The 51,620-nt window shown below is 66.1% G+C and carries 63 protein-coding genes, 1 tRNA gene and 2 pseudogenes (1 of these 66 running past the window's edge); 36 read left to right on the plus strand and 30 right to left on the minus strand.

Translation table 11 applies throughout. The features are described from left to right. Positions 1–376 precede the first annotated feature (376 nt). The 3 genes from PSV40_RS04500 to PSV40_RS04510 all read right to left on the minus strand — a co-directional run bounded on the left by PSV40_RS04500 (position 377) and on the right by PSV40_RS04510 (position 2,607). A complete protein-coding gene (locus PSV40_RS04500) occupies positions 377–1,132 on the minus strand; it encodes an SDR family NAD(P)-dependent oxidoreductase (RefSeq protein WP_300534732.1) in 756 nt (251 codons plus the stop codon). 50 nt (positions 1,133–1,182) lie between these two features. Further along, positions 1,183–1,830 carry a protocatechuate 3,4-dioxygenase gene (locus tag PSV40_RS04505; protein ID WP_300534734.1) on the minus strand — a complete coding sequence of 216 codons (648 nt, stop codon included), beginning with the start codon at positions 1,828–1,830 and terminating at the stop codon, positions 1,183–1,185. A 75-nt stretch (positions 1,831–1,905) separates the two neighbouring features. Further along, positions 1,906–2,607: a pseudouridine synthase gene (locus PSV40_RS04510; RefSeq protein ID WP_300534736.1), complete on the minus strand. Its 702-nt coding sequence runs from the start codon at positions 2,605–2,607 to the stop codon at positions 1,906–1,908. A gap of 38 nt (positions 2,608–2,645) precedes the next feature. On the opposite strand from PSV40_RS04510, the gene atpE reads away from it, so the two are divergent. Beyond that, positions 2,646–2,888, plus strand: a complete 243-nt coding sequence (gene atpE / locus PSV40_RS04515) for a F0F1 ATP synthase subunit C (RefSeq protein ID WP_300534738.1) — start codon at positions 2,646–2,648, stop codon at positions 2,886–2,888. On the opposite strand, the gene PSV40_RS04520 is transcribed toward atpE, so the two are convergent. From PSV40_RS04520 to PSV40_RS04560, 9 genes are all read right to left on the minus strand, one after another. Then, entirely contained in the window at positions 2,885–3,178 is a 294-nt protein-coding gene (locus tag PSV40_RS04520) for a VF530 family protein (protein ID WP_300534739.1), read from the minus strand. The genes atpE and PSV40_RS04520 overlap by 4 nt on opposite strands. Positions 3,179–3,186: 8 nt before the next feature. Further along, on the minus strand, positions 3,187–3,330 hold the full coding sequence (locus PSV40_RS04525; RefSeq protein WP_170954859.1) for a hypothetical protein: 144 nt from the start codon (positions 3,328–3,330) through the stop codon (positions 3,187–3,189). A gap of 39 nt (positions 3,331–3,369) precedes the next feature. Further along, the gene (locus PSV40_RS04530) at positions 3,370–4,677 is read right to left on the minus strand and encodes an NAD(P)/FAD-dependent oxidoreductase (RefSeq protein ID WP_300534743.1); all 1,308 of its coding nucleotides are present in this window, start codon (positions 4,675–4,677) and stop codon (positions 3,370–3,372) included. A 237-nt stretch (positions 4,678–4,914) separates the two neighbouring features. Next, on the minus strand, positions 4,915–6,192 hold the full coding sequence (locus tag PSV40_RS04535; protein ID WP_300534746.1) for a cytochrome c: 1,278 nt from the start codon (positions 6,190–6,192) through the stop codon (positions 4,915–4,917). Further along, complete coding sequence (locus PSV40_RS04540) at positions 6,180–6,878, minus strand: c-type cytochrome (protein WP_300534911.1); 699 nt, start codon at positions 6,876–6,878, stop codon at positions 6,180–6,182. The genes PSV40_RS04535 and PSV40_RS04540 overlap by 13 nt, the downstream gene beginning before the upstream one ends. Positions 6,879–7,030: 152 nt before the next feature. Next, entirely contained in the window at positions 7,031–7,432 is a 402-nt protein-coding gene (locus PSV40_RS04545; protein WP_300534749.1) for a hypothetical protein, read from the minus strand. A 251-nt stretch (positions 7,433–7,683) separates the two neighbouring features. Beyond that, entirely contained in the window at positions 7,684–8,433 is a 750-nt protein-coding gene (locus PSV40_RS04550) for an alpha/beta hydrolase (protein WP_300534752.1), read from the minus strand. Further along, positions 8,430–9,509, minus strand: a complete 1,080-nt coding sequence (locus PSV40_RS04555; RefSeq protein ID WP_300534754.1) for a M14 family zinc carboxypeptidase — start codon at positions 9,507–9,509, stop codon at positions 8,430–8,432. The genes PSV40_RS04550 and PSV40_RS04555 overlap by 4 nt, the downstream gene beginning before the upstream one ends. Positions 9,510–9,653: 144 nt before the next feature. Further along, on the minus strand, positions 9,654–9,950 hold the full coding sequence (locus PSV40_RS04560; protein ID WP_300534756.1) for a 2Fe-2S iron-sulfur cluster-binding protein: 297 nt from the start codon (positions 9,948–9,950) through the stop codon (positions 9,654–9,656). A gap of 370 nt (positions 9,951–10,320) precedes the next feature. Here PSV40_RS04560 and PSV40_RS04565 point away from each other — a divergent pair, with 370 nt between their 5' ends. Then, on the plus strand, positions 10,321–10,839 hold the full coding sequence (locus tag PSV40_RS04565; RefSeq protein ID WP_300534759.1) for a GNAT family N-acetyltransferase: 519 nt from the start codon (positions 10,321–10,323) through the stop codon (positions 10,837–10,839). Positions 10,840–10,857: 18 nt separating this feature from the next. On the opposite strand, the gene PSV40_RS04570 is transcribed toward PSV40_RS04565, so the two are convergent. Then, positions 10,858–11,013, minus strand: coding sequence for a hypothetical protein (locus tag PSV40_RS04570; protein ID WP_300534761.1), 156 nt, complete (start codon positions 11,011–11,013; stop codon positions 10,858–10,860). Between the two features lie 241 nt (positions 11,014–11,254). On the opposite strand from PSV40_RS04570, the gene PSV40_RS04575 reads away from it, so the two are divergent. Both PSV40_RS04575 and PSV40_RS04580 read left to right on the plus strand, forming a co-directional pair. Next, positions 11,255–11,818: a methylated-DNA--[protein]-cysteine S-methyltransferase gene (locus PSV40_RS04575; protein ID WP_300534763.1), complete on the plus strand. Its 564-nt coding sequence runs from the start codon at positions 11,255–11,257 to the stop codon at positions 11,816–11,818. A 196-nt stretch (positions 11,819–12,014) separates the two neighbouring features. After that, positions 12,015–12,377, plus strand: a complete 363-nt coding sequence (locus PSV40_RS04580; protein ID WP_300534766.1) for a hypothetical protein — start codon at positions 12,015–12,017, stop codon at positions 12,375–12,377. A 25-nt stretch (positions 12,378–12,402) separates the two neighbouring features. Here PSV40_RS04580 and PSV40_RS22815 read toward each other — a convergent pair. Further along, positions 12,403–12,956 (minus strand): annotated as a pseudogene (locus PSV40_RS22815) (DUF2177 family protein). Here PSV40_RS22815 and PSV40_RS04595 point away from each other — a divergent pair. From PSV40_RS04595 to PSV40_RS04605, 3 genes are all read left to right on the plus strand, one after another. Further along, positions 12,922–13,851 carry a DUF808 domain-containing protein gene (locus tag PSV40_RS04595; RefSeq protein WP_300534771.1) on the plus strand — a complete coding sequence of 310 codons (930 nt, stop codon included), beginning with the start codon at positions 12,922–12,924 and terminating at the stop codon, positions 13,849–13,851. The pseudogene PSV40_RS22815 and the gene PSV40_RS04595 overlap by 35 nt on opposite strands. A gap of 192 nt (positions 13,852–14,043) precedes the next feature. After that, the gene (locus PSV40_RS04600; protein WP_300534774.1) at positions 14,044–14,553 is read left to right on the plus strand and encodes a DUF1993 family protein; all 510 of its coding nucleotides are present in this window, start codon (positions 14,044–14,046) and stop codon (positions 14,551–14,553) included. 683 nt (positions 14,554–15,236) lie between these two features. After that, complete coding sequence (locus PSV40_RS04605; protein WP_300534777.1) at positions 15,237–16,253, plus strand: tRNA-dihydrouridine synthase; 1,017 nt, start codon at positions 15,237–15,239, stop codon at positions 16,251–16,253. On the opposite strand, the gene PSV40_RS04610 is transcribed toward PSV40_RS04605, so the two are convergent. Continuing rightward, positions 16,158–17,036 (minus strand): NUDIX hydrolase, encoded by an 879-nt coding sequence (locus PSV40_RS04610; protein WP_300534779.1) that lies wholly within the window; start codon positions 17,034–17,036, stop codon positions 16,158–16,160. The genes PSV40_RS04605 and PSV40_RS04610 overlap by 96 nt on opposite strands. 108 nt (positions 17,037–17,144) lie before the next feature. On the opposite strand from PSV40_RS04610, the gene PSV40_RS04615 reads away from it, so the two are divergent. The 3 genes from PSV40_RS04615 (at position 17,145) to PSV40_RS04625 (ending at position 19,620) form a co-directional block, all read left to right on the plus strand. After that, positions 17,145–18,059, plus strand: a complete 915-nt coding sequence (locus PSV40_RS04615; protein WP_300534782.1) for an SDR family NAD(P)-dependent oxidoreductase — start codon at positions 17,145–17,147, stop codon at positions 18,057–18,059. A gap of 451 nt (positions 18,060–18,510) precedes the next feature. Continuing rightward, entirely contained in the window at positions 18,511–18,789 is a 279-nt protein-coding gene (locus PSV40_RS04620) for a hypothetical protein (RefSeq protein ID WP_300534785.1), read from the plus strand. A 99-nt stretch (positions 18,790–18,888) separates the two neighbouring features. After that, positions 18,889–19,620, plus strand: coding sequence for a hypothetical protein (locus PSV40_RS04625; RefSeq protein ID WP_300534787.1), 732 nt, complete (start codon positions 18,889–18,891; stop codon positions 19,618–19,620). A gap of 120 nt (positions 19,621–19,740) precedes the next feature. Here PSV40_RS04625 and PSV40_RS04630 read toward each other — a convergent pair whose 3' ends face one another. The 3 genes from PSV40_RS04630 to PSV40_RS04640 all read right to left on the minus strand — a co-directional run bounded on the left by PSV40_RS04630 (position 19,741) and on the right by PSV40_RS04640 (position 21,223). Beyond that, positions 19,741–20,082 carry a hypothetical protein gene (locus PSV40_RS04630; RefSeq protein ID WP_300534790.1) on the minus strand — a complete coding sequence of 114 codons (342 nt, stop codon included), beginning with the start codon at positions 20,080–20,082 and terminating at the stop codon, positions 19,741–19,743. Positions 20,083–20,261: 179 nt separating this feature from the next. Next, complete coding sequence (locus PSV40_RS04635) at positions 20,262–20,942, minus strand: hypothetical protein (protein ID WP_300534793.1); 681 nt, start codon at positions 20,940–20,942, stop codon at positions 20,262–20,264. 92 nt (positions 20,943–21,034) lie between these two features. Beyond that, positions 21,035–21,223 carry an oxidoreductase-like domain-containing protein gene (locus PSV40_RS04640; RefSeq protein WP_300534796.1) on the minus strand — a complete coding sequence of 63 codons (189 nt, stop codon included), beginning with the start codon at positions 21,221–21,223 and terminating at the stop codon, positions 21,035–21,037. Between the two features lie 195 nt (positions 21,224–21,418). On the opposite strand from PSV40_RS04640, the gene PSV40_RS04645 reads away from it, so the two are divergent. After that, entirely contained in the window at positions 21,419–21,835 is a 417-nt protein-coding gene (locus tag PSV40_RS04645; protein WP_300534798.1) for a TspO/MBR family protein, read from the plus strand. A gap of 57 nt (positions 21,836–21,892) precedes the next feature. On the opposite strand, the gene PSV40_RS04650 is transcribed toward PSV40_RS04645, so the two are convergent. Beyond that, on the minus strand, positions 21,893–22,129 hold the full coding sequence (locus tag PSV40_RS04650) for a hypothetical protein (RefSeq protein WP_300534800.1): 237 nt from the start codon (positions 22,127–22,129) through the stop codon (positions 21,893–21,895). Positions 22,130–22,318: 189 nt separating this feature from the next. Here PSV40_RS04650 and PSV40_RS04655 point away from each other — a divergent pair, with 189 nt between their 5' ends. Further along, positions 22,319–23,020 carry an alpha/beta hydrolase gene (locus PSV40_RS04655; RefSeq protein ID WP_300534803.1) on the plus strand — a complete coding sequence of 234 codons (702 nt, stop codon included), beginning with the start codon at positions 22,319–22,321 and terminating at the stop codon, positions 23,018–23,020. Positions 23,021–23,274: 254 nt separating this feature from the next. Beyond that, on the plus strand, positions 23,275–24,864 hold the full coding sequence (gene gshA / locus PSV40_RS04660) for a glutamate--cysteine ligase (RefSeq protein ID WP_300534807.1): 1,590 nt from the start codon (positions 23,275–23,277) through the stop codon (positions 24,862–24,864). Between the two features lie 30 nt (positions 24,865–24,894). Here gshA and PSV40_RS04665 read toward each other — a convergent pair whose 3' ends face one another. After that, the gene (locus PSV40_RS04665; protein ID WP_300534810.1) at positions 24,895–25,584 is read right to left on the minus strand and encodes a type 1 glutamine amidotransferase domain-containing protein; all 690 of its coding nucleotides are present in this window, start codon (positions 25,582–25,584) and stop codon (positions 24,895–24,897) included. Between the two features lie 221 nt (positions 25,585–25,805). On the opposite strand from PSV40_RS04665, the gene ylqF reads away from it, so the two are divergent. From ylqF to PSV40_RS04680, 3 genes are all read left to right on the plus strand, one after another. After that, positions 25,806–26,759, plus strand: coding sequence for a ribosome biogenesis GTPase YlqF (gene ylqF / locus PSV40_RS04670; RefSeq protein ID WP_300534813.1), 954 nt, complete (start codon positions 25,806–25,808; stop codon positions 26,757–26,759). A 270-nt stretch (positions 26,760–27,029) separates the two neighbouring features. Beyond that, entirely contained in the window at positions 27,030–27,470 is a 441-nt protein-coding gene (locus PSV40_RS04675; RefSeq protein WP_300534816.1) for an Hsp20/alpha crystallin family protein, read from the plus strand. A 39-nt stretch (positions 27,471–27,509) separates the two neighbouring features. Continuing rightward, entirely contained in the window at positions 27,510–27,941 is a 432-nt protein-coding gene (locus PSV40_RS04680) for an Hsp20/alpha crystallin family protein (RefSeq protein WP_300534818.1), read from the plus strand. A 27-nt stretch (positions 27,942–27,968) separates the two neighbouring features. Here the strand turns inward: PSV40_RS04680 and PSV40_RS04685 are convergent, their stop codons facing one another. Beyond that, on the minus strand, positions 27,969–28,331 hold the full coding sequence (locus PSV40_RS04685; RefSeq protein ID WP_300534918.1) for a response regulator: 363 nt from the start codon (positions 28,329–28,331) through the stop codon (positions 27,969–27,971). A gap of 315 nt (positions 28,332–28,646) precedes the next feature. Next, positions 28,647–28,904 (minus strand): hypothetical protein, encoded by a 258-nt coding sequence (locus PSV40_RS04690; protein ID WP_300534820.1) that lies wholly within the window; start codon positions 28,902–28,904, stop codon positions 28,647–28,649. Positions 28,905–29,057: 153 nt separating this feature from the next. Between PSV40_RS04690 and PSV40_RS04695 the strand changes: the two genes are divergently transcribed. From PSV40_RS04695 to PSV40_RS04705, 3 genes are all read left to right on the plus strand, one after another. Then, positions 29,058–31,397, plus strand: a complete 2,340-nt coding sequence (locus tag PSV40_RS04695) for a xanthine dehydrogenase family protein molybdopterin-binding subunit (protein ID WP_300534823.1) — start codon at positions 29,058–29,060, stop codon at positions 31,395–31,397. 144 nt (positions 31,398–31,541) lie between these two features. Beyond that, positions 31,542–31,748, plus strand: a complete 207-nt coding sequence (locus PSV40_RS04700) for a hypothetical protein (RefSeq protein WP_300534825.1) — start codon at positions 31,542–31,544, stop codon at positions 31,746–31,748. Beyond that, positions 31,745–33,775 carry an ATP-binding protein gene (locus PSV40_RS04705; protein ID WP_300534828.1) on the plus strand — a complete coding sequence of 677 codons (2,031 nt, stop codon included), beginning with the start codon at positions 31,745–31,747 and terminating at the stop codon, positions 33,773–33,775. Before PSV40_RS04700 ends, PSV40_RS04705 begins: the two co-directional genes overlap by 4 nt. Positions 33,776–33,859: 84 nt before the next feature. Here PSV40_RS04705 and PSV40_RS04710 read toward each other — a convergent pair. Beyond that, positions 33,860–34,084 (minus strand): annotated as a pseudogene (locus PSV40_RS04710) (TerB family tellurite resistance protein); the annotation flags it as partial. A gap of 106 nt (positions 34,085–34,190) precedes the next feature. On the opposite strand from PSV40_RS04710, the gene PSV40_RS04715 reads away from it, so the two are divergent. From PSV40_RS04715 to PSV40_RS04735, 5 genes are read left to right on the plus strand one after another with little or no spacing between them, the layout of a single operon-like run. Beyond that, a complete protein-coding gene (locus PSV40_RS04715; protein WP_300534830.1) occupies positions 34,191–34,862 on the plus strand; it encodes a TetR family transcriptional regulator in 672 nt (223 codons plus the stop codon). Beyond that, a complete protein-coding gene (locus PSV40_RS04720) occupies positions 34,859–36,076 on the plus strand; it encodes an efflux RND transporter periplasmic adaptor subunit (protein WP_300534833.1) in 1,218 nt (405 codons plus the stop codon). Before PSV40_RS04715 ends, PSV40_RS04720 begins: the two co-directional genes overlap by 4 nt. After that, positions 36,073–37,266: an ABC transporter permease gene (locus PSV40_RS04725; RefSeq protein WP_300534836.1), complete on the plus strand. Its 1,194-nt coding sequence runs from the start codon at positions 36,073–36,075 to the stop codon at positions 37,264–37,266. The genes PSV40_RS04720 and PSV40_RS04725 overlap by 4 nt, the downstream gene beginning before the upstream one ends. A gap of 14 nt (positions 37,267–37,280) precedes the next feature. Next, the gene (locus tag PSV40_RS04730; protein ID WP_300534839.1) at positions 37,281–38,015 is read left to right on the plus strand and encodes an ABC transporter ATP-binding protein; all 735 of its coding nucleotides are present in this window, start codon (positions 37,281–37,283) and stop codon (positions 38,013–38,015) included. 41 nt (positions 38,016–38,056) lie between these two features. Then, positions 38,057–38,446, plus strand: coding sequence for a hypothetical protein (locus PSV40_RS04735; RefSeq protein ID WP_300534841.1), 390 nt, complete (start codon positions 38,057–38,059; stop codon positions 38,444–38,446). A 99-nt stretch (positions 38,447–38,545) separates the two neighbouring features. Here PSV40_RS04735 and PSV40_RS04740 read toward each other — a convergent pair whose 3' ends face one another. After that, positions 38,546–39,013 carry a TerB family tellurite resistance protein gene (locus PSV40_RS04740; RefSeq protein ID WP_300534843.1) on the minus strand — a complete coding sequence of 156 codons (468 nt, stop codon included), beginning with the start codon at positions 39,011–39,013 and terminating at the stop codon, positions 38,546–38,548. 275 nt (positions 39,014–39,288) lie between these two features. On the opposite strand from PSV40_RS04740, the gene PSV40_RS04745 reads away from it, so the two are divergent. Genes PSV40_RS04745 through PSV40_RS04755 form a run of 3 tightly spaced genes read left to right on the plus strand, consistent with a single transcriptional unit; the run spans position 39,289 to position 41,277 of the window. Further along, positions 39,289–39,666, plus strand: a complete 378-nt coding sequence (locus tag PSV40_RS04745) for a hypothetical protein (protein WP_300534846.1) — start codon at positions 39,289–39,291, stop codon at positions 39,664–39,666. A 44-nt stretch (positions 39,667–39,710) separates the two neighbouring features. Beyond that, entirely contained in the window at positions 39,711–40,652 is a 942-nt protein-coding gene (locus PSV40_RS04750) for a DHHA1 domain-containing protein (protein WP_300534849.1), read from the plus strand. Positions 40,653–40,686: 34 nt separating this feature from the next. After that, complete coding sequence (locus PSV40_RS04755; RefSeq protein ID WP_300534852.1) at positions 40,687–41,277, plus strand: carboxymuconolactone decarboxylase family protein; 591 nt, start codon at positions 40,687–40,689, stop codon at positions 41,275–41,277. A gap of 40 nt (positions 41,278–41,317) precedes the next feature. On the opposite strand, the gene PSV40_RS04760 is transcribed toward PSV40_RS04755, so the two are convergent. After that, positions 41,318–42,304 (minus strand): VCBS repeat-containing protein, encoded by a 987-nt coding sequence (locus PSV40_RS04760; RefSeq protein WP_300534855.1) that lies wholly within the window; start codon positions 42,302–42,304, stop codon positions 41,318–41,320. A 312-nt stretch (positions 42,305–42,616) separates the two neighbouring features. Between PSV40_RS04760 and PSV40_RS04765 the strand changes: the two genes are divergently transcribed. After that, entirely contained in the window at positions 42,617–43,237 is a 621-nt protein-coding gene (locus PSV40_RS04765) for a hypothetical protein (RefSeq protein ID WP_300534858.1), read from the plus strand. Between the two features lie 183 nt (positions 43,238–43,420). On the opposite strand, the gene PSV40_RS04770 is transcribed toward PSV40_RS04765, so the two are convergent. From PSV40_RS04770 to PSV40_RS04780, 3 genes are all read right to left on the minus strand, one after another. Beyond that, complete coding sequence (locus PSV40_RS04770) at positions 43,421–44,086, minus strand: GDSL-type esterase/lipase family protein (protein ID WP_300534861.1); 666 nt, start codon at positions 44,084–44,086, stop codon at positions 43,421–43,423. 27 nt (positions 44,087–44,113) lie between these two features. Next, positions 44,114–44,189: transfer RNA gene (locus PSV40_RS04775), tRNA-Ala, on the minus strand. Positions 44,190–44,261: 72 nt separating this feature from the next. Then, a complete protein-coding gene (locus PSV40_RS04780) occupies positions 44,262–45,158 on the minus strand; it encodes a LysR family transcriptional regulator (protein WP_300534864.1) in 897 nt (298 codons plus the stop codon). 97 nt (positions 45,159–45,255) lie between these two features. Here PSV40_RS04780 and PSV40_RS04785 point away from each other — a divergent pair, with 97 nt between their 5' ends. The 8 genes from PSV40_RS04785 to PSV40_RS04820 all read left to right on the plus strand — a co-directional run bounded on the left by PSV40_RS04785 (position 45,256) and on the right by PSV40_RS04820 (position 50,668). After that, on the plus strand, positions 45,256–45,585 hold the full coding sequence (locus PSV40_RS04785) for an HPF/RaiA family ribosome-associated protein (protein WP_300534866.1): 330 nt from the start codon (positions 45,256–45,258) through the stop codon (positions 45,583–45,585). 34 nt (positions 45,586–45,619) lie between these two features. Then, on the plus strand, positions 45,620–45,892 hold the full coding sequence (locus PSV40_RS04790; RefSeq protein WP_300534869.1) for a zf-TFIIB domain-containing protein: 273 nt from the start codon (positions 45,620–45,622) through the stop codon (positions 45,890–45,892). Positions 45,893–45,979: 87 nt separating this feature from the next. Further along, positions 45,980–46,342 carry a TerB family tellurite resistance protein gene (locus PSV40_RS04795; protein WP_300534871.1) on the plus strand — a complete coding sequence of 121 codons (363 nt, stop codon included), beginning with the start codon at positions 45,980–45,982 and terminating at the stop codon, positions 46,340–46,342. 204 nt (positions 46,343–46,546) lie between these two features. Next, positions 46,547–47,053 (plus strand): universal stress protein, encoded by a 507-nt coding sequence (locus tag PSV40_RS04800; protein WP_300534874.1) that lies wholly within the window; start codon positions 46,547–46,549, stop codon positions 47,051–47,053. A gap of 249 nt (positions 47,054–47,302) precedes the next feature. Beyond that, positions 47,303–48,277, plus strand: coding sequence for a TerC family protein (locus PSV40_RS04805; protein WP_300534877.1), 975 nt, complete (start codon positions 47,303–47,305; stop codon positions 48,275–48,277). Then, positions 48,274–48,789, plus strand: a complete 516-nt coding sequence (locus tag PSV40_RS04810; RefSeq protein WP_300534879.1) for a universal stress protein — start codon at positions 48,274–48,276, stop codon at positions 48,787–48,789. Before PSV40_RS04805 ends, PSV40_RS04810 begins: the two co-directional genes overlap by 4 nt. Before the next feature lie 122 nt (positions 48,790–48,911). Then, on the plus strand, positions 48,912–49,889 hold the full coding sequence (locus tag PSV40_RS04815) for a sodium-dependent bicarbonate transport family permease (RefSeq protein ID WP_300534882.1): 978 nt from the start codon (positions 48,912–48,914) through the stop codon (positions 49,887–49,889). Positions 49,890–50,131: 242 nt separating this feature from the next. Beyond that, the gene (locus PSV40_RS04820; protein ID WP_300534921.1) at positions 50,132–50,668 is read left to right on the plus strand and encodes a DUF2242 domain-containing protein; all 537 of its coding nucleotides are present in this window, start codon (positions 50,132–50,134) and stop codon (positions 50,666–50,668) included. A 28-nt stretch (positions 50,669–50,696) separates the two neighbouring features. Here PSV40_RS04820 and PSV40_RS04825 read toward each other — a convergent pair whose 3' ends face one another. Further along, entirely contained in the window at positions 50,697–51,320 is a 624-nt protein-coding gene (locus PSV40_RS04825; protein WP_300534885.1) for a class I SAM-dependent methyltransferase, read from the minus strand. Next, positions 51,317–51,620: the 3' portion of a hypothetical protein gene (locus tag PSV40_RS04830; protein WP_300534886.1), read on the minus strand. 104 nt of this gene lie beyond the right edge of the window; the window shows 304 of its 408 coding nt (coding positions 105–408); its start codon lies off the right edge, out of view; its stop codon occupies positions 51,317–51,319. Before PSV40_RS04830 ends, PSV40_RS04825 begins: the two co-directional genes overlap by 4 nt.

A 51,620-nucleotide genomic window follows, 5' to 3' on the forward strand; every position in this document is an offset into this window, starting at 1 on the left:
AGCCCTGATCCGCTTTTGCCTGCGCTCCTCGGCCCAGCCCGACGGGTGGGGGAAATGAAACGGGATCGGGTGCGGGTGCGGGTGCGGGGAGACATGACGCGCGAAGCGCGTCATGTCGGGGCACGCGGCCGCTATGTTTGCACGCGAGCGCAGCACACTTGGCCAAATGAAAGTCCCCTCCATCGCCCAGCGGGGCGAGGGAGGGTTAGGGTTAGGGTGGGAGTGGGGAGTTGCGCCTACTGCCCCGGGCGAACCGGAAACGCAGCGTGATGCCGCCAAGGACTTCAACCACCTTCAAATCGACTCATGAAATAAATCGGTCTCCAGCCCAGATGCTACAAGCGCCAGAAGCTATCAAAAACGCAGCAGCCCGATTTCAGTCCCGCACGTCGGCCACCGGCTGGCTGCCAAAGTCCGGTCGGGCCAGGTAGGCCAGGATGCGTGCGGCGGCTTCGTCCGGCGACGTCAACTGGCCCTTTTCCTTGAGGCTGATGAAGTTCTGCTGGTCGGGAAAAGCCGACGCGGCGGCGCTGCGTAACTGGACCTGCATGTCGGTGTCGATCACGCCGGGCGCAAGCGAGCAGACCGCCGCGCCGTTGGGCTTGAGGGCTTCTTCGAGCGCCACGCAGCGCGTGAAGTGGTCCATGCCAGCCTTGGCCGCGCAATAGATGGACTGCGAGGCCATGGCCTTGCGCCCCAACCCCGACGAGATATTGAGCACCTTGCGCCGCGCCGGCCAGTTTTCGGTGGCACGCAAAAACGCCGCGGTCAGTTGCATGGGCGCTTCCAGGCCGACACGCAGCCCCAGCTGCAGGTCGTCGGCATCGGCGTCGCTGAGCGGGCCGATGCGCGGAATCATGCCGGCATTGTTGATCAGCACGGCGCTGGAGAAACCGGCGTGGGCCTGCTCGCGCAGCCATTGTTCGAGCCGCGCGCTGGCGTCCGCGCTTCGCGCCAGGTCCAGCGTCCACTGCAGGAGCGGCGTGCCGGCGATCTTGGCCTGCGCGGCCAGCGTCTCATTGGCCTTGCGTGAAATGCACAGCAGGGTGTTGCCCGGGATGAGCAGCTTGCGCGCCATGGCCAGGCCCATGCCGCGGGAGGCGCCGGTCAGGATAAAGAGGTGTTGGGTCATGGCTAGGGATGTTACCGGCAAACGGTGACGCCGATCCGTGTCCCGGCGGTTCAGGCGGCCAGCACGATGGGAAAGCGGGCCTGCAGGCCGTCACCGCCCGGCGCAAACGGCACGGTCAGGGCCGCCCGGTCCGCCTCGCCCAGGCTGCGCCACAGGAAGTCGCGCGGATTGCGGGGGTCGCCGGCCACATACAGCTGGGTGGTCAACACTTCCCGCTGGCCGAGTTTGACCTTGACGTGGATGTGCGGCGTGCGCCCGGCATACGCCACCGGTCGCAGGGTGCGAAAGCGGTAGCGGCCTTCGGCGTCCACCGTCACGCGGCCAAAGCCCTGGAAGCGGCGGTCGGCCCTGTCGCCGTCACCGGGGTGATGGTAGTGGCCGGCGTGGTCGCATTGCCAGATCTCCACCTGCGCGCCGGCCACGGGTTTTCCGGCCAGGTCGCTGACGCTGCCCTCGACCCAGGCGCTTTGCCCTTCGGGGTAAGTCAGCGTGCCGTTGCGCAGCAGGTCATGGTCGCTGTCCCGGGGCAGGGCCACCGGGTAAAACGGCCCTTCGGTTTGCGCCGGTGTGGCGCGGCGGCTGGCGGCCGGCTGGGCGCGGGGACCCAGCCACAGCGCAGGCGCCGCCACCAGGGCGGCAGCCACGGTGCGGCGGCGCAGCAGGGCGCCGGGAGAGGGGGGCGGTGAGACAGGGCGCATCGAAGTTCTCCGGTGATCTGCGTGGGATGCGGAGCGGGCGCTGAAGTTCCGGCCTGGCGCCCTGGTCAGAAGGTGTCAGAAGGGCGCCGGGCTGTCGAACTGCAGGGGCAGGCCGCTGACCGGGTGCACAAAACCCAGCGCGCAGGCATGCAGCAGCAGCCGGGACGCGCGGGCCTGCACGTCCTGCGGCGCATACAGCCTGTCGCCCAGAATCGGGTGACCCAGGGCCTGCAGGTGCACACGCAGCTGGTGCGAGCGGCCGGTGACGGGCTCGAGTTCCACGCGGGTGCTGTGGGTAGGCGCGTCAAACGCCACGGCCCGCCAGCGCGTCTGGCTGGGCTTGCCGCGTTCGGCGTCGATGATGCGCAGTGGCCGGCGCGGCCAGTCCACCACGATGGGCAGGTCGATCAGGCTCCAGCCCGCGGGACCGGCACCGGGGGTGGCCGTGGGCCGGCCAGCGATCACGGCGATATAACGTTTGTGGATCTCGCGGCGCTCGAACAGCGCGCCCAGGGCACGCTGGATGCTGATGCTGCGCGCCATCAGCATCAGGCCCGAGGTGGCCATGTCGAGACGGTGCACCACCAGCGCGTCGGGGTAGCTTGCCTGGACACGTGCGCTCAGGCAGTCCTGCTTGTCCTCGCCCTTGCCCGGCACCGCCAGCAGGCCGGCGGGTTTGGCCAGCACCAGCAGGGCGGCATTGGCATGGACGAGGTCGAAGCTATTGGCATCGCCATGACCTGCAAGGTCATGGATCTCCGGGTGACCCGCATTCATGATGGACCCATCAGCAAGTACCTTGAAGGAGAGACATCATGAGTGACGCAGGTGCCATTTCGATTGCATGTGGGTTGATGATCGGCCTGGGCGCGATTGGTGCCTGCCTGGGCATTGGTGTGATGGGCGGCCGCTTCATCGAAGGGTCGGTGCGCCAGCCCGAACTGATGGAGCCGTTGCAGGTCAAGATGTTTTTGCTGGCGGGCCTGATCGATGCCAACTTCCTGATCGGTGTCGGCGTGGCCATGATGCTGCTGTTCGGCAACCCGCTGGCCACCTAGCTTTTCGGCGGCGGGAAGTTGTGCACGGTCGGGGCGGCGCGCCGCTGCTCGCGCAGCATGAAGAGGTAAAGGCTTTCGACCTTTTCCCGGGCCCACGGGGTCTTGCGCAGGAACTTCAGGCTGGACGCGACACTCGGCTCGAAGGTGAAGCAGCGAATCGCGATGCGCTGGCCCAGCCCTTCCCAGCCATAGTGGTCCGACAGGGCGGTGACCATGGCCTCCAGCGTGACGCCGTGCAGCGGGTTGCCGGGCTGGGCCGGTGTCGCTGCAGGCGTGTCGGACTGCGTCATTCGCCCGCTTATTTGTTTTTCAGCTTGCCGCGCACGGGAACTTGCGTGACGACGGTTGGGCGCACCGCATCGGGCGACACCGCTTTCGGGGGTGCCGTGTCCTTCTTGGGCTTCTTGACCATCTTGTCCTTGTTTTGCTGTCCTTTTGCCATGGTGTTCTCCGGTGGGTTGATGGGGATGTGGACTGATTATCAGTGCAACTTGATGCGCGGACGATAGGTACGGTCAATCATTTCCGACAGCGTGATCAGGGCGGTTTTTTTCCAGCCGCCCAGCGCCAGCTGGTGCTGCTTGTGCAGCGCCCAGTACATGATCTTGGCGAGTTGCCCCTCGATGAAAAAGCTGCCCTTGGTCAGGCTGCCCATCAGGCTGCCGACCGAGGAATACTCCGACAGCGACACCAGCGAGCCCTGGTCCCTGAAGACAAAGGGGGAAACCGGCTCGCCGCGCTGCAGCCGCGGCAGCGCCTTGACCAGGTACATGGCCTGCTGGTAGGCAGCCTGCGCACGTGGCGGCACCCAGGTGCCGTCGGGTTGCTGGCAGGCAGCGCAGTCGCCGAAAGCGTAGATGCTGGCGTCCGTGGTCTGCAGGTTGCCGCTGACGACGAGCTGGTTGAGCCGGTTGGTCTCCAGCGGATCTGCGCCGCCCAAAGTCTTCAGGAAATCGCCGGCCTTGACGCCGGCGGCCCAGACGCTGAGGCTGGAGGAGATCACCTTGCCGCTGGCCATCTTCAGGCTGTCCGCGGTGACTTCCACCACTTTTTCATTGGTATGCACCTCGATGGCCAGCTTGCGCAGCTCGCGCAGGGCCGCGTCGCTCAGCCGTTCGGGCAGTTGCGCCAGCAGGCGCGGCGCCGCTTCGACCAGCACGATCTGCAAGTCCTTTTCCGGGTGGATGTGGTCAAAGCCGTAGTTGGCCAGCACCTTGGCCGAGGCATGCAGTTCTGCAGCAAGTTCCACCCCCGTGGCGCCGCCGCCGACGATGGCCACCGTCAGGCGGCCGCTACCGGCACTGCGCGGCACGGTCTGGGCGCGTATGCAGGCATTGATCAGGCGGTCGTTGAAACGTTTGGCCGCCTGCGGGCTGTCCAGCTTGATCGTGTGTTCGGCCGCGCCCGGGGTGCCGAAGTCGTTGGTCTGACTGCCCACGGCAATCACCAGCGTGTCGTAGCCCAGCTGCTGCGCCGGCGTGATCTCGCGCCCGGCCTCGTCGTGGCTGGCGGCCAGCTGCACGGTTTTGGCGGCACGGTCCACACCTTCCAGGCGGCCGAGGCGGAACTTGAAATGGTTCCAGCGCGCCTGGGCCAGGTACTCGATCTCCTCGGCATGCGTGTCAAAACTGCCGGCCGCCAGCTGGTGCAGCAGCGGCTTCCACACATGGGTGCGCGCGGCGTCCACCAGTGTGATTTCAGCCTGGCCTTTTTTGCCCAGGCGCTTGCCCAGTTGCGTGGCCAGCGCCAGCCCGCCTGCGCCCCCGCCGACGATGACGATACGTTGCATGAATTTCCCTCCTCGGCATCAGGCGCCGGCAGTGTTGTTGTGGCGACATGGTAACTGCCGGGGGTGCCTGATGCTGCTGCGGGTTTGGGGTGGAGACTCTATCGTTGTGGAAATCGGGTTGGGTGTGATTGGGTTTCTGGTGTGGATAGCTTTGGTGGTTGGCCAGCAAGCCGGGCAACCCCCGGCTAGCTGGAGGTACTACTGCAAATCGAGCAAGCAAAAAAAGGCCGCCAACCCTCACCGCTGGTTCTCCCCCCGCATGCGATTGATCTCGGTAGGTGTCACCGCGCTCGCCTGGTGGCCCCATGCGCTGCGCAGGTACGTCAGCAGCGTGGCCAGTTCGGTGTCGTCGAGCACCAGGACAAACGGAGGCATGCCGAAGGGGCGCGGGTTGCCGGCCGTGGCCGGGGCGTAACCGCCGTTGAGCACGATCTGCACGAGGTTGGCCGTGGAGTCCATGGTCACGGCGCGGTTGGCGGCCAGCGGCGGGTAGGCGCCCGGCACGCCCTGGCCCTGGTCGCCGTGGCACTGCGCGCAATGCTGCTCGTACAACTTGGCACCGGCGGGCGGCAGGCGGCCTGACGCTGCGGTGGAAGCGCGGGCCACCGGCGCAGGCGGCAGCGACTTCAGGAACACGGCCATGGCCGCCAGGTCCTGATCGCTCAGGTGCTGGGTGCTGTGCAGCACCACCTCGGCCATGGGCCCGAGCACCGAGCCGCGCGGCGACACGCCGGTCTTGAGCAGGGCCGCAATGTGTTCCGGCGTCCAGTCGGCCACGCCGGCCTCCGACGCCGAAGTCAGCGAGGGCGCGTACCAGTTCTGCATCGGGATCAGGCCGCCGGCCAGGTCCAGCGGGGTGTTGGTGGCCCCCAGCGCATTGCGCGTGCTGTGGCAGGCGCTGCAGTGGCCCAGGCCGCGCACCAGGTAGGCGCCGCGGTTCCACTCGGCCGTCTGTTGGGTGTCAGGCTCGTAACGCGCCGGGCTGAAGTAGAGCGCGCGCCAGACCGCCAGCGCCGCCTGCGTGCTGAAGGGCCAGCGCAGGCTATGGGGCGTGTTGGGCTGCGTGGCCGGCGGCAGGCTGTGCAGGTAGGCGTAGAGCGCGTCCGAGTCTTCGCGCGTGATTTCGGTGTAGTTGGTGTAGGGGAAGGCCGGGTAAAGCAGGCGGCCGTCCCGGGAGCGGCCGTTGTGCATGGCACGCCAGAAATGGGTGGGTGACCACTGACCGATGCCGGTGCGGCGGTCGGGGGTCAGGTTGCTCGAAAACACGGTGCCGAACGGCGTGTCTATGCCGCGGCCGCCGGCCCAGGGCGTGCCGCCGCGTGTGGTGTGGCAACTCATGCAGTTGCCGGCGCGCGCGAGGTAGGCGCCACGTGCTATCCGCGCCGGAAGCGCGGCCGCGGTGGCCACGGGCGTCGTGACGTTGGGTTCATCGCGCACGTTGAGCTGCCAGACGAGGGCGGCCAGTGCCAGCGCCGCCGCGGCGCTGACCAGGATCCAGGTGGTCAGCCGTTCCATGGCCGGGTGCCCCGCGGCGCGACGGCGCTGCCGCACGCCGGCTCCCCCTGGCCGGCGGGCGCGGCCGGCAGGGTTGCCGCCGGTTTGCTGCTGGCCGGCAGGGGCTGGGCCGCCAGCCAGCTGGTGGCGGCATGGATGTCTGCGTCGCTCATCCGGGCGACGATGTCGGCCATGCAGTCCGGCGCGTGGGCACGCCGCTGTCCGGTGCGCCAGGCGCCGAGCTGCGCGTTCAGGTAGTCGCGCGGCAGCCCCAGCAGGCCGGGAACATGGGGGGTGACACCGGTCATGGCCTGGCCGTGGCAGGAGACGCAGGCCGGCAGGCGCCGCCCGGGGTCACCCTGCATCACGAGCATCTTCCCGCGTTGCAACACGTCAGGCGCAGCCGCCGGCGCGGCCGGGGCCGGGTAGGGCAGGTCGAGCGCCGAAAAGTAGCGCGCAATTTCCATCAGGTAGTCGTCGGACAGCGGATCGACCAGTTGCGTCATCAGCGCGTAGTGGCGCCGGCCGTCGCGGAAGTTGAGCAGCTGGTTGTACAGGTAGCCGGCGGGTTTGCCGGCCAGGCGCGGGTAATAACCGTCGGGGCCGGCGCGCCCCTGGGCGCCGTGGCAGGCGGTGCAGGCCAGGGTGCGTTGGGCGATGGTGTCTTCAAACGGGGCGGCGCCCGCCGTACCGGCCAGCAGCCAGATGGCCGCGGCCAGCAGGTGCGTCAGCGCGGTGGAGGGAAGAAATAAAAATGTTTTCACGGGGGCATCATGCCTTGGGGCAGGGGCACCGGTCCCAGACGCGTTGCCGATGAAGATGGTCAGTGCAGCGGCAGCGGGCGGTCCCGGCGGGTACGTTAGCGTTTGGGGCTGCTGCGCAGGCAGGCCAGGAAGTGGTCCCAGCTCGCCTGCAGCTCTTTCATGCGCGCACCTTTGTCGAGCACGGCGCCGCTGGCCGCTTCGGTGCGCCTGACCACCTTGGCCAGGGCGCTGGCCGGCAGCGGCCCGACCTGCTGGCGCAAGGCCCCGGCCTTGAGGCGCATGTCCGAGATATCGTCCCTGACCAGCGACTTGTTGGACGCGCAGGCGATGCCGCCCACCAGTTCGGCCATCTCTGCCAAAGCCGGGTCCAGGTACCAGACCGCCGCCGTGCCGAGCGCCAGCGCCCAGATGCGCTTGTCGCGCGTGGGCGCGACGTGAATCGACCCGGCAGCGGGTGCCGCGGTCTCCCGGGCTTGAACAATAACTGGCGTCTTCATCGAAGTGCTGAGCTTGGCAGGCAAAGCTGAATTTTCCCTGACTTGTCCGGGGCCTGCTGACCGGCGCCTGCCAGCCCCTGTGCGACTCCGGCGCTATTGATGTTTTCGTCATTCCTGACACCACACCGTCGGGCTGAGCTTGTCGAAGCCCTTCGACAAGCTCAGGGCGAACGGAATTACGTTGCCTGTCATGATTTATGGAATTCTCAATGATAGGGAAAGCGCGGACAGCTATCAAAAAAGGAGCAATGTCACGCCTCGGCCAGCCAGCGGGCAAGCTGCCGGCAGACCCAGCCGGCGTCATCATGCGGCAGGTCGTGGCCGGCCCAGGGGTGGCTGTGGTGGGGCGCCTGCCAGGCGTCGGCCACCCGGTGTGAGCAGCGCGGATTCACCAGCCGGTCGGCGCTGGACGACAACACCAGCGTGGGACAGTGCGGCGCCTGGGGGCCGCTCGAAAACTGTGCAGCGGCCAGCAGCTGGCGCCAGGCGTTGCCCGGGCTCACCGGGGCCGTCTGGCGAATGTGGACCCATGCCGCGATATCAGCCTCGCGTGATGAGGTGTTGTTGCAGGTCAGCCGGTGGATGGTGCGTTCGGTGTGGTCCGCGTTGTGCCAGCGCGCGGCCAGCAGCGCCAGGGCCGGCCAGTTGCCGGGGCGCAGCCTTTCGGTCACGGGGCTGAAGGGACGCATGCTGGTGTTGATGAGGACCAGCCGGTGGACCTCCTGCGGATGCTGCTGCGCCCAGTCGGTCGCCACCATGCCGCCCAGCGACATCGCCAGCAGGTTCCAGGGCGGCGCCACGCCCTGCGCCTGCAACTGGTGGCGTGCCAGCGCCATGATGCCGCGCACCGAGGCCGGCGACAGCTGGCGGTGAAACACGCCGTTGCCCGGCAGGTCCAGCGTCACGACCTGGCCGACGCCCGGGAGGCCGGCCAGTTGCTGCGGCAAACCGCCCCAGTGCCTGGCCTCGCGGGTCAGGCCACGCAACAGGACCCAGCTCATGGCGCCCGCCTTGGGCGCCAGTGCGCCACCGCCAGTTGGGCGAGCTGGGCACGCCGCTCGCCCGCGGGCAGCCAGCCCGGCGCGGCGTAGGCGGCGCGGGTGAGGAAGTCCAGCAGGTCCGCATGGCGGCGCAGCACCCGCTTGACGCGGTGCGCCTTGATCGGGTTGAACATGCCGTGGCGCGAGAACAGCTGGCGCGGGTTCTTGCGTATCCACAGCCAGGAGCCGAGTTCCAGCGTCATCGGCAGAAACACGTGGCTGGCCGGCGCCTGGTCATAGGCGTGGTCCCAGAGGTCGCCGTGCAGCAGGTACTGGTTGCTTTGCGGCTCGAAGCTGTAGTCATGGTGCGGGTGCGATTGCTCGAGCATGGTCTTGAGCGCGAACATTTCGGGCAGGTGCGCCATCAGCCGCCGCGTCTTGGCGTAGGGAAACCAGAGGCTGTCGTCAAAGCCGTAGCCTGAATGGCAGTCCAGCGCCAGGCTGAAGGGGCGGCTGGCCAGTTGCTCGCGCACCACCTGCAGCAGGGCCGCGCTTTCGATTTCCATGGGCGCGCCGGGCCGGCCGCAATACCAGGGCAGCAGCGGACTGAAGGTCTGCCCGCCGGCGAGAAAGGGCACACGGCTTTCGGCTCTCTGCGGTGCGTTGCGCATCAGGTCCACGCCGCGCGGGTTGGCACGCTTGTGCGCCCACATGCCGCCCGGGTTGACGATGGGCATGAACACCAGCCGCACCTTCCGAAGTTGCTGGTGCAGCAGCTCGTCCCATTCGAGGCGGAACAGCAGCGCCCGCATCCAGGCCAGGATCAGCTGGGTGCCGATGCGCTCCAGGCCGTGGATGCCGCCGAAAAAACCGACCGCGGGCGCCCGCGGGTCGCGCGAACCGATGCTGGCGGTGTACAGCGCGAAAGACGGGCCGCGGGTGGCAACCTCGCCCACCGCCTGGATGTCGAAATGCGTGCTGCCGGCCAGCAGGATGGCCTTGAACTCTTCATGTTCGGCAAAGGTGGCGGTGCTGTCGGGGGTGCTGGCCAGACGGGAGAGGTCAAAACCGCCGGGAGGCGGGCGCAGAAAGTCCATGTCTCCATCCTGACACAGCGGTGTGACAAAACGATGTGCGGCGCAGCCTGTGGCGGCCGGTTTGGAGTTGCTATGAAAAAAGTAGCTGCTTGCGCCCGTCCTTATTGGGCTGGAGGCTGATTTCATTTATTTTTTCGCCGGCGCTCAGGCCGGCAGCGTGATCACCAGGTCGGACACCGGGTAGGCGACGCAGGGCAGGATGTAGCCCTCGGCTTTTTCTTCGGCGCTCAGGCCCGGCCAGTCGATGCGGTACACCACCTGGCCGCTGGCCAGGCGGCACATGCAGCTGCGGCAGGTGCCGTTGCGACAGGAACTTTCAAGCATGATGCCGGCCCGCAGCGCCGACTGCAGCAGGGGCTGCGAGGCAGGCGCAGCAAAATGCGGGCCCGCAGATCCCAGGCGGACCTGGAAAACGGCGTTGTCGTCGAATACTGCGGGCATGGCACCAGTTTATGGATCTTTCCAGATACACGACAGTGAATGGGACCGCTCTCACCCTCGCCCTCTGGGAGAGGGCCGGGGTGAGGGATGGAGCGTTCCGACTTTTTTTGGGTTTCGACACGCGCCATGGGTGCTGCCGCGCAGGCGACGGCAGGTCCCAGGCGGGACACGCTCTGGCAGGGCTGTGGCTCAGCCCGGACGCGGCCTCTTTTGTCCATGGGCATGCCCACACGGTTGATGGCGGCCTGACCGCGGTATGAAGGCGGTATGAAGGCGGTGTGACGGCTGTCTGGGTGCGGCAGGGGGCGCGGACGCATTTGCTGCGACAATCCGGGTCCCCCAACAACGATTCCTCTGCGCGTCTTTTTTCATGTCCAGCTACCAAGTTCGCCCCGCCACCGTGCGCGATGCCAAAGCCATCGCCGAAATCAACGACATCTCTTCCCGCGCCGCCTACAAGGGGCTGGTGCCCGATGACCAGCTGGGCACGCTGGCGGTGGACAAACGCCAGCAGTTCTGGCGCGATGCCATCGAATACATGGAGCCGCAGGTGCATGTGGCCACCGACGGCGAGCGTGTGATCGGTTTTGTCGGCTTTGACCGTTCGCGCGACAAGGGAACACCCTCCACCTGCGGCGAGATCTGGGCCATTTTTGTGGACCCGGCGCACTGGGACAAAGGCGTTGGCGTGGCCCTGTGGGATGCGGCCAACGACGGCCTCAAGGAAGAAGGCTGCACCAAGGTCACCATCTGGGTGCCGGTGCGCAACGAGCGCGCGCTGCGTTTTCATGAACACGCAGGCTTCAAGCGCGAGATGACCTCGCTCAAGACCGTGGTGATCGGTTCCGTCAAGCTTGAGGAAATCCGCCTCAAGCGCGACGTGGGCTGATCCAGCCCGCCACCCGGTTCAGGACGGCACGTCGATCACGCGTTCGTCGTCCGGAATCACCGGCATGTCTTCTTCCGGCGTCAAGGGCAGGTCGTCGGTTTCTTCCTGGCCGGTGGCTTCCTCGGGGCTGTCCCGGAGACGGCGTCCGCTGTCGCTGGCGATCCATGAGGTCATGATGTGCTCCGCTGGGCTGTGGTGGAGCCCCATGTTGCACCGTTGCCGCAACCAGCGCCTGGGAAAAACCTCTGTTCGCCTGTCAGCGCAGGCCGACAGTGCGGTGCAGCAGCCGGGCTGGTTTTATGCACGATTTTGGCCCTTGGCCCTTGCCGGTATTGCGCAGACAGCTATGGATTGAGTAGCAATGTCCGGCCGGCAGGGCGGCGCCCGGCATGACCGGGCTGCGCGCTGTATTACGATGACTGCTTCCATGCGCACCGCCACCGACACCCCTTTTTTCACACTGTTAGACACCGCCATCGGCTGCTGCGGCATCGCCTGGGGCGACGCGGGCATCCGGGGTGTGCAACTGCCCGAGGCCGGGGCGCAGCAGACCCGTGAACGCATGCGCGAGCGCTTCCCCAACGGGCAGGAGGCGGCGCCGCCGGCCAATGTGCAGGCCGCCGTTGCAGGCGTGGTGGCGATGCTGCGCGGGCAGGCGCACGACTTCAGCACGCTGCTGCTCGACATGCGCGGCGTGCCCGAGTTTCACCAGCGTGTGTATGCCGTGGCGCGCGACATCGCACCGGGCCAGACCCTGACCTACGGCGAGGTGGCGGCCCGGCTGGGAGAGCCCGGCGCGGCGCGTGCGGTGGGTCAGGCCCTGGGGCGCAACCCGTTTGCGCCCGTGGTGCCTTGCCACCGCGTGCTGGCGGCGGGCGACAAGCCGGGCGGGTTTTCAGCCAGCGGCGGCATCCGTACCAAGCTCAGGCTGCTGCTCATCGAAGGCGCCATGCGCGGCACACCCGGCCTGTTCGACTGACTCGCCCGTTACCCGGACAGGACAGGACGGGCCAGGCGCACTGGCTCCCTTGTCCTACAGCCAGCGCCTGTCCCTCCGCACACCGTGCAGGCGCGGCGTGCGGGAAAGTGCACTGTGCGCCCCAAGCCATGCCCCGCCTTGACCTGGGGACACGCCCATTTTCCGATTCCCATCGCATTCACCAAAGGACTTCACCATGGAAAAATCCACCGCCAGCGCCCCTCCCGGTTCCGCCATCTCGTCGAGCGAAAGCGCACTGATGCGCGGCGTGGACCAGGCCGGCAGCACGCTTCACCACACGATTGACAAGGTGGCTGAACCTGCCCGCAACACCGTGGACCGTGCCGCGAGCGCAGCCCACGAGACGGTGGACAAACTGGCCAGCGGCGCCAGTTCGGTCGCGGGCAAGTTCAGCGACCAGGCGCACCGCCTGACCGACGCGCCGCTGCAGGCGGTTGACCATTCCAAAGCCTACATCAAGGACCATCCGCTGCAGGCGGTCGGCTTTGCGCTGCTGGCCGGCTTTGTGCTGGGGCGCCTGACCGCCCGCCGTTACTGATCAGTCGGCAAGCGTCAAACGGGGATCAGTCGCAGCTGCGTGATTTCCGAGGGCGCGCCAAAGCGTTTGGGCGGCCCCAGGCGCGGGCAGCGAGGAAAGCTGCTATGGCGGCCACTGCCGTCAAAGCGGTGCCCCAGAGCATGTCCACCAGCGTCAGCTGCAGCGGCCAGTCCTGCAGGTTGCTCAGGTCATAGGTGCCATCGCCAGCAGGCCCGGCAGCGCGCCCAGGGCGGCCGCATGGGTCCAGCTGGACCGCTCCAGGGCGGGCAGTACGGCCAACATCCCCACGCCGACCGGGTAAAGCAGGTAAAACGCGGCGGCCCGCAGCAACAGGGGCAGCCACGCCTGGTACTGTTGCGGCATCAGCAGCCCGAGCCAGATGCCGTCGGCCACCACGAGAAAGAGCAGGGCGGCGAGGTAGGCGGTCAGTGTTTTTTTCATGGCTGCGGCCATTCTCCGCGGATTTGCCGTGGCCGGCGCGGCGCTGGCGCATGCCGGACGACAATATGCTTTTTTCGTTCGCCCACTTTTCAGGAATATCTCCATGGCCAGTAGCCTGTTTGCGCTGATTGATGACATTGCCACCGTGCTCGACGATGTGGCCTTGCTCACCAAGGTGGCCGCCAAGAAAACCGCCGGTGTGCTCGGTGACGACCTGGCGCTGAACGCCCAGCAGGTCGCCGGCGTGAAAGTGGACCGCGAGCTGCCGGTGGTGTGGGCGGTGGCCAAGGGGTCTTTCCTGAACAAGGCCATTCTGGTGCCGGTGGCGCTGACCATCAGCGCGTTTGCGCCCTGGGCCGTCACGCCCCTGCTGATGGTTGGCGGCGCCTTCCTCTGTTATGAAGGCTTCGAGAAGCTGGCGCACAAATTCCTGCACAGCCGGGCCGAAGACGAGGCCCGGGAAAAAAAATTGCTGGAGGCGCTGACCGATCCCTCGGTGGACCTGGTGGCGGTCGAAAAGGACAAGATCAAGGGCGCGATACGGACCGACTTCATCCTCTCGGCCGAAATCATTGCGATCACGCTTGGCACGGTGCAGGCCAGTCCCTTCATCACCCAGGTCACGGTTCTCAGCGGGATTGCGATTGCCATGACCGTGGGGGTGTATGGCCTGGTGGCCGGCATCGTCAAGCTTGACGATGCCGGGCTCTACCTGAGCCAGAAAACAGGCGACAGCGGGGCGGCCCGCCTGCGGCGCAGCTTCGGCCGCGGCATTGTGCTGACGGCGCCCTGGCTCATGAAAGCGCTGTCGGTGGCCGGCACGGCCGCGATGTTTCTGGTCGGCGGCGGAATCCTCACGCACGGCGTTCCTGCGCTGGACCACGCCATCGAAGCGCTGGCCGCGCGCGTCGGCAGCGTGTTGGGTGCGGTCACCCCCTTGCTGGCCGACGCGCTGGTGGGCATGGTCGCCGGTGCGCTGGTGCTGGGCGCTGTGACGCTGGTCCAGCGGATGCGAAGCCAGAAGCCGGCCTGAATCTCCGGCGCTGGTGGCCGGCCTGCGCAAGCTGAAGCCGCGCCCGCCAGAGCCAACGCTGTCCAGCCCGATTCGCCATAATGGCTGGCGTGCCGCAAGGTGCGCCTGCCGTTCAGTTCCGGCATCCATTGCCCCCTGCGGGCCCATTGCCGGACAACCCGTTTTTTTTGCTTTACTCCCAGGACCCTTTCCATGACCCTCTCGATGTACCAGGCTTCCGTTCCCGTTTTCAAACAGATGCTCGGAGGCCTGAGTGCCGTTCTGGCCAAGGCCGAGGCACACGCCACGGCGCGCAACATCACGCCCGCTGCCTTGCTGCAGGCGCGGCTCTACCCCGACATGTTTGCCTTGCTGCGCCAGGTGCAGGTGGCCTGCGATTTTGCAAAAAGTGTGTCGGCACGCATCGCGGGCGTGGAGGTGCCAGGTTTTGAGGACAAGGAAGAAAGTTTTGCCGACCTGCGGGCGCGCATTGCGAAGACCCTGGCGTTTATGGACAGCCTCAGCGCGGCGCAGATCGACGGCAGCGAAGCACGCCAGATCGTCACGCAGGCCGGCACACCCAAGGAAAAGATCTTCAGCGGCCAGTCCTACCTGCTGAACTACGGCTTGCCGCATTTCTTTTTCCACACCACGACGGCCTATGCCATCTTGCGCCACAGCGGGGTGGACATCGGCAAGAAGGATTACATCGGCAGCTACTGAGCCGACGGCCGTTTATTTTTGTGGCGACGGCCGGGCGGGCTGGACTGAGGAGCGCCAGGCCGAAGGCCGTGGCCACGGTGCCGAGGTTTCATCAAGGTGGTTCTGCGATCCTTCCGCAAAGGGCCAGCCCTTGCGGGGCGCCACCGTGTCCTCGTCCGCCTGCGGGGTGACGGGAAGGGTGCGGGGGCTGCTGCGTGCTGTGCGGGGGGCGTCAAGCCGGGCCATGGGGTCTCCTTCAATGAAGCAGCCAATTTAGGCCTCTTGTGCAGCGCGGCATGTAAGACGTGCCCGCGTCCCTTGTAGGACCAGCGTGCAAGGACGGCGGGGTCCGCGGTGTCAGACCGTGGTGCAGTGTTGCACGCCATCTGGAACATAAAACCGCGTCTGCGTCTTTTGCGCCATGGCGGCATTGCAAATCCGCGCCGTAGCTTGGCCATGGCTGTGGTTTGACGAGGCCGGTTCCGGGCGATGTGGTCATCATGCCGGATTGGCTGGCAGTTTGACCGCCGCCGGCTGTTCCCACGCCGCGCTGACCGGGCATAATTTGCTATCAAAAATAGAGCTGGTTGCGACCACGGTGCAAGGGCTGGCGGCCGCTTTGACACAAGAGCCGCAACGGGATCGCGGTGTCCGCGCGGCGGCCGCCTGCGGGTCCCGGCAGGCCACGCGTTAGCATGGGAGCCATGACCATTCTGCTCGCGCCCATGGAAGGGCTGCTCGATTTCGTGCTGCGCGACATCCTGACGCGGGCCGGCGGCATTGACCGCTGCGTTTCCGAGTTCATCCGCATCACCGACCAGTTGCTGCCCGAACGCGTCTTCACGCGCATCGTGCCCGAGTTGCACACCGGCGGGCGCACGCTGGCGGGTGTGCCGGTGCGTGCGCAACTGCTGGGCTCCGACCCGGTGTGCCTGGCCGAAAACGCCGCCCGGCTTGCCACGCTGGGGCCGGCCGGCATCGACCTCAACTTCGGCTGCCCGGCCAAGGTGGTCAACCGCCACGGCGGCGGTGCCGCGCTGCTCGACGAGCCCGACACGATTGCGGCCATCGTGGCGGCCGTGCGGCGCGCCGTGCCGGCGCACCTGCCGGTGTCGGCCAAGATGCGCCTGGGTTTCAACGACGACAGCAAGGCGATCGCCTGCGCACAGGCGATTGCCGGCAGCGGCGCCGACGAGCTGGTGGTGCATGCGCGCACCAAGGCGCAGGCCTACCGGCCGCCGGCCTACTGGGAACGTATTGCCGACATCCGCGCGGCGGTCAGCATTCCCGTGGTGGCCAACGGCGAGATCTGGACGGTGGACGATGCGCGCCTGTGCCGGCAGGCCTCGGGCTGCGAGATGCTGATGCTGGGCCGCGGTGCGGTGGCCGATCCGGGTCTGGCGCTGGCCATCCGCGGCGGTGGCTCTGCTGCGGGGCTGACCTGGGACACCCTGCTGCCGCTGATCGCCCAGTTCTGGGAACTGGTCTGCAGCCGGCTTGATGCGCACTCGCGCGCCGGACGCCTCAAGCAGTGGCTCAACTTTTTGCGCCGCCGTTATCCCGAGGCAGAGCTGGCGTTCCAGGCGCTGCGCACCGTCAACCAACCGGCTGCGATTTCCCGCTGGCTAGCCGAACAGGGCCTCGAAGCCGGCGTCGGGTTCGAACCGCCTGTTGCGGTAGCTCAGGCGTGTCGGCCCGGGCAGGGCCTGCGCGCGCACTGAGTGGCGCGCATCGCCCGGGTAACAGATCACCCGGCTGCCTTCGTGCTCGAAGGGCTCGGGCTGGATCACCGGCGGCCGGCGCCCGCGGGCCTCGGCCAGAACACTTTCAACGCCCGCGTGGCGTGACAGATGCGCCAGGCTCATGATTTGCGGCGGCGCCAGCTCGATCTGGCGGTCCCAGTACTGCTGCAGCGCATGGCGCGGGCTCAGCCAGATGCTCTCGGTGGTCTCGAAATTGTCGTGGCTGGCCACCTGACCGCCGGGCACTGCCGCCACGAAAAAACGCGTGTCGAAACGCTTGTTGGTCACCGAGGGAGTGACGGGGGTGATCCAGCGTGACCAGGGCACCACGTTGAGTGTCTGCAGGCGCAAGGCCATGCGGACCAGCACGGCATTGAAGCCGTGGCCTTCGCGCAGCAGGGCGGCGGCCCGGTCGGCGAGGCCGGGCAGGGCCTGGCCCTGGGCGAACAGCACCCCGGACTCTTCAAAAGCCTCGCGCAGCGCCGCCACATACACCGCGCCGGCCGTGCGCAGGTCGATGCCGGGCTCGTTCAGCCCGGCATGCAGCAGGTCCAGCGGCTGGTCCAGGTGGGCGGCCATGTCCAGCTCGGCGTCGGCGACATCGATCTTGCCGCCGGGAAACACGTAGGCGCCGCCCAGCACGTCGGACAGGCCATGGCGCTTCATGAGGAATACCTCCAGGCCCGCGGGCGCATCGCGCAGCAACACCACGGTGGCTGCCGGACGCGGCGGGGTGGTGACGGTTTCGAGGTTGAGTTCCATGGCAGCTTTCAGGGGGGAGACGGGGCGGTCCAGTACAGTACGACCTGGTTTCCGAGGCTATCAGACTTGCGGCGGACCAGGCATCACCAACACGACAAGGACAAGCAAATGGGTATTGATTTCAAGGGCCGGGTGGCCATCGTCACGGGCGCAGGCGGCGGACTGGGCCGGCAACATGCCCTGGCCCTGGCCAGGCGCGGCGCGAAGGTGCTGGTCAACGACCTGGGCGGCGCGCGCGACGGCTCGGGCGGATCGGTCAGTGCCGCCGACGCGGTGGTGGCCGAGATCCGGGCGGCCGGCGGCGAGGCCATGGCCAACGGCGCGTCGGTCACCGACTTTGCGGCGGTACAGGCCATGGTGCAGCAGGCCATGGACGCCTGGGGCCGCGTGGACATCCTCGTCAACAACGCAGGCATCCTGCGTGACAAGAGTTTTGCCAAGATGGACCTGGCCGACTTCGCGCTGGTGATGAATGTGCACCTGATGGGTGCCGTGCATTGCAGCAAGGCCGTGTGGGACATCATGGCGGCGCAGAAATACGGCCGCATCGTGATGACCACCTCGTCGTCGGGCCTGTACGGCAACTTCGGCCAGTCCAACTACGGTGCGGCCAAGATGGCGCTGGTCGGGCTGATGCAGACGCTGGCCATCGAGGGCGCGAAAAACGACATTCGCGTCAACTGCCTGGCGCCGACGGCTGCCACGCGCATGACGGAAGGGCTGATGCCCGAAGAGGTGCTGCAGGCGCTGCAGCCCGAAGCCGTGGTGCCAGCCATGCTGGTGTTGGCGTCGCAGGATGCGCCGACACGCACCATTCTTTGCGCGGGCGCCGGCACCTTCGAGGCGGCCAACATCACGTTGACCCAGGGCCTGTACCTGGGCATGGGTGAACAGGTGCCGGAGGCGCTGGCCGCGCGGCTGGCCGAGGTGACGGAACGCGCTGGCGAGATGGTGCCGCAAAGCGGCGCTGCGCAAGGCAGCAACGAGGTCGGCAAGGCCATGGCCGGCAGACTGCCGGCGTAAGAGACGGGAGTAAGACGCGAGGGACAGATGCCAAAGATGCCGCCGGGTTCGCTGGGCAATGTTCCGACGTTTCGCCAAAGGGCGGAAGTCCGATACCTGTCTTTGTAGCGCGAACCCGGCGGGCACGGTGCCAGTGTCGTTGTGCGCGGCCGGTCCGTGTTGCAGGCCGGCGCAGATGAACGCTGTAGGCCGTGTCCGGCGTGGCACCGGAGGCCCGGAATAAAAGTGGCGATGACGCCGGGAGGCAGAGGGGGCCCGCCCGCGATGGCATGTCCATTCGATACGCTATTGAATAGGCCGCGTCGGGCTGCGGACCGGACCCGTCCTACAGGCGCATGCGGATGAGGCCCACCCCAGCGGCATGGGGGGCGTCCTAAATTGAAACCAGTCGGCCCTCCGGTCGGCATACACCCTATCGCCCCTCACCGGGTTTTTCATTCAGGAGCCATTCATGAAACTCAATCAATCCCTGACCGCTGCCATCACTGCTGCAGCCCTTGTCGCCGGCGCTGGTTTTGCCTATGCGCAATCCGGCACAACACCCGGTGCCCCCGGCGACCTGAACAGACAGGGTGCCGCAGAGATGAAGGCACCTGACGTCAATCCCGCCGCCGGCACGACCATGCAGGCTCAGCCTGCCACCGGTACAGGAACGTCGGCCGACACCAGCAACAGCAGCACGATGCAGACCGGTACCGTGATGCCGGAGCCCCGCGCTGACCGCAACTAAGCCCGCGCCATCCCTCATGCGCAAGGCTTTCGCAGGGACGCTCCGTGTTGTCACGGGGCGTCCCTGCCCCCCTTTGTACGCTCAATCTGAAATCCCGATATGTCTGACATGACCCCGACAGACGCCTCACCCCTGGACGCCATCCTCAAGGGGCTGGGCATGGGGTGTGCCGTGCTGGCCCTGGTGTTGCCGGGGCATGTCACATCGACACAAAGCCGGCAAAGTGCGGCCGTGCCCGCCGTGGCTGATTTCCCGCGGGTGGCCGATTTCCTGTCCGAAGAGTCTTCACCGCCCGTGCGCCAGATGGCCGACTGGGTGATGGCATCGCGCGATCACCAGGGCATGCCGTTTGTCATCGTCGACAAACAGCATGTCAGGGTGTTTGTCTTCCACCCGAACGGACAACTCAGCGGCGCCACCCCGGCCCTGATGGGGTCTGCCCTCGGCGACGATTCGGTGTCCGGCATTGGCGAGCGAGAAATATCGGCCATCCTGCCGCACGAACGCACCACGCCAGCCGGCCGGTTTGTCTCGCTGCCCGGCGTGAACTCCTTTGGCGAAGACATTGTCTGGGTGGACTACGCGGCGGCCGTGTCCATGCATCGCGTGCGGGCCAAGGACCCGAAAGAGCGCCGGCTGGAGCGGCTCGCGTCCGCCACGCCGGACGACAACCGCATTTCCTTTGGCTGCATCAATCTGCCGGCCGGGTTTTACGACACGGTGGTCAAACCCGCGCTCGGCACGCGCCGCGGCGTGGTTTATGTGCTGCCGGAAACGCGGCCGCTGCAGGCCGTGTTTGGTGACAGGGTTGCGGTGCTGCAGCCGTCTTGAAACGCGTTCCCGCCGCTAATGCAGTTGCATGCTTGTGGAACAAATAAAAGCGATGGATTTTGGGTCAGGGCAAGGCGCAAACCACGCAGTTTTATGTTCCAGATAGCGTGCAACACTGCACTAGTTCCGGGCCTCTTTGTAAGGCCGGTGCCCGGGTGCCTGCATCATGGCTTCTCCGGGTCCTGCCGCGTAAGCTACCCTGCCGCCCACCGAATCCCCGACATGGCTGCGGGTCAGGTTGACCGGCGGGCACGAGGTGTCGGTGATGGAAAACACCATGTGGCCGCCGGGAAAAATCGCGGGCAGGGTCTGGTGCAACTGGTAACGCATGTCCACCGGGGCCTGCGCGGCATGGTAGATCACCTGGTTGGCGCGGTTGTAGACGGTGTAGCAGGCCAGCGCCTGGCCGCCGGACAGCGCGGGCAGCAGGGCGGCGAGGGCGTATTTCAGGACGGTATTCATGCGCGGGCCTTTCAAAAGGGCCATCTTGCGCCCGTCTTCCGGCCCACGGCGCAGGCGGGTGACCGCTTGTGGTGTCAGCCGACACGCTGGCCGCACGTTGTCCCGGAGTTCGTTTGCTATCATATATATAGCTCGTTGCGCAAGTGGTGTAAGGGCTGGAGGCCGATTGATGCCAAACCCTAACGCAAGCTCGAAGGCTGCGTCGGCTGGAAGTCGGCGTGGGCGCCCGCTGCCGCCTCCTGCTCGATACTGGCGTCGCGTGCCGCAAACATGTTTTGCAGGTCCTTCAGGTCGCGCATCACGTCGTCTTCGGCCTCAGCCGCCGGCATGGCCGATGCTGCTGCCATGACGGCAGCGGGTGCTGCCGCGGCAACCGCAACGGGCGCGGCGGCACGTGCCGGCGCCCCCCAGATGGCCGGATCGGGCATGTCGGGGTAGGGGCAGCTGTCCCCGACCTTGAATTCCCAGGAAATGCCGTGCAGCCAGGTGCCGGACTGCGGTTCGAACTGGGTGATCGCGGCGAGCAGCTCGTTCTGAAAAGCGAAGGCATAGGTCAACAGGCGTGCGTCCCAATGACGCAGCACCAGCCGCACGTACATGCCCGGGCCTCGGCTGCGGCTGTTGACCACCAGCATCTGGCACTCCACCCAGTCCGCCGCAATGCCATGCCTGCGCAGGCAGTCGCGCAGCAGCATCTGCACGAGCTGGCGGCGCGTGCCGTTGTCGGAGTTGTCCTCAATGGTGTGCTGGCTGTCCCGGGTGGTCGCCGCCGGCGTGCTGGCCACCGGTTTCAGCCCGGAATCCGGACCGTCGGCCGTCCTGTTCTTCAGCCCCAGCAGTCGCTCGAACACTTGTCTCATGTGGTGAACCCTTCGCGGCCGGCCCTGGCCAGAGCGCTCTGGCCGTTCAATGCCAGCGTGTCGATGGATGGTCGTCCAAGTGGGAAGGCAAGTCAAGCCTCCAGCCTCTGCAGCGCTTCTTCCTGCCACCAGGCGGCCGCAGCGTAGTAACTTTCCCACACGCAGCCGTTGCAGCCGCGGCCGCAGCAGGTGGTGGGTTCGGCCGGCGGCGCCCGCAAAAACGTGCCCGCGTCGGGACTGGCAGGGGCGGGGGTGTCGTCATGGGTGGGAAAATCGTGCACCGCCGGCAGGCCGGTCTACATGCCATGGTAGCCGCTTCAGGCGGACACGCCGGCCAGCCGGCTTGCGCGGCCACGTCCTACCTGAGGATCAGCGTCGGGTGCTTATGTGATAGCCCGTCGGGTGCTAAAAACAGTCATCACGATGTCAACGCGACTTCAACGCGATCTCATCAAGGGTTTTTTCGAAGGATTTTCATGGACAGCAGCAGCAGCAGCAGCGCCGCTTGGTACGCCCAGTTGAGCAAGCCTTTTTTTGCACCACCGGCAGGGGTGTTCGGCCCGGTGTGGTCGGTTCTCTACATCATCATCGCCGTCAGCTTCGGTTTTGTCCTACTGCAATACCTCAGGCGTCGCCTGCCGTTTCGCGTGCTGCTGCCTTTCATCCTGAACCTGCTGTTCAACCTGGCTTACACGCCCATCCAGTTCGGTTTGAAAAACAATGCGCTGGCCAGCCTCGACATCCTGCTGGTGCTGGGCACGCTGGTCTGGGCCATGACGGCCATCCGGCAGCGCGCGCGCTGGGTGGTCTGGGTCAACATCCCCTACCTGCTGTGGGTGCTGTTTGCGACGGCGCTGCAGCTCAGCATCACCTGGCTGAACCGGGGCGCCTGAAGAAGATGCGCCGTCCGCACGTGCTGGCCGCGCTCAGGCGCTGGCGCCAGCGCAGGCTCACAGGCCCAGCAGTTTTTTGGCGTCGCCCAGGGCTTTCATCGATTCGTCGTGTTTGCCGGCCTTGTGGAAGGTCTCTCCTTCGGCACGCAGGGCCTTGACCTTGCCCATGTCGGCAGCGGACAGCTTGGGGTTCCCGGCGAGCTTGGCGTCTATCGCCTTCATTTCGTTGGGGCAGTTGTGGGCCAGGGCCAGTGACGAGGCGGCCAGGGCCGCGGCAGCAATGATGAGTTTCATGCGAATCTCCCATGTCCAATGCGCGTCAGAAAATGCTGACACCGGATGCTAGCAATAACCGCCCCGTGGCGGCAAGCGCTTGACCGCGAGACGGGCCGGGGCATTGCCATAAAATCAGCAGCTTGCGCCCGCTGCCTGCATGCACCGACCTGCGGCGGCCGGCTTCCCCACCGACTACCGGGTTGACCCATGTCTCTTGAAATTACCGAAGCCCAGACGGGCGAGCAGCCCGTCGCCACCATCCTGATCATGCACGGCCTGGGCGCCGACGGCCGTGATTTTGTTCCTGTGGCCGAGCAGCTCGATTTGTCCAGCGTGGGCCCGGTGCGTTTTCTGTTTCCCCACGCGCCGGTGATTCCCGTCACCATCAACGGCGGCTACCAGATGCCCGCCTGGTACGACATCCTGGGTGCCAACCTGACGGCAGGCCAGGACGAAACCGGCATGCGCCAGACCCAGGCCGCCATCAACACGCTGCTGGAACGCGAAGTCTCGCGCGGCATTCCTGCCAGCCGCATCGTGGTGGCCGGCTTTTCCCAGGGCTGTGCGATGGCTCTGATGACGGGCCTGCGTTATCCCGAACGCCTGGCCGGCATCATGGGCCTGTCGGGTTACCTGCCGTTGGCGCATACCGTGGCGGCAGAGCGCAGTCCGGCCAACGGAGGTCTGCCGATTTTCCTGGCGCACGGCAAGCGCGACGGTGTGGTGCCGCTGGCCGCGGCCACCGGGACGCGCGACGCGCTGGCGGCGCTGGGGTATCCGGTGGACTGGCACGAATACGACATGGAACACGCGGTCTGCATGGAGGAGATCGCCGACATGAACCAGTGGCTGCTGCAGGTGTTGTCTGATAACCCGCCTAACGCTTCGGGCCAGACCGGGCATGCGTAAGGGCTTTCCCGACATGGCGCCCGGCGGTTCCGCGGGCCGACCTGCCCCGGTTTTCTGATTTTGAAGATGAAATAGCGCCCGAGCCCAAGCAGGGCGGGCGGTGCCAGCTATCAAAAAAAGAGTGGCTCGCACAGGCCAGCAGCGGCAGGCCGCGCCGGGCTGCCGCTGCTGGCCAAGTGCCAGGCTGCGCAGCCTGCAAACAACCCCGGCCTGTGATACCTTGCACGCCACGAAAGATTCAGAGGGAAAACTTTATGACCAGCTTGCACGCGCGATCTGCCGCGCTTTTGGGAGACCGCCTCCAGGCGCTCGGCCCTGCCAGGCTGAAAGGCATGCGCCGCGGCATCGAGAAGGAAAGCCTGCGCGCCCAGCCCGGCGGCGCGCTGGCGCTGACGCCGCACCCGGCCGCGCTGGGCTCGGCCCTGACGCACCCGTGCATCACCACCGACTTCAGCGAGTCCCAGGTCGAACTCGTCACCGCCGCACACAAGGGCCTGGGCGACGGCGCGGACGCCGCGCTGCGCGAACTCACGCAGATTCACCAGTTCACCTACCGCGCGATGCAGGCGGTTGGCGACGAAATGCTCTGGGTCTCCAGCATGCCCTGCGGCCTGCCGACCGACGAGACCATCCCGATCGCGCGTTTCGGTTCGTCCAACGTCGGGCGCGCCAAAAGCGTCTACCGCATGGGCCTGTCGCACCGCTATGGCCGGCGCATGCAGACCATCTCGGGCATCCACTACAACTGGTCGCTGCCCGAGGTGACGAGTGAGCAGTACTTTGCGCTGATCCGCAATTTCCGCCGCCATGCGTTTTTGCTGCTTTACCTGTTCGGCGCCTCGCCGGCCGTGTGTTCCTCTTTTGTCGCCGGGCGCCAGCACGAGCTGCAGCAGCTCTCGGACAGCACCATGTTCATGCCGCACGGCACCTCGCTGCGCATGGGGCGCCTGGGCTACCAGAGCGATGCGCAGGCCTCGCTGGCCGTCAGCTACAACAGCCTGGAAGGTTATGGCGCGTCGCTGCAGGACGCGCTGACACGGCCTTACCCGGCCTATGAAGCGGTCGGCATCCAGAACCCGGGCGGCGACTACAACCAGCTGGGCACCACGCTGCTGCAGATCGAAAACGAGTTTTACGGCACCATCCGGCCCAAACGCGTGATTTTCCCGGGCGAACGCCCCTTGCATGCACTGCGCGAGCGCGGCGTCGAATACATCGAAGTGCGCCTGATGGACCTGGACCCGTTCGAGCCGGTCGGCATCAACGCCCAGACCATGCGTTTTCTCGACGTGTTCCTGCTGCACTGCCTGCTCAGCGACAGCCCGCCCGACACGCCGCAGGAGATCGCCGAACTCAAGCACAACCAGCACCACACGGCGGCGCGCGGGCGCCAGGCCGGCCTGCTGCTCAAGCGCGGCGGGCGCGAGGTGCCGCTGACCGGCTGGGGTGCCGAGGTGGTGGCGCAGTGCGCACCGATTGCCGCCGCGCTGGACGCGGCCAACGGCGGCACGCAGTACAGCGACACCCTGCGCGCTGCCGAGGCGGCGCTGCTGGACCCCGCCACCCTGCCGTCGGCCCGCGTGCTGGCGGCGATGGCGAAGGACCACGAGAACTCCTTCGTGGCGTTTGCGCGGTCCCGCTCGGCCCTGACCAAAGAGGCGCTGCTCGGCCTGCCGTTTTCCGCAGAGCAGCAGGCCGCGTTCGAGGCGCTGTCGCGCCAGTCCGTCGCCGAGCAGAAAAAAATCGAGGCGGCCGACACCCTGCCGTTCGAGATCTACCGCCAGCAGTATGTCTCGCCCGACCGGCTCGGCGTGCCCCGGCGCGAGGCCGCCGTCGCACTGTAGCCGGCGGCTTGCGCAAAGCCGCCCGCGGGCTCAGGCCGGCCGGGAGGCCAGCTGGCGCAGCACTTCATGCGCCGCCGCTTCGGAAGAAGCCGGGTTCTGCCCGGTGATCAGGTTGGCGTCGTTCACCACGTAAGACTGCCAGTCGGCACCCTTGCTGTAGTGGCCGCCGTGCTTGCGCAGCATGTCCTCGACCAGGAAAGGCACCACATCGGTGAGCTGCGCCGCCGCTTCCTCGGTGTTGGTGAAACCGGCGACCTTTTTGCCCTGCACCAGCGGCGCGCCACCGGCGGCCTTGGCGTGGCGCAACACCCCAGGGGCGTGGCAGACCGCCGCCACCGGTTTGCCGGCGGCGAACATGCGCTCGATCAGCCCGATCGAGGTTTTGTCTTCGGCCAGGTCCCACAGCGGGCCGTGGCCGCCGGGGTAGAACACGGCGTTAAAGTCCGCCTCCTTCAGGCCGGCCAACTTGACGGTGTGCGCCAGCGCCTGCTGGGCCGGGGCATCTTCCTTGAAGCGTCGTGTGGCGTCGGTCTGCGCGTCGGGCGCGTCGCTTTTCGGGTCCAGTGGCGGCTGCCCGCCTTGGGGTGAGGCCAGTGTGATCTCGGCACCTGCGTCCTTGAAGACGTAGTAGGGCGCTGCAAATTCTTCCAGCCAGAAGCCGGTTTTTTTGCCGGTGTCGCCGAGCTGGTCGTGTGATGTCAAAACCATCAGTATCTTCATGGGGGCTCCTTGAAAGCGCAGCCTTCGCCGCGCGGTGAAAATGGGGTCATGCCGCCATGGCGCGGCCAGTTGGACATCTTCCCGCGCAAGGGTCGGTCGCCGTGTAGGCGAGGGGAAGGTCGGCCTGTCAGGCCCGGTCGCCCCGGGTGGGTCACAATCCCTGCTGGCCGGTTGCATCGAGTTGCAGCGTCCTGCCAACGAAAAGAAAGAACATTCAGAAAATGGCGATCCAGTGGTTCCCCGGTCACATGCACCTGACCAAGAAGGCGATCAGTGAGCGCATCAAGGAAATTGATGTGGTCATCGAGCTGCTGGACGCGCGCCTGCCCGGCTCCAGCGCCAACCCCATGCTGGCCGAACTGACCGGCGCCAAGCCCGCGCTCAAGGTGCTCAACAAGCAGGACCTGGCCGACCCGGCACGCACACCGCTCTGGCTCGCGTACTACAACAGCCTGCCCGGTACCAGCGCGATTGCGCTCGACGCCAGTGAAACCACGCCGGCGCGCCGCCTGATCGACGCCTGCCACGCGCTGGCGCCCACGCGCGGCAGCATGGTCAAACCCATGCGCGTGCTGATCTGCGGCATTCCCAACGTCGGCAAGTCCACGCTGATCAACACCCTGACCGGCAAACGCGCCACCAAGACCGGCGACGAGGCCGGTATCACCAAACTCGAGCAGCGCATCGTGCTCGCCGACGGCTTTTACCTATGGGACACGCCGGGTATGTTGTGGCCGCGCATCATCGTCGCCAAGAGCGGCTACAACCTCGCCGCCAGCGGCGCGATTGGCCGCAATGCCTTCAACGAGGAAGAGGTCGCGCTGGAACTGCTGGACTACCTGATCCCGTCCTACCCGGGCCTGCTGGAAGCGCGCTACAAGCTCAAGCTGACGCCGGGCATCACCGACGAGCAATTGCTCGAGGAGATCGGCCGCAAGCGCGGTGCGGTGTTGAGCAAAGGCCGCGTGAACCTGCAGAAAGCCGCGGAGATCGTGATCTACGAGTTCCGCGCCGCCACGCTGGGCCGCGTCACGCTGGAAACGCCCGAGGAGTTCGCCCAGTGGCTGGCCGCCGGGCAACTGCTCGATGCCGAGCGGCAGGTCAAGAAGGACAGGATAGAAACCGACCGCCTGGTGCGTTTCAAGAAAATCCCGCGACCGCCCCGCGAGGGTTGAGCACAGGGCCCGCGCGCCCGGAGGTGCCATCGGGCGGAACAGACGGATCAGATGGGTTCAATCACTGTCCGACGGCAGCGACTCTCCCCTCAAAATTTCTGGCTGCGGCCTCTTGAAAGCCAGCGGAGCGCCAATATGTCCCTGCCGTCAGGGTAGTCGCCGCGGGACGGTTGCTGCGCTTGCCAAGACGCCGTGGCCTGACCCGGCTGTCCGGCAGCCCACCTGATGGAGTGAGTCTCTTCCCAGTTTTCATGAAAGGAGATCGTCATCATGAACGGATTGAACCTGTACGGCGACATCTTCGCCGAGCTCAACCGCCTGCAGCAGAACTTCGAGCAGGTTTTCCGGCCCGACGGCGGCCGCAGCATACGCGCGATGCCGCGCGACACCTTCCCGGTGATCAATGTGGGCAGCACGCCCGAGGCCATTGAGGTGCTGGCGCTGGCGCCGGGCATCGACCCCGCCGCGCTGCAGCTCACGGTTGACAAGGGCCTGCTGGTCGTGGCCGGCGAACGCAAGACCGAACAGCCGGCCAACGACAAGGTGGCCGTTTACGCCAAAGAGCGCTACGAGGGCGCTTTCCGGCGCGTGATCTCGCTGCCCGAAGACGCCGACCCCGAGGCCATCAGTGCGACCTACCGCGATGGCCTGTTGCGCGTCACGGTGGCGCGCCGCGAGTCGTCGAAGCCGCGCCAGATCCAGATCCACTGAAACCCCTGAACCTTTTTTCTTTTTTTCAAGGAGCATGTGATGAACCAGAACACAGCTTTGAGCCAGAGCAACCCGGCCCGAGATGTGGCGACAGCGACCCAGGATGCAGACAGCGCGCAAGGTGCTGCATCGCAGCGCACGACGGCCGTGCTGCCGCCTGTGGATATTTTTGAAGACGAGGCGGGCTTTACCGTGCTGGCCGATTTGCCCGGCGTGACCAGGGACCGGCTGACCGTGCGGGTGGACGGCGACAGCCTGGTGATTGAAGGGGCTGCTGCGGCGCCGGTGGGGGCTGACATGACGCTGATTTACGGCGAGGTGCTGAACCCGCTGTACCGCCGCACCTTCACCTTGAGCCGGGAACTGGACCCGGCAAAGATCGAGGCGAAGCTCGAAAACGGGGTGCTCAGGTTGAGCATTCCCAAGGCCGAAGAGGCCAGGTCGCGCCGCATCGAGGTGGCCCTGGCCTGAATTTCCCGGGTCTCTTCCTGAGTCTTGTCAGTGCAGGCGCGTGCAGTAGGCCAGGAACTGGTCGAGTTCGGTGGATTTGTCGAAAACCGCATCCGCACCGCCCGCCAGGCAGCGCCGGCGGATGTCATCGGTGGCGTAGTTGGACAACACCACCACGCGTTGCTGATTCGAGCGCTGCCTGCAGCCCTTGAGCACGCCCAACCCGCTGCCCTGTTGAAGGAAAAGATCGACCACCAGCAGTTGCCAGTCGCGCGGGTGCTGGGCCAGCCAGGTGCAGGCGCTTTGTTCGGTCTCCGCGTAGCCCACTGTCTGCACGCCGGCCAGCTCGGTCAATGTTTCGACAAGGTTGTCCCGGATGAACGCGTTGTCCTCAACAATATAGACCTTCAACGCCGCGGGGCGCTGGGTGGGGGAGGAGGGGCCGGGTCCCAGGAGGGGACTGGCGGCAAGGTTCACGGTTGTCACGTAGCCAGTCTCTCCCGATCGCCGCAGGATTGGCGCAAGGGATTGCACTGCACCGGTGTAGGACAGTGCGCTTCGAGTGCCACAGGGCTTTTGAAAGGGCCTGTGCGGATCGCCGTCCCGGCCGGGACGGTGCCGCCTTTGCATGCCAATACAGGCCTCAGCCCTTGCGCACCGGACGCCTGAAGCTACAAAAAAAGTAGCGCTTGCGATCGGCCCGCGACTGGAAAAACGGCGGCGGAACTACAGCGGACCCGACGGCCCGGTCCTGCCGGCCAGCCGCCGGCGCACATATACGGCGACAAAACCGAGGCCCAGCACCAGCGCAAACCAGCCCACCAGGGACGCGTTGGCCACGATTCCCTGCATGCCCGGCGAAGTAATGAAATACGGCGACACCAGCACGGCCAGGCCGATCAGGACGCACAGGAGTCCCTTGACCAAAAGCTCGTTGTTGGCCTTGTTGCTGTGCCTGCGGATAGGGGGAGGAGGTAGGGGCATGGCCTGATTGTCGGCCAAATGCGAAGGGCAGGGTGCCCCGGGGGGCTTGTCGGCATCGCGCCGGACGGATCGCAGCAATGGACTTATAGTGGCGGCTACCTTTTTTATCGGCCTGCGCTCACCACGCGCGCGGGCCACTTCCAGGAGCCTTTTGTGTCCCCCACTCCCGCAGCAGCCATTGAACCGACCCGCTTTGGCAGCGGGCAGGCCGTTCGCCGCCTCGAAGACGATGCCCTGCTGGCCGGCGCCGGCCAGTTCACCGACGACGTGACCCAGCCGGAGCAGGTGGCCCTGTTTTTTGTGCGTTCACCCTACCCGCACGCGCGCATCGTCGCGGTGGACAGCGCCGCCGCGCTGGCCATGCCGGGTGTGTTGAAGATCGTGACCGGCGCCGACTTGGTAGCCGACGGGGTCAAGCCGATTCCCGGCTCCAGCGGCTTTCCAAGGGCCGACGGCTCACCCGGGGTGTCACCCGTGCGCCGCGTGCTGGCCCATGAACGGGTGCGTTTCGTCGGCGAGGCGGTGGCCGCCGTGGTCGCGCAGACCCTGCAGCAGGCCCGCGACGCGGCCGAAGCCGTGATGGTGGACTATGACGAGCTGCCCATGGTGGTGGACATGAACGACGCCACCGCGCCCGGCGCCCCCGCACTGGTGCCGGAAGCGCCCGACAACATCGCCTGCGAAACGCGTTACGGCAGCGTGGAAGCCACTGCCGCCGCCTTTGCAAAAGCCCGGCATGTGGTGGCGCTGGACATCGTCAACCAGCGCCTGCATGCGCTGAGCCTGGAGCCGCGCTCGGTGCTGGCCGCGTTTGACAAAACCTCGCAGCGCCTGACGATACGCATGAGCACGCAGATGCCCACCGGTGTGCGCAACTCGGTGTGTGACGCGCTGGGCATGGCGCAGGAGCAGGTGCGGGTGGTGGTCGGGGATGTGGGCGGCGGCTTCGGAATGAAAACCGGCGTTTACCCCGAAGACATTGCCGCCGCGTATTGCGCCCGGGCCCTGCAGCGGCCGGTCAAATGGGTGGCCGATCGCAGCGAGGAATTCATTTCCGCCTACCATGGCCGCGACGTGGCCAGCCACGCCGAACTGGCGCTCGACGAGCACGGAAAAATACTCGCCCTGCGCCTGGCCTCGCTGGCCAATGTGGGTGCGTACGCCACCGGCGCGGGCGTGGCCATTCAGCTGCTGATTGGCCCCTGGGTGCAGACCAGCGTCTACGACATCCAGACCATCGACTTTCATTTCAGCGCCGTGCTGACCAACACCGCGCCCACCAGCGCCTACCGCGGCGCGGGCCGGCCCGAGGCCATCTTCACGATGGAGCGGCTGATGGACGAGGCTGCGCGCCAGACCGGCATCGACCGCATTGAACTGCGCCGGCGCAACTTCATCCAGCCCGCGCAGATGCCTTACAAAAACCCCATGGGCCAGGTGTATGACACCGGCAAGTTCGAGTCGGTGATGGACCAGGCGCTGGTGCTGGCCGACTGGAAAGGGTTTGAGGCGCGGGCGGCCGCGTCGGCCGTGAACGGAAAAATGCGCGGCCTGGGCATTGCCACATTCCTTGAGTGGACCGGCGGCAACGCGCTGGAAGAAACCGTGACGGTGGCCGTACAAGCCGACGGCATGATCGAAGTTTTCACCGCCGTCAACGCCATGGGGCAGGGCATTGCCACCACGCTGACCCAGTTGGTGGTCGATGCCTTTGGCGTGCCCGCGGATAAGGTGCGTGTGGTCATGGGCGACACCGACCGCGGCAACGGTTTTGGCAGCGCCGGTTCACGCTCGCTGTTCACCGGCGGCTCGGCGGTGCGCGCTGGCGCCGACAAGGCGATTGCGCTGGGCAAACAGCTCGCAGCCAAAGAGTTTGAGGCCGCCGCCGAGGACGTGATTTACGCCGGCGGCGACTTCACCGTCGCAGGCACCGACCTGCGCATCGGTCTCTTTGACCTGGCAGGTCGCCAGAGCGAGCAACGCATTTTTGTGGACTCCACCACCACGGTGGCCGGGCCGACCTGGCCCAACGGCTGCCACATCAGCGAGGTCGAGATCGACCCGCAGACCGGCCAGGTGGCGGTGGTGGCCTACGCCTCGGTCAACGACGTCGGCCGCGTCGTCAACCCCCTGATCGTGCGCGGCCAGCTCGACGGCGGCGCGGTGCAGGGCATCGGCCAGGCGCTGTGCGAGCGCATGGTCTACGACCGCGAGACCGGCCAGCCGGTGACCGGCAGCCTGATGGACTACGCCGCGCCGCGTGCCGACACCGCGCCCGACTTCAGGACCGAGATGGACGAGTCCACGCCCTGCCTGAACAATCCGCTGGGCGTCAAGGGTGTGGGTGAGCTTGGCACCATTGGCGCCGGCCCCACGGTGGTCAACGCCGTGGCCGACGCGCTGGCCCGCCGCGGCCTGGCCGCCCAGGCCAGGGCGCTGCAGATGCCGATTTCACCAGCGCGGCTCTGGCAGCTGATGCAACCCGGCGGTTGAACGCCGCCTCACCATCGATCGGTCGAAGTCAAGGGCGTTCTGGCCGCTCTTAGGCCAACCGGGCGGCCCAGCTGTAGTTACACTTAGCTACGTTGACTTTGAAGGCGCTCCGTGTTTCGTCACCTTATGGCTTGTATTGCCTGTATGGCCATGCTGTCAGGCTGTGCCCTCGCGCATGCCGAAAACGCTGTTTATGCCTTCCCCCCGGCCAATCCTGACGACATCCATCTGCCCGTTGCCTGGAACCTGACCACCCAGCGTGTTTCTTCCGCCCAGTGGGGAAGAGTAGTCAGCCTGCCGGCAGTTCTACCCGTCGGCCGCGGCCGGCCTGCGCTGAGCAACTGCCAGTGATCGCGCTGGCCCGACTCCTTCCGCGATCGCTGGTTGCGCGGGTCTACCTTCTCTACACGGTGACACTGCTGCTGTTCCTCTGCAGCGGCTTGTGGCTTTTCTACCATCACCAGTTCAACGAGGCCGTGGAGAACGCCCAGGAGTCGGCGACCATGCTGGTCGAGGTGGCGGCGCAGACCATTTCCGGCAGCGCCGTGATCGGCGACCACGCCACCATCAAGCGCACCCTGGACAAGGCTGTCCTGCGCTCGCAGTTTTCGTCGGCCTCGTTCATCAATTTCGCAGGTGGCGTCATCGAGAGCGACAACGCCCAGCCGCCACCGGTGCATCCCCCCGCGTGGCTGCGCGACGCGGCGGCAGCCCATCTGCATGACGTCAACCGGACCATTGCCATGGACGGGCGTGACTATGGCGTGCTGCGCCTGAGTTTTGCGGTGGACCAGGTAGCCGCAGGCCTGTGGCATCCGATGCTGGCTGCCTTGGGGCTGGGGCTGGCGGGTGTTGCCGGCGGGCTAATGCTGATCTGGTTTCCGCTGCGCCACTGGCTGGGTTCGCTGGAGCGCGTGAACACCTTCCAGGCGGAATTCCCGCGCCATGGCGATCGTGCGGCAACTTCGTTGCTGCAGAGCCTGCCTCAGGAATTTCGCCCCACGTTCGAGGTTCTCGACCAGACCGCCAACAGCCTGAGAAAAGAGTTGGACAACCGCGAGGAGGCCTTGGGGTCGCTGCGCAGCGCGCTGGCGGAACTGCTGCCACACGTTGCTTCCGACGGTTTCGCAGGAAGTGACGACATCGCCGTGTTGTCCCGCACGATAGCCGACCTGGTGCAGGAGCGCGGGGCCAGGCGCGACGAACTGCAGGAGGCCGTCGCGGCAGCACAGTCAGCCAACCGGGCCAAAAGCGAATTTCTCGCCAACATGAGCCACGAGATCCGCACCCCCATGAACGGCATCCTGGGCATGACGGGCCTGGTGCTCAAAACCGAGCTGACGGCGCAGCAGCGACAGTTTCTCGGCATTGTGAAGACCTCGGCAGATGCCTTGCTGACCATCATCGACGACATTCTGGACCTTTCGAAAATCGAGGCCGGCATGCTCACCATGGAGCTGATCCCTTTTGATCTGCACCGGTTGATGGACGAAACGGTGCAGTCGCTTTCCCTGCGGGCGCAGGAAAAAGGGCTGCGCCTGAGCAGCACCATGGCTCCGGTGGTGCCCCGGCGGATTGTGGGCGAACAGGTGCGCCTGCGGCAGATTCTGTTGAACCTGATGGGCAATGCCGTCAAGTTCACCGACCGCGGCGAGGTCAGCGTTCACTGCACACTGGAGCCCGGCGAATCCGGCGGCGCCATGCTGCACTTCACCGTGACCGACACCGGCATCGGCATTTCCCCTGAAAAGCAGCAGCATATTTTCCAGGCCTTCAGCCAGGAAGATACGTCGACCACGCGCAGGTTTGGCGGCTCGGGCCTGGGGCTGACGATTTCGCGACGTCTTGTCGGCTTGATGCAGGGCGAGTTGTGGGTGGACAGCAACCCCGGTGCCGGCAGCAGTTTCCATTTCACCATGGCCTTTACCGAGGATGCGGCGCCCCTGCGGGCGCCGGACGCCGTGCCGGTTTTCTCGGCGACCCTTCCGCCGGGGACGAAAGAGGAACTGCCGGTGCTGGTGGTTGAAGACAACCTGATCAACCAGACCCTGGTGATGACGCTGCTGCAACGTGGCGGCTACCGCGTGACCCTGGCGGGCACAGGGCGGGAAGCGGTGGAGAAATTCCTGATGCACCGCTTTTGCGTCATCCTGATGGATATGCAGATGCCCGACCTGGACGGCATTGAGGCGACCAAGGCGATTCGCCTGCTCGAACGCAAACAGGAGCGCCTGCGCACGCCCATCGTGGCCATGACGGCCAACGCCATGCGGGGTGACCGCGAGCGTTGCCTGGAGGCCGGCATGGACGACTACCTGGCCAAGCCCATCAAAACCGCGGAACTGTTTGCCATCATCGAAACCCTGATCGCGGACTGACGGGCGCGCGCCTGGTTCCGGCCCGCGCCCCTTTCAAGCGGCGGGTGTGCCAGGTCTTTGCCGAGGCCCACAGCTGACGCCCGCTCAGGCATGGCCGGCGGCTTCCCTGGCGCGCATCTTGGCGCCTGTGTATTCGCCATGCGTGACATGCAGCAGGCCGGCGATCTTGCCGATCAGGTGGTTTTCGTGCGCGTCGAGGTGGGCGTCCGAATACGCCACCTGCCACATGGTTTCCACCATGTGAATCTTCTGCGCCTGCGTGAAGTGCTCGTTCATGGCGGAGGTAAAGCGGTGGTAGTCGTGGCTGGTCCTGGCCGTGTTGTTTGACCTTGATCAAAGTTCGGTCGGATCCGTGCCTGCGCGGCAACAGGGCTGAAGCCATAATCCAAGTAATTTATTAATTACTTGGATGCCCATGAATGCAGAAGCAACCGGCAAGCGCATCAAGCAGGCCACTGAAGTCCGCCAGGCCGGCTTGGTGGAGGCCGCCCTGCAACTGGCCGCGCAGCGCAGCCCGGCTGACATCACCACGAGCGATCTGGCGCAGGCCGTGGGCATCAGCCAGGGCGCGGTGTTCCGGCACTTTGCCAGCAAGGAGGCTATCTGGCTGGCCGTGCTGGAGGGGGCGTCCGACACGCTGATGACCCGGCTGCAAACGGCCGCCGGCACGGCGCCCACCCCGATGGCAGCGTTGCAGGCGGTGTTCATGGCTCATGTGGACTTTGTGGTGGCCCATCCCGGCGTTCCCCGGCTCATCTTTCAGGAACTGCAGCAAGCGCAGGACACCGCACTCAAGGCCAGCGTGCGCAGCCTGATGCAGAAATACCGGATCTTGCTCTTGGGGGTGTTGCAGCAGGCGCAGGACCAACGCTTGCTGGCGCCCGGCACGGACCTGCAGGCCGCCGCCGTCTTGTTCATCGGTTCGGTGCAGGGCCTGGTCATGCAGTCGCTGCTCAGTGGCGACGTCCGCGCCGTGACCACGCATGCTCGCGGGGTGCTCACGATTTACCTGCGCGGTCTCGCCGCCGGGAGAGGTCGGACAGCAGCGACAGACAGGCATGCCCCCGCCTTGAAGGAGACCTCATGAAAAGCAAACTTCCGTTTTCACGCCGCATCACGCTGGGCGCCCTGGTCCTGGTGCTGGTGGGCGCGCTGGCCTGGGTGGCGTTGCGCACCGGCCCGCTGGCGGCCACGCGCATCACGGTCATGCGGGTGCAGGAGGGTCGCCTGGCCCCGGCGATTTTTGGCATCGGCACCGTGGAAGCCCGGCGCAGCTGGATGGTGGGCCCGACGACGGCGGGCCGGGTGCTGGCTGTGCGGGTGGACGTGGGCGACACGGTCAAGGCCGGGCAGTTGCTGGCCGACATGGACCCGGTGGATCTCGACCAGCGCCTCGCGGCCCTGGATGCCTCACTGGCCCGCGCGGGCAGCACGCAGGCAGCTGCGCAGGCCCAGGTGAAGGACGCTGCGGCCCGGCGGGAGCTGGCCGCCATCAATGCCAGACGCAACCAGGAGCTGGCCGCGCAAAATTTCATCAGTGCCGCTGCGCTTGAATCCCGCATGCAGGAAAAAGCGTCCGCCGACGCTGCGCTGCAGACTGCCCAGGCCAATCTGGCCGGCGCTGGCCAGGACGTGGCCCGCCAGAAGGCAGAGCGCGCCGGCCTGCAGCAGCAACGCGGCAACGTCCGTCTGCTGGCCCCGGCCGATGGGGTGGTTACCAGCCGCGACGCCGAAGCCGGCACCACCGTGGTGGCTGGCCAGCCTGTGCTGCGCCTGATCGACCCGGCCAGCCTGTGGGTGAAATTGCGGGTGGACCAGGGGCGTTCGGCCGGCCTCGCGCCGGGCTTGGCCGCCAGCATCGTGCTGCGTTCGCATCCGGGTACGCCGGTGCCGGGGCAGGTTGCGCGCGTGGAACTGCTGGCCGACAGCGTGACCGAGGAGCGCATCGCCCAGGTGGCCTTTGCGCAGGCGTCGACCGCCAGGGCGATGGGCGCCTCCGTCGGTGAACTGGCAGAAGTCACGCTGCAGCTGCCTGAAACAGCTTCCTCACTGCTGGTGCCCAGTGCCAGCATCCAGCATCGCCAGGGTGAAACCGGCGTCTGGCGCATCGAGCATGGCAAGCCGGTGTTTGCGCCCGTGCGGCTGGGCGTCCGCAGTCTGGATGGCCAGGTGCAGGTGATGGCTGGCCTCACAGCCGGTGACGAGGTGGTGGTGTACAGCCAGAAGGCCCTCACCCCCGGCGCCCGCGTGCAGGTGGTCGACACGTTGATCAAGGACGGACGCAAAGGGACCGCCCCGTGATCAGTCTGGCCGGGCGCGACATTGCGCACAGCTGGGGCAAGTTTGTGCTCACGGGCGTGGGCCTGGGCCTGCTGATCGGTGTGACGCTGACCATGGCCGGTGTCTACCGCGGCATGGTCGATGACGCACAGGCCCTGCTGACCAACAGCCGGGCCGACCTGTGGGTGGTGCAAAAGGACACGCAGGGGCCGTATGCCGAATCGTCAAGCCTGAAAGACGATGTGGTGCGCAGCGTGCGCGGCATGCCCGGTGTGGCGCAGGCAGCCAACGTGACCTACTTCACCATGCAGGTTCAAAGCCGTGACGGCGACGACATCCGCGCCATGGTGGTCGGGATCGAATCCGGCCAGCCAGGCGAGCCGGGTTATCTGGTGGCGGGCCGCCAGCTCACACGCAGCCATTACGAAGCCGTGGCCGATGTGAAAACCGGCTTTGCCCTGGGCGAGCGCATCCGCATCCGCCGCCACGATTACACCGTGGTGGGACTGACGCAACGCATGGTGTCCTCGGGCGGCGACCCGATGGTGTTCATCCCGCTCAAGGACGCCCAGGAGGCGCAGTTCCTGAAAGACAACGACGCCATCGTCAACGACCGCACCCGAACCGCCACCAACCCGGCTTTCAACCGCCCCGGCGTGCCGGGCCTGCTTGATGCGGTGCAGGCGCTGCAGACCAGCAGCCGCAACGTCAATGCCGTGCTGGTGCAGCTGGCACCCGGGTTCGAGGCCGGGCAGGTGGCCGAGCCGATTCGCCGCTGGAAGCACCTGGAGGTGTTCACGCGGGATGGCATGGAGGAAATTCTGGTCGCCAAGCTGATTGCCACTTCGGCCAGGCAGATCGGCATGTTCCTGGTGATTCTGGCGGTGGTCAGCGCAGCCATCGTGGCCTTCATCATCTACACCATGACGCTGGGCAAAATTCGCGAGATCGCGGTGCTCAAGCTCATCGGCACGCGCAACCTGACGATCGCCAGCATGATCCTGCAGCAGGCGCTGGGCCTGGGACTGATTGGTTTTGTCGTCGGCAAGGTGAGCGCCACCCTCTGGGCGCCGGTGTTTCCCAAGTTCGTGCTGCTGCTGACGCAGGATGCCATGATGGGGCTGGGTGGCACGCTGCTGATCTGTGCGCTGGCCAGCACACTGGCCATCCGCGCGGCACTCAAGGTCGATCCCGCAGAGGCGATCGGATGACCCGGGTGATGGACATGACCCCTGCAACCCCGGCCACCCCGGCAAGCGCCGGCGGCATCCGCATTGAAGGCCTGCGCAAGGTGTATGGCCAGGGCGACACCGCCGTCGAGGCACTCAGGAACGTCAACATGACCGTGGGCCCCGGCGAGGTCGTGGGACTGGTGGGCCCCTCGGGCTCGGGCAAAAGCACGCTGCTCAAATGCCTGGGTGCCATCATTGAACCCACGTCGGGGCGCATGACGCTGGGCAGCGACGTGATTTACGACAATGGCTGGGCCACCTCCGACCTGCGTGCCCTGCGGCGCGACCGCATCGGTTTTGTGTTTCAGGCACCGTACCTGATTCCCTTTCTGGACATCACCGACAACGTGGCCCTGCTGCCCATGCTGGCCGGCGTATCCAATGCCCAGGCCCGGGCCCGGGCGCTGGAACTACTGACCGCGCTGGATGTGGCCCACCGCGCCAGGGCCGAGCCCTCGCAACTGTCGGGCGGTGAGCAGCAGCGCGTATCGATTGCGCGGGCGTTGGCGAATCGTCCGCCTGTGATCCTGGCCGACGAACCCACCGCCCCGCTCGACAGCGAACGGGCGCTCGCCGTCATGCGCATCCTGAACCAGATGGCCCGGCAGGCCCAGACCGCGATCATCGTGGTGACCCACGACGAAAAAATCATTCCCACGTTCAAGCGCATCTATCACATCCGTGATGGCCAGACGATTGAAGAAGCCGGCCAGGGGTTGAGCTTTTGATGACTGGATGGGTGCGCTCCCGACGCATGAAAGGACCTCGCATGAACACTTCCCGACTCCTCAAAATCCTCGCCGCTGTGGCCATCGTTTTCGGCGTACTCACGGTCTTCAGTGGCGGGCGTGCGCTGTTTGGCGGCACCGAGGCACGCGTCGCCGTGGGCAACGCCGTGGACTTCGTGTTGTGGTTCAACTTTCTCGCCGGCTTCGCCTATGTGCTCAGTGGCTTCGGACTGTGGCGGGGGCGTCGCTGGGCCGCCTGGGCGGCCAGCCTGCTGGCGCTGGCCACGGCCCTCGTCGCGGGCGCCTTCGCCGTGCATGTTGCGGGTGGGGGTGCCTATGAAACACGCACGGTGGGTGCGCTGGCGCTCAGGCTGCTGTTTTGGGGGTTGGTGGCCGTCGTGGCGCTGCGTGTATTGAAACCATCACACTGACACGGGCTGGCCGGAGTATGTAAAAAGTGCCTGTAGCCCTTTTGGAACGGGCGCGAGCAGCTATCAATAACAGAGCAAATTCAGGCGCCTGACGCCCGCTCAGGCATGGCCGGCGGCTTCCCTGGCGCGCATCTTGGCGCCTATGTATTCGCCATGCGTGACATGCAGCAGGCCGGCGATCTTGCCGATCAGGTGGTTTTCGTGCGCGTCGAGGTGGGCGTCCGAATACGCCACCTGCCACATGGTTTCCACCATGTGAATCTTCTGCGCCTGCGTGAAGTGCTCGTTCATGGCGGAGGTGAAGCGGTGGTAGTCGTGGCTGGTCCTGGCCGTGTCCTCTGCCAGTTCCAGCAGGCGGGCCAGCTCGTCGTCGGCGAGCGAAAATTTTCCGCGCAGCGTGTCCAGCACGGTGGCCCTTTCGGCGGCCGTGATGGTGGGGTCGGCGCGCATGACTTCCACCAGCAGAACGGCGGTGCCCAGTTGCAGCTCATGTTCGCGCTCGGCGGGTGAGGAGGCCTGGGCAGGCGCCGTGAAAGTGTCAAACAGGTCTTTGAGGGTTCTGAGCATGGGCTTCCTTGGGAGCTTTGCGGCCATGCGCGCAAACACTGATGGAGCCGGCAGAGCGCGGATTGGTTCCCGCCCCGGTGCCGGGCGGCGGGCTCCCACACCGTCGACAGGGACAAGGGGGCGCGTTGCTGCAGGGCGGGAGAAGTTGGGCTACAACAAAGGGCGTTTTTGCTTTCCGTCGGAAGTAGCTCCTGACCCATGTCATGGCCGGGCGGTTCCTGCTCTGGAATACTGGGCATCGCGCAACGAGTTTTCCATGGAGTGCCGCGCCCACTATGAACTGGTTGAAAAAACTCCCCAACTCCCGGCGCGCCGCCAGCGGCCTGGAATGGACGCTGTGGCGCAAGTTGCCGCTCATTGCCGCGGTGGGCACGCTGCTGCCCCTGCTGGTCCTGGGGCTGGTGTACCTGTTCAACGATCCCGCCGCCGGTGCCGCCCAGGCCCGTTGGGAACAGATGGTGGGTTACATCGTGCTGGGCGCCATCCTGTTTCACTGGTCCATGGTGGTCACGGTGGCTTTTGGTTGTGTCATCGTGATGATCATGAAAGGCCCCGGTTATGTGGCCGACGGCCTCTGGGTGTCGCACACCGACCGGCCGAGCGAGCACATGGAAAGCGCCGAAGAAGCCGCCAGCCGCCGGCCCCGCGACTGATCCCCGGGGAGCCCGTGCCGCCGCCGGGCGACAATGGGAAGGCCATGAAAAACATACTTCCCCTGCAACTGCTGGTTGCGCCCGACAGAAACGATCCGCAGCCCCTGATCCTGTACCACGGCCGCGGCTGTCCGGACGGCTTTGCCGCGGCCCTGGCCGCCTGGCTGTATTACGAAGGCCGGGCCGAGCTGGTGGGGCTGGACCACGGCGACACGCGCTCGGTCGATGACCTGCCGGCACTGGCCGGGCGCGCGGTGTACATCCTCGACTTTTCGTTTTCCGCCGAGATCCTGCGCGGCATCGAAGAACGCGCCGCCAAACTCGTGCTGCTCGACCACCACAAAAGCGCCGCGGAAAAACTCACCGGGTTTGCCTGCCGTTGCGGTGTGGTGCATTTCGACATGGACAAATGTGGCGCTCGCCTGGCCTGGGAGTTTTTCCATCCCGCTACCCCGTTGCCGGACCTCGTTCGTTACATCGAGGACCGTGACATCTGGGTCTGGCGCCACCCCGAAAGCCCTGCCTTTCTGGCGGCGCTCGACATGGAGCCCCACGACTTTGCGCGCTGGGCGGCGATCGCCGCCTTCAGCCCCGAACAGGTGGCAGCCTTCATGGCGCGCGGCCAGGCCATGGACGAAAAATTCAGCAAGCTCGCGGCCGGCATCGCCGAAAACGCGCAGCCCGTTGTCTTCAACGGCCAGCACGGCCTGATGGTCAACGCGCCCGGCGTGTTTCACAGCCTGGTGGGCGACCTGCTTTCAAAACAAAGCGGCACCTTTGCGCTGATGTGGACGGTGGCTCCGGGCGGCGTGGTCAAGGCCGGGTTGCGTTCGCAACGCGGCTTCGATTGCATCGCGCTGGCCGAAAGCATGGGCGGCGGCGGCCACGCGCAGGCCTGTGGTTTCAAGATGCCCATCGACAGGCTGCCAGAGCTGCTCAGCGGCGTGTTCGACGCGGCTGCGGCGCCGGGAACCGAAGCCCGTTAACCACCCACAAACACCACCAACGGACACCCCAGCCATGCCACGCCTTGCACCCCTGCCGCCCGACACCACGCCGGCGCTCAAACCGCACTTCGACTTCTTCCTGACCACGCTGGGGTTCACGCCCAACAGTGTGCTGACCATGCAGCGCAAGCCCAAACTCGTGCAGGCGCTGGCGCAGCTCAACGGCGCGGTGATGGACCCCGAGGGCGAGGTGGACCTGGGCTTTCGGCGGCTGATCGGCCATGTGGTGAGCAAGGTGGCGGGCTGCCTGTATTGCCAGGCCCACACCCTGCTGGGGGCCAGGAATTTCGGCATCAGCGAAGCCAAGCTCGCCGACGTCTGGACCTATGCCAGCAGCCCGCTCTACAGCCAGCGCGAGCGCCTGGCCCTGGACTTCGCGCTAGCCGCGGCCAGCCAGCCCAACGCCGTGACCGACGAACAGTTTGCACAGCTGCAGCAGCACTGGAGCGACAGCGAAATCACCGAAATCCTCGGCGTGGTGGCGATGTTTGCTTTTTTGAATCGCTGGAACGACACCATGGCCACACCGCTAGAAGCCAGTCCCGCGGCCGTGGCCACGCAGGCCCTGGGCGGCCAGGGCTGGACGGCGGGCAAACACGGGTGATGGCGTGGGCCCGGCGGGTCCGCCGCGCAGGCGGCCAGGGCTAGGGCATCAGCGTCACGCGCCACCACGAGGCGTCAGCCAGCAGCAGGCAGCCGCCGCCGGCCAAAGGGGTCAGCCGTTCGACGCGGGCCGGCAGTGGCTTGGGATCGGCGAGCTCTGTCCATTGTCCCGGCGCGTCCCAGCGCAGCGCATGCAAGGCCGCAAGCTGCATGTCCGGGACAACCATCGCGGGCCGGCTGCCCGGCTGTTCAACCGTCACCGCCAGTTGTTGCTCCAGCGCACCCATGCGGTGGTTGGAGACATCCATCGCCCTGGCGTAGGCCTCGAGCCGGGGCGGGCGAAAGTGGTACAGCGTGAGCACGCCGCCGACGTGGGGCGTGGTCACGCTGGCGATGTCGGGCTTGCCGTCGCCGTCAAAGTCGGCAACGCCCACCGGGTTGAGCCAGCGGAAGGTGGCGCCGGCATAGGGGCTGCGGGCCACTTCGGACAAGGTCCTGCCGGAATCTGCGTCGGTGGCGGCGCGGGGCTGCGGGCTGGCGCGTAACCCAAACACCACCACCGCCGCGCCACGCAGCGCGTCGGCTTCGACAAGAATTATTTCATCGCGTCCGTCAGCATCCAGATCGGCGAGCCTGGGCACCCTGTCTTCAAACACCCGGTGCAGCGGCAGGTGATACACCAGCTCTTGCGCGGCGCCCGATGCGCCGGACACCAGCACATGCAGGCTGGCCGCGTGGACCGGTGAACCCAGCGCCGCGTGCGGGTAGCGTGCGGTGGGTGAGCCCAGCCAGGCCCACAGAATGTCTTTCTGCCCCTGCACGGCCTGGCTTTGCGGCAGGCGTTGCCTGGCCGCTGCGGGCGGCGCAGGCGGGGCCGGCGCATGAACGCCACACTGGGCTGACGACGCTTCCACCCGGAGCTCCATCGCCGAGGACGTGCCGGCCAGTGCCCATGAGGCCAGCAACAGGGGTACGCCGCGGCGCAGCAGGCGTGGGAGCCGGGCTTGGCCCGGGAAGGTGGATGTCATGAAAGTTGGTCGTGCCGGGCTGACTTTTCTTACAGGAATCATGCCCACGTTTGCACGGGTGTGTGCGCCGGTTCCCACGCGCATCTGGATACCACTGCAGTCGCGCGGTAAATGCCCGGTAAATCTCCGTTTTCCTTACACGGCCTTCACAAAGCCAGGCCAACAATGGCCTCACTGAATCACACACAAGCCTTCAAAAAGCAGTGATTCAGGAGCAGCTCCCACTGCCGCTTGCCGACCCTGGAAACCCTTCCAGCCACCGCAAGCTGCCCCCGGGCTGCTGGTTATTCACCCGCATCGCAGGAGAACCCCATGAAATCGAAACTGTTGACCGCTTCCTTGTTGGCATCCGCCTTGTTCGCCGGTCTGGGCATGGCCCCGGCGATGGCGCAAGGCAACAACCACACCCCCGGCATCGACCAGTCGCAGCAGGCGATCAGCGCGCGCATCCAGCAGGGCCTGGCGTCCGGCCACATCACACCTTCCGAGGCGCAGGCGCTGTACCAGCGTGACCGCGAGATCGAAGCCCGCGAAATGCGCTACAAGGCCAACGGCAGTACCAACCCGCAGGAGCGCCAGCAGTTGCGCGCCGACCTGGGCGCCCTGAGCGCCGATGTGGAACGCATGATGACCAACAACGTTTACAACGCGCCCCCCGTCGCTGGCGGCAATACCAATACCAACGGCATCGACAGGCTTGAGTACAAGATCAGCCAGCGCATCGACGAGGGTGTGCGCACCGGCCGCATCACCCAGCGCGAAGCGCGCAGGCTGTACAGCCGCGAGCGTGTCATCGAGCGCCATGAGCAAGCCTTCAAGGCCGACGGCGTCGTGACCCAGCAGGAGCGCCGGCAACTGCGCAACGAGCTGACCGCGCTGCGCGACCAGGTCGAGCGCATGATGCGCAACGACCGCCGCAACGGCCGCGGATAAAGTCGCGGATAAGGCTGCGGTTAAGGCAGGCCCCGGGCGTTCAGAGCGCCCGGACAAAAAAGCCAGGCAGTGCCTGGCTTTTTTTGTGTTTGATGATCAAAACGACCTCCAGCCCACATGTGGCGGGCGCAGGCAGCTATCAAAAACGGAGCGGGTTTAAGGCCAGTGTACCTGGCCGGGGGCTCAGGCCACGTATTTCTGTTCGCGCAGCCAGGCGGCCAGGCGTTCGGCAAACACCTTGTAGCCCTCGGCATTGGCGTGAATCTGGTCCGAGCGCAACTCGGGCCGCGACAGCACATGCGCCCAGCCGCCGGCGAACAGCGGCACACCGGTGGCGCTGGCGACTTCGGCATACAGCTCATGGTCTTTCAGCGCGCCGGTGGCCAGCGCCATCAGCGCCGGCTCGGGCTGCGCAATCAACACCACCTGCGCGCTGGCCGCGGCGGTTTGCACGATGGACGTGAGCGCGGCCCGCGTGCGCTCCGGCGGCAGCCTGCGCAAAAAGTCATTGCCGCCAATCGACACCAGCACCAGGCCCGGCGTGTTGGCCTGCAGCAGCGCCGGCAGACGCGCCAGTGCGCCTTCAGCCGTGTCGCCATTGACGCCGGCGTTCTGCGCCACATGGCCGGTCAAGTGCTCGAGCAAGGGCGGATAGGCGGTGTCCGCCGGCGCGCCATAACCGAAGGTCAGCGAATCACCGAGGCACAACAGCGTGGCGTCCTTCGGTAATGTCCTGGCCGTGGTTTTGGCCGATTTCGAGCAACCGGTGGCCAGCACCAAGGTGCCGGCAAGGCTGCAGAGCAGCCACTGGCGCCGCGTGGTGGCGGCCGGGTGGGGCAAGGGATGCATGAAGCTGACGAAGTGAAAGAAAAACTCTGGTGGAGAGGAGGAGGATCGAACTCCCGACCTCTGCATTGCGAACGCAGCGCTCTCCCAGCTGAGCTACCCCCCCACACTCGCAAATTCTAGCGAACTGCGCAGCGCGCCGCCAGCCCCCGCCCGGGCCGGCTTTCCGCTTTCCGGTTCAGGCGTGACGCGGGCGGGCGGCCGCCAGCAGCTTTTGCACCAGCGGGTGAAGCAGCTTCTTGTGCGCGGCGAGGGCGTAGAAGTGCTCTTCCACGCCCTCGCAAGGTCCCACCCGCCTGACCTGGTAACGCTCGGTCATTTCCTCCTGCACCAGCTCGGCCGCCGGAAAGACGCCCATCCCGGCCGCGCCAAAGGTCTTGAGCAGCGCGCTGTCTTCAAACTCGCCAGCGATGTTGGGGGTGATGTCCAGCCGCTCGAACCACTGGTCAATCGGGGCCCGCACTGCGCCGTGGCTGGTGGGCAGCAGCACAGGTACCCGGGCCAGCGACTGCGGGAAACCCCTGCGCGCCGCGGTATACAACGAAGGCGGCGCATACCAGGCCAGCGGGGACGAACCGAGCGGGTGACTGTAAAGCTTGACGTTGGGATTGGGCGGCGCGGGCCGGTCCGCCAGGATCACATCGAGCCGGTGCAGCGCCAGGTCACCGAGCAGGTCCTCGAACTCGTCCTCGTGGCAAAGCAGCCTGAGCCTGGGCTCGTGCATGACCGGCTGCAGAAGGCGCCGCACGGCCAGTTTGGGCAGGCCGTCGGAGATGCCCACCGCCAGCCGCACGGTCGGGGTGCTGGCTGCCTCGCGCACCGCGGCAGGCAACTGTTCGCCGAGCTGGAAAATCTGCTCGGCCTGGCGCATGGCCGCGGCGCCTGCCGGCGTGAGCGCCACGCCGCGGCCCTCGGGTTTGAGCAGGGCATAGCCCAGCGAGCGTTCCAGTTCGCGTACCTGCGTGCTGACCGTCTGCACCGCCATGCCCAGACGGTCGGCGGCGCGTGTCATGCCGCCTTCCTTGGCCACGACCCAGAAATAGTAGAGGTGGCGGTAGTTGAAATCTTTGCTCATTGTTCTGTTTTTCAGAAGTATTTTTTCGCCATTATCTGCTTTTAAGGAAGTACGTGTCACTGTATCGTCGGAACCTTCCAAAGCGAAGGAGTGCCACATGCAGATTATTTTTGAATCGCGCGAGCCCTGGCTGGAGCGTCTGCGCGGGTTTGCCGTGCGCCGGGTGCGCCAGGCCACACGTCCGCTCGACTGGCTCGCGCCGCGCGCCAGGGTGCAGATGTCGGACGTGCAAGGCGCCCGGGACGGCATCGACAAGCGTTGCCAGGTCGAGTTGACCGCCGAAGGCGCCGGCACGGTGGTGGTCACGTCGATCACCCGCGACTGGGGATCGGCACTGCAAAGTGCGTTGTCGCGCGCCGTGCGGGCGCTGCTGCTCAGGTTGCAGCCCGTCCGCCCCCGTCGCCGCGCCCTTGCTCACCCGCGCTGAGCGCTGCCGTATGAACCCCTGAAAGGAACACCCCATGAAATGCCCCGTTTGCCCCGATGCGACCCTGCTGATGTCCGAACGGCAGGGCGTTGAAATTGACTACTGTTCCCAGTGCCGGGGTGTCTGGCTGGACCGGGGAGAGCTCGACAAGCTGCTCGACCTTTCCGCCGCAGCGCCTGCCGCCCGGCCTGCTGCTGTGCAACCGGCCCAGCAGGTTCAACCCGACTTTGTGGACTCGGACTACCGACACGGCAAGCGCGGCTACCCGCGCCGGCAGAAGTCCTGGCTCAGCGAAATTTTCGACTGAGCGTCCCTGCCAAAGCAGAAAGCACACCCCATGAGAAGTTATCCCCGAAATAGCCCCCAAGCCGCCGCGCGCATTGTTGCGCTCGCCATGCTTGCTGATGGAAGTCTGTGCAAAAAAGAACTGGACACAGTTGACCGGCTGGACGTGCATGCGCAGATCGGACTTGGCAAGGCTGAGTTCCATTCGGTTGTCCAAACGCTTTGCGAGGATCTCCTCTCGGCAGCGCATTCCGGCTGGAGTGATATGTGCCGGGTGGACCCGCGCACGCTGGGCGAACTGATGGCGGAGATCGACGCCCCCGACCTGCGACGCAAGCTCATCAGCCTGTGTGCCGCCGTGGTGGAGGCCGACGGCCATGTGACCGAGGGTGAGTCGATTGTGCTCGTGGCAGCGGTCGAGCATTGGGGCCTGCAGCGCGCGATGCTGGAAATGCGGGGCGAGCATGAGTGAATACGCCTTTCCACTCGCAGCGCTGGGCGTCTTGATCCTGTGGTGCGCCTGGCGCGAATGTCTGGCTGATAACAAGCGGGATGCAAAGCTCATGGCCGCTTGCGGTGCGGGTGGCGTTCTGACGGCTGCCGCAGTGTGGCTGGCCTGACCCATTCTGCCGTTGAATATCGTCACGTTAAACAGGTCGATCGAAGGAGTAACGCCATGTCAAGAGTTCTTCTCCCGTTCGATGGATCACCCAATTCACTGCACGGCGTGCGTCACGTTGCGAGGGAGTTCATGAAGAATCGCGAGCTTGAAATCCACCTGCTCAACATACGACGGCCGTTTTCGAGTCAAGTAGCCCGTTTCACCAGCAGGCAGGACCGGATGGCGTTCCATCAAGAGCAGGCCAGGAAGGCGCTCGAGCCCGCGCGGCAGGCGCTGGACCGCTCCGGCATTGCCTACACCGTCCATATTGAAGTCGGCGAGCGGGCCGATTGCATTGCGGATGCGGCCCGCCGGCTCCGATGCGATCGCATCGTGATGAGCACCGCGCGCAAGAGTTCGCTGGTTCGCTGGGTCGAGGACTCGGTCACCAACCAGGTGATCGAACGCGCGACGGTGCCCGTGGAGGTGATTGCCGGGGACGCCGCCTCGAGCCTGGAGCGTGTTGGCATTCCGGCAGGCGTTGGGGCGGGCCTCCTCGTTCTGGGAATGGCGGCCGAGTGATGTGGCTCAGTTGCACCGAATGGCGCGAACACGCTGCCAGGAGTTCTGCGCGCGGCATGGTCCCGCCTCTTGGAACGCTGACGACCGGCGGTAGGCCGCCCCAAACCCTCTCGCGCTGACCCAAAGCGACCCTCGACCAGATTTTTGCTTGCTGACCCATAACACCACCTGACAACCCATGAAAACACCCGCTTCAATCACGCCTTTCCGAAGAAGACCAGCCACGCACGCGACGTCCGGGGTGTGCCCATGAGCAATATTGAATCTTTCGCCACCGGCCCGATGTGGGCCGGCTTCATCGCCTTCGTCCTGGCCATGCTTGCGCTGGACTTGTTTGTACTCGGTGGTAACAAGGCCCACCGTGTTTCGGTCAAGGAGGCCGGGAGCTGGGTGGTGGCCTGGATGCTTCTTGCCACTACATTCGGCGCCTTGTTGTGGTGGTACCTGGACGGCACAGCCGGCCGCGAGATCGCCAACCGCAAGGCCCTGGAGTTCTTCACAGGCTACCTGATCGAGCAGACCCTGTCCGTGGACAACATGTTTGTGTTCGTGATGATCTTCACCTACTTCGCCGTTCCGCCGGAGTTGCAGCGCCGCGTGCTGTTGTACGGCGTGATAGGCGCGATTGTCATGCGCGCCGGCATGATCATGGCCGGCGTCTGGCTGGTGTCGGAGTTTGCCTGGGTGCTCTACGTGTTCGGCCTGTTTCTGGTGGTGACCGGGATCAAGATGCTGGTCATGGCCGAGCAAAAGCCCGATCTGGAGAAGAATCCCTTCCTGCGCTGGCTGCGCGGCCACATGCGCATCACCCCGGGCTTTCATGGCGAGGCCTTCTTTGTGCGCATCAATGGCCTGCGTTATGCGACGCCAATGTTCCTGGTGCTGATGATGATCGAGGCCAGCGACCTGGTGTTCGCCGTGGACAGCATCCCGGCCATCTTCGCGGTGACCACCGATCCGTTCATCGTGTTCACCTCCAACATCTTCGCCATCATGGGCCTGAGGGCGCTGTACTTTCTGCTGGCTGACATGGCTGAACGCTTTCATCTGCTCAAGTACGGCCTGGCGCTGGTGCTGGTCTTTATCGGAGGCAAGATGCTGGCGATGCCTTGGTTCCATATGCCGGTACAGTGGTCGCTGTTGATCGTGGGCTCCATCATTCTCATTTCCGTTGTCCTCAGCTTGAAGATGACTGCCCGCCAACCTTCCAGGAGTGATTCATGACCAATGCTGCGACACAGGACACCGTGCCCGCACCAGCCCTTGAGCGGCGCGATGACATGGGAAGGCTCGTCGCCATGACCTGGCACGGCGCTGGCGCCGATGCCGACACCGGCAGCGCGCGCTGGCTGGTGGCGGTCGATGGTTCGGCGTGCTCGTTGCGCGCCGTCGCGATGGTCGCGGGGCTGGCGACACTGGAGAAAGGCGCCGGCGTTGATCTGGTGCATGTCCAGCCCTGGCTGAACAAAGAGGCTGCGGAGACCGAACTGCCGCGGCGCGGATGGGCAGCCACGGCGCAGGCGCGCCAGTTGCTCGACGCGGCGGCCGTCCGCTGGCGCCTGCATGTCGTCATGGGAGAGGGTGCGCCGGAGATCGCAAGCCTGGCCGATGCGCTGGGCAGTCGCGGCATCGCCATCGGCTCGCGCGGGCTGACCGCCACCGAATCCCTCTTGCTGGGCTCGGTAGCCTACCGGGTCGTGCACCTGGCCAGGTTGCCCGTGCTGATCGTGCGTTGACGCATGCGCGCGTCCATGCCTGATCGCCGGCGGCGTGATCGTCTCGCTCTGGAAAACAAGGGGCAAGCCGCTGGCCCTCGACAAGGCATGACGGCCGCGGCCGGACCGCGGGAGGGCCCCTGATGCAGGGCTTTCTGGATCCGGCCATCCTGTTCTTCGTGTTCGGCCTCTTTGCCGGGGCGGTGAAGTCCAACCTCGAGATCCCGGCGCAGATCTCGCGCTTCCTGTCCCTCTACCTGCTGATGGCGCTCGGACTCAAGGGCGGCTTTGCGCTGGCGCGTTCGGGCCTCACGCCCGAGGTTGCCGTGACCCTGGGCTGTGCGCTGGCGCTGGCGGTGCTGGTGCCGCTCGCGGGTTACGCGCTGCTGCGCCGCTTCGTGAGCGGCTACGACGCGGCAGCCATCGCGGCCACCTATGGTTCGGTCAGTGCGGTGACCTTCATTACAGCGGTGCAGCATCTCGAAACGCAGGGCATCGCTTTCGGCGGCCACATGGCCGCGGCCATGGCGCTGATGGAATCGCCGGCCATCGTGATGGCGGTGCTGCTGGCCAACCGGGTACGCCAGCGTGCCAGCCTTGCTGCAGCAGGGGCGCACGCTCCGTCGCCAGGCACCACCGGTCGGCTGCTGCACGAGTCGCTGACCGACGGCTCGCAATTGCTGTTGCTCGGCGCAATGGTGATCGGCCTGCTGAGTGGCGCGGACGGCGAAGCCGCGATGCAGCCGTTCACCGGCGACCTGTTCAAGGGCATGCTGGCCTTCTTCCTGCTGGACATGGGTCTGCTCGCCGCACGCAACATGGGTGAACTGCGTGGCAGGCCCGCCTGGTTGCTGGCCTATGCCGTGACTGCGCCCCCGGTCCATGCGGGGCTGGCGCTGCTCATGGGTGTGGTGCTCGGCATCTCGGCCGGAAACACGGCGCTCCTGATGGTCCTGGCCGCCAGTGCGTCCTACATCGCCGTGCCGGCCGTGATCCGCCACGCGATTCCCGAAGCCCATCCTTCGCTGTACATCGGCATGTCGCTGGGCCTGACCTTTCCGCTCAATATCCTGCTCGGCATTCCGGTTTACACCGCCGTGGCACAACACGTGCTGGCCTGAGGCCGGGTCGCACCCCGGTGCGCAAGTGGTGGTCTGTCCGGCGGGTTTGCATTTTTTTACATTGCCCATGTGGCGGCAACCAAGCCCGGCGGGAGATCAATCGCCGTGCGCTGTGGTACGCTGGTTTGCATGGATGAGGCCGCGTTGTGTGTATGCCCGCACCGGTTTGCCGGGGCGCTCCGGCACGCCTGGCGCCGTGGAAGGCTGATGCCAAGGAGTACCCGGCTTTGAACCTGTTTGGCATGCGTTTTCCACCTGCAGGCCGGCTTGGCCTGTGCGCACTCGCCGGCCTGTTGGCAGGCTGCGCAGCCCCGATCAAGCAGTTTCCCTTGCAGGAGCAGTTCGCATCAACCGCCACCTACTCGCGCATGTTCGACGCCACGCCCGCGCAGACCTGCGAGGCATCACGGCGCGCGCTGCTGAGCCAGGGCTACCTCATCAACACCGCCAGGAAAGACCTGGTGGATGCCCAGAAAAGTTTCCAGCCCGAGCCGGAGGCGCACCTGCAAATCGCCATTCGCGTGGTGTGCGCGCCGGAAAGCGTTGATGGCAAAGTCAGCCTGGGTTTTGTCACCGCCCTGCAGGACACCTACGCCCTGAAGAAGAGCAACAACTCGGCCAGCCTCGGGGTGGGGGCGATCGGGTCGGTCTCGTTGCCCTTCAGCGCCAGCAACGACTCGCTGGTCAAGGTAAGCAGCGAAACCATCAGCTCCGACGCGTTTTATGACAGCTTCTTTGAGCTGGTCAGGCGTTACCTGGTGATGGGCGACACCGAGTAGAGCCGCTCAGACCGTGTCCGGGGCGTGTTCAGGCCGGCAGGGCTTCGCCCCAGTAGTGGAAGGTGAAGGGCCGCGGCCCGGGCAGGTAACGCGTCTGCAGGTCAGGCAGCACAAAGCCGGCCTCCTGCAGCAGGGCCGGGATGTCGCGCCCCAGGTGGCAGCCGCCGGCCACCTTGCCCCACAACGGCTGCAGCCGTTCCTGCCAGCGCCGCACCGAGGCGTCAGGCGCGCGGCCATGTTCGCAATACAGCAGCCGGCCACCGGGCGCGAGCACGCGGCGCATTTCCCGCAGCGCGGCCAGCGGGTCGGGGATCGTGCACAGGGTGTAGGTCATCAGCACCGTGTCAACACTCGCGTTGGGCAAGGGAATTTTTTCGGCCGACAGCGCCAGCAGCTCCACGTCCAGCCCGGCCTGCGCAATGCGCTCGCGCGCCAGCGGGTGCAGCTCCAGCGCCGGGTCCAGCGCGATGATGCGGCTGACGCGGGCCTTGTCGTAATAAGGCATGTTCAGTCCCGTGCCTACGCCCACCTCCAGCACGCGGCCGCGCGCCAGCGGAACCACCAGCTGTCGCTGGCGGCCCAGCATCGGCAGGCCGCAGGCAAAGTCCAGCGCGCGGGGAAGGATGTGGCGGTCGTACCAGGAACTGCTCATGCTGGCAACGCCTCACCGACAGCTTGTGTGGCCACGACCAAGTCGGTGACCAGCCGCTCATCCACATCCAGCAGGCCTTCGTATTCACCCCGGTTGCGCATGTTGTGGCATTTGTCCAGCACGCGCCACACCTCGGGCCCGAGTCCCAGCGTATGCGGCAGTACCTGGAACACGATGTAGCGGTTGCTCGCGCGGTAGCCCAGCCGGCGCAGCGCGGCCAGACTCAATGAGTGCGCGGCGTTGTAAGCCAGGTCAAAGCGGCTTTCCAGCGCGAGGGAGGTGTTGCGTGCGTCGTTCAGT

The organism is Polaromonas sp. (assembly GCF_029945925.1).
GTDB lineage: Bacteria > Pseudomonadota > Gammaproteobacteria > Burkholderiales > Burkholderiaceae_C > Polaromonas.

Coding starts and splice junctions, on each gene's coding strand:
- PSV40_RS04500 (WP_300534732.1), bottom strand. CDS start 1,132: ATGACCCAACACCTCTTTATCCTGACCGGCGCCTCCCGCGGCATGGGC.
- PSV40_RS04505 (WP_300534734.1), bottom strand. CDS start 1,830: ATGCGCCCTGTCTCACCGCCCCCCTCTCCCGGCGCCCTGCTGCGCCGC.
- PSV40_RS04510 (WP_300534736.1), bottom strand. CDS start 2,607: ATGAATGCGGGTCACCCGGAGATCCATGACCTTGCAGGTCATGGCGAT.
- atpE (WP_300534738.1), top strand. CDS start 2,646: ATGAGTGACGCAGGTGCCATTTCGATTGCATGTGGGTTGATGATCGGC.
- PSV40_RS04520 (WP_300534739.1), bottom strand. CDS start 3,178: ATGACGCAGTCCGACACGCCTGCAGCGACACCGGCCCAGCCCGGCAAC.
- PSV40_RS04525 (WP_170954859.1), bottom strand. CDS start 3,330: ATGGCAAAAGGACAGCAAAACAAGGACAAGATGGTCAAGAAGCCCAAG.
- PSV40_RS04530 (WP_300534743.1), bottom strand. CDS start 4,677: ATGCAACGTATCGTCATCGTCGGCGGGGGCGCAGGCGGGCTGGCGCTG.
- PSV40_RS04535 (WP_300534746.1), bottom strand. CDS start 6,192: ATGGAACGGCTGACCACCTGGATCCTGGTCAGCGCCGCGGCGGCGCTG.
- PSV40_RS04545 (WP_300534749.1), bottom strand. CDS start 7,432: ATGAAGACGCCAGTTATTGTTCAAGCCCGGGAGACCGCGGCACCCGCT.
- PSV40_RS04550 (WP_300534752.1), bottom strand. CDS start 8,433: ATGAGCTGGGTCCTGTTGCGTGGCCTGACCCGCGAGGCCAGGCACTGG.
- PSV40_RS04555 (WP_300534754.1), bottom strand. CDS start 9,509: ATGGACTTTCTGCGCCCGCCTCCCGGCGGTTTTGACCTCTCCCGTCTG.
- PSV40_RS04560 (WP_300534756.1), bottom strand. CDS start 9,950: ATGCCCGCAGTATTCGACGACAACGCCGTTTTCCAGGTCCGCCTGGGA.
- PSV40_RS04565 (WP_300534759.1), top strand. CDS start 10,321: ATGTCCAGCTACCAAGTTCGCCCCGCCACCGTGCGCGATGCCAAAGCC.
- PSV40_RS04570 (WP_300534761.1), bottom strand. CDS start 11,013: ATGACCTCATGGATCGCCAGCGACAGCGGACGCCGTCTCCGGGACAGC.
- PSV40_RS04575 (WP_300534763.1), top strand. CDS start 11,255: ATGACTGCTTCCATGCGCACCGCCACCGACACCCCTTTTTTCACACTG.
- PSV40_RS04580 (WP_300534766.1), top strand. CDS start 12,015: ATGGAAAAATCCACCGCCAGCGCCCCTCCCGGTTCCGCCATCTCGTCG.
- PSV40_RS04595 (WP_300534771.1), top strand. CDS start 12,922: ATGGCCAGTAGCCTGTTTGCGCTGATTGATGACATTGCCACCGTGCTC.
- PSV40_RS04600 (WP_300534774.1), top strand. CDS start 14,044: ATGACCCTCTCGATGTACCAGGCTTCCGTTCCCGTTTTCAAACAGATG.
- PSV40_RS04605 (WP_300534777.1), top strand. CDS start 15,237: ATGACCATTCTGCTCGCGCCCATGGAAGGGCTGCTCGATTTCGTGCTG.
- PSV40_RS04610 (WP_300534779.1), bottom strand. CDS start 17,036: ATGGAACTCAACCTCGAAACCGTCACCACCCCGCCGCGTCCGGCAGCC.
- PSV40_RS04615 (WP_300534782.1), top strand. CDS start 17,145: ATGGGTATTGATTTCAAGGGCCGGGTGGCCATCGTCACGGGCGCAGGC.
- PSV40_RS04620 (WP_300534785.1), top strand. CDS start 18,511: ATGAAACTCAATCAATCCCTGACCGCTGCCATCACTGCTGCAGCCCTT.
- PSV40_RS04625 (WP_300534787.1), top strand. CDS start 18,889: ATGTCTGACATGACCCCGACAGACGCCTCACCCCTGGACGCCATCCTC.
- PSV40_RS04630 (WP_300534790.1), bottom strand. CDS start 20,082: ATGAATACCGTCCTGAAATACGCCCTCGCCGCCCTGCTGCCCGCGCTG.
- PSV40_RS04635 (WP_300534793.1), bottom strand. CDS start 20,942: ATGAGACAAGTGTTCGAGCGACTGCTGGGGCTGAAGAACAGGACGGCC.
- PSV40_RS04645 (WP_300534798.1), top strand. CDS start 21,419: ATGGACAGCAGCAGCAGCAGCAGCGCCGCTTGGTACGCCCAGTTGAGC.
- PSV40_RS04650 (WP_300534800.1), bottom strand. CDS start 22,129: ATGAAACTCATCATTGCTGCCGCGGCCCTGGCCGCCTCGTCACTGGCC.
- PSV40_RS04655 (WP_300534803.1), top strand. CDS start 22,319: ATGTCTCTTGAAATTACCGAAGCCCAGACGGGCGAGCAGCCCGTCGCC.
- gshA (WP_300534807.1), top strand. CDS start 23,275: ATGACCAGCTTGCACGCGCGATCTGCCGCGCTTTTGGGAGACCGCCTC.
- PSV40_RS04665 (WP_300534810.1), bottom strand. CDS start 25,584: ATGAAGATACTGATGGTTTTGACATCACACGACCAGCTCGGCGACACC.
- ylqF (WP_300534813.1), top strand. CDS start 25,806: ATGGCGATCCAGTGGTTCCCCGGTCACATGCACCTGACCAAGAAGGCG.
- PSV40_RS04675 (WP_300534816.1), top strand. CDS start 27,030: ATGAACGGATTGAACCTGTACGGCGACATCTTCGCCGAGCTCAACCGC.
- PSV40_RS04680 (WP_300534818.1), top strand. CDS start 27,510: ATGAACCAGAACACAGCTTTGAGCCAGAGCAACCCGGCCCGAGATGTG.
- PSV40_RS04690 (WP_300534820.1), bottom strand. CDS start 28,904: ATGCCCCTACCTCCTCCCCCTATCCGCAGGCACAGCAACAAGGCCAAC.
- PSV40_RS04700 (WP_300534825.1), top strand. CDS start 31,542: ATGGCCATGCTGTCAGGCTGTGCCCTCGCGCATGCCGAAAACGCTGTT.
- PSV40_RS04715 (WP_300534830.1), top strand. CDS start 34,191: ATGAATGCAGAAGCAACCGGCAAGCGCATCAAGCAGGCCACTGAAGTC.
- PSV40_RS04720 (WP_300534833.1), top strand. CDS start 34,859: ATGAAAAGCAAACTTCCGTTTTCACGCCGCATCACGCTGGGCGCCCTG.
- PSV40_RS04730 (WP_300534839.1), top strand. CDS start 37,281: ATGACCCCTGCAACCCCGGCCACCCCGGCAAGCGCCGGCGGCATCCGC.
- PSV40_RS04735 (WP_300534841.1), top strand. CDS start 38,057: ATGAACACTTCCCGACTCCTCAAAATCCTCGCCGCTGTGGCCATCGTT.
- PSV40_RS04740 (WP_300534843.1), bottom strand. CDS start 39,013: ATGCTCAGAACCCTCAAAGACCTGTTTGACACTTTCACGGCGCCTGCC.
- PSV40_RS04745 (WP_300534846.1), top strand. CDS start 39,289: ATGAACTGGTTGAAAAAACTCCCCAACTCCCGGCGCGCCGCCAGCGGC.
- PSV40_RS04750 (WP_300534849.1), top strand. CDS start 39,711: ATGAAAAACATACTTCCCCTGCAACTGCTGGTTGCGCCCGACAGAAAC.
- PSV40_RS04755 (WP_300534852.1), top strand. CDS start 40,687: ATGCCACGCCTTGCACCCCTGCCGCCCGACACCACGCCGGCGCTCAAA.
- PSV40_RS04760 (WP_300534855.1), bottom strand. CDS start 42,304: ATGACATCCACCTTCCCGGGCCAAGCCCGGCTCCCACGCCTGCTGCGC.
- PSV40_RS04765 (WP_300534858.1), top strand. CDS start 42,617: ATGAAATCGAAACTGTTGACCGCTTCCTTGTTGGCATCCGCCTTGTTC.
- PSV40_RS04770 (WP_300534861.1), bottom strand. CDS start 44,086: ATGCATCCCTTGCCCCACCCGGCCGCCACCACGCGGCGCCAGTGGCTG.
- PSV40_RS04780 (WP_300534864.1), bottom strand. CDS start 45,158: ATGAGCAAAGATTTCAACTACCGCCACCTCTACTATTTCTGGGTCGTG.
- PSV40_RS04785 (WP_300534866.1), top strand. CDS start 45,256: ATGCAGATTATTTTTGAATCGCGCGAGCCCTGGCTGGAGCGTCTGCGC.
- PSV40_RS04790 (WP_300534869.1), top strand. CDS start 45,620: ATGAAATGCCCCGTTTGCCCCGATGCGACCCTGCTGATGTCCGAACGG.
- PSV40_RS04795 (WP_300534871.1), top strand. CDS start 45,980: ATGCTTGCTGATGGAAGTCTGTGCAAAAAAGAACTGGACACAGTTGAC.
- PSV40_RS04800 (WP_300534874.1), top strand. CDS start 46,547: ATGTCAAGAGTTCTTCTCCCGTTCGATGGATCACCCAATTCACTGCAC.
- PSV40_RS04805 (WP_300534877.1), top strand. CDS start 47,303: ATGAGCAATATTGAATCTTTCGCCACCGGCCCGATGTGGGCCGGCTTC.
- PSV40_RS04810 (WP_300534879.1), top strand. CDS start 48,274: ATGACCAATGCTGCGACACAGGACACCGTGCCCGCACCAGCCCTTGAG.
- PSV40_RS04815 (WP_300534882.1), top strand. CDS start 48,912: ATGCAGGGCTTTCTGGATCCGGCCATCCTGTTCTTCGTGTTCGGCCTC.
- PSV40_RS04820 (WP_300534921.1), top strand. CDS start 50,132: ATGCGTTTTCCACCTGCAGGCCGGCTTGGCCTGTGCGCACTCGCCGGC.
- PSV40_RS04825 (WP_300534885.1), bottom strand. CDS start 51,320: ATGAGCAGTTCCTGGTACGACCGCCACATCCTTCCCCGCGCGCTGGAC.